This window comes from Clostridioides sp. ZZV14-6387, assembly GCF_020657835.1.
Classification (GTDB): Bacteria; Bacillota; Clostridia; order Peptostreptococcales; family Peptostreptococcaceae; genus Clostridioides; species Clostridioides difficile_A.
In genome coordinates, this window is the sequence record NZ_JAGWCW010000015.1 from 1 (window position 1) to 57,671 (window position 57,671).

74 protein-coding genes and 1 riboswitch (1 of these 75 running past the window's edge) are annotated in these 57,671 nt (G+C 27.7%); of the genes, 5 read left to right on the forward strand and 69 right to left on the reverse strand.

Annotation, left to right across the window (positions count from 1 at the left end):
* Positions 1-94: 94 nt before the first annotated feature.
* The 30 genes from KGF38_RS10720 to KGF38_RS10865 form a co-directional block, all read right to left on the reverse strand.
* Positions 95-709 carry a major tail protein gene (locus KGF38_RS10720; RefSeq protein ID WP_227832347.1) on the reverse strand — a complete coding sequence of 205 codons (615 nt, stop codon included), beginning with the start codon at positions 707-709 and terminating at the stop codon, positions 95-97.
* A 72-nt stretch (positions 710-781) separates the two neighbouring features.
* Complete coding sequence (locus KGF38_RS10725) at positions 782-1,111, reverse strand: hypothetical protein (RefSeq protein ID WP_074178040.1); 330 nt, start codon at positions 1,109-1,111, stop codon at positions 782-784.
* Positions 1,112-1,123: 12 nt separating this feature from the next.
* Complete coding sequence (locus tag KGF38_RS10730) at positions 1,124-1,507, reverse strand: HK97-gp10 family putative phage morphogenesis protein (protein ID WP_227832349.1); 384 nt, start codon at positions 1,505-1,507, stop codon at positions 1,124-1,126.
* A 15-nt stretch (positions 1,508-1,522) separates the two neighbouring features.
* On the reverse strand, positions 1,523-1,858 hold the full coding sequence (locus KGF38_RS10735; protein ID WP_227832351.1) for a phage head closure protein: 336 nt from the start codon (positions 1,856-1,858) through the stop codon (positions 1,523-1,525).
* A complete protein-coding gene (locus KGF38_RS10740) occupies positions 1,852-2,148 on the reverse strand; it encodes a head-tail connector protein (protein WP_079770214.1) in 297 nt (98 codons plus the stop codon). The genes KGF38_RS10735 and KGF38_RS10740 overlap by 7 nt, the downstream gene beginning before the upstream one ends.
* Before the next feature lie 88 nt (positions 2,149-2,236).
* On the reverse strand, positions 2,237-3,394 hold the full coding sequence (locus KGF38_RS10745) for a phage major capsid protein (protein ID WP_227832352.1): 1,158 nt from the start codon (positions 3,392-3,394) through the stop codon (positions 2,237-2,239).
* Between the two features lie 16 nt (positions 3,395-3,410).
* Entirely contained in the window at positions 3,411-4,187 is a 777-nt protein-coding gene (locus tag KGF38_RS10750; protein ID WP_227832353.1) for a head maturation protease, ClpP-related, read from the reverse strand.
* On the reverse strand, positions 4,177-5,382 hold the full coding sequence (locus KGF38_RS10755) for a phage portal protein (RefSeq protein WP_227832354.1): 1,206 nt from the start codon (positions 5,380-5,382) through the stop codon (positions 4,177-4,179). Before KGF38_RS10755 ends, KGF38_RS10750 begins: the two co-directional genes overlap by 11 nt.
* A 19-nt stretch (positions 5,383-5,401) precedes the next feature.
* Positions 5,402-7,117, reverse strand: coding sequence for a terminase TerL endonuclease subunit (locus KGF38_RS10760; protein WP_227832355.1), 1,716 nt, complete (start codon positions 7,115-7,117; stop codon positions 5,402-5,404).
* A complete protein-coding gene (locus KGF38_RS10765; RefSeq protein ID WP_074178046.1) occupies positions 7,117-7,596 on the reverse strand; it encodes a phage terminase small subunit P27 family in 480 nt (159 codons plus the stop codon). The genes KGF38_RS10760 and KGF38_RS10765 overlap by 1 nt, the downstream gene beginning before the upstream one ends.
* A 201-nt stretch (positions 7,597-7,797) precedes the next feature.
* Complete coding sequence (locus KGF38_RS10770; RefSeq protein ID WP_227832357.1) at positions 7,798-8,241, reverse strand: HNH endonuclease; 444 nt, start codon at positions 8,239-8,241, stop codon at positions 7,798-7,800.
* 10 nt (positions 8,242-8,251) lie between these two features.
* On the reverse strand, positions 8,252-8,617 hold the full coding sequence (locus KGF38_RS10775) for a hypothetical protein (protein ID WP_074178047.1): 366 nt from the start codon (positions 8,615-8,617) through the stop codon (positions 8,252-8,254).
* Between the two features lie 4 nt (positions 8,618-8,621).
* Complete coding sequence (locus KGF38_RS10780) at positions 8,622-8,834, reverse strand: hypothetical protein (protein WP_074178048.1); 213 nt, start codon at positions 8,832-8,834, stop codon at positions 8,622-8,624.
* 294 nt (positions 8,835-9,128) lie between these two features.
* The gene (locus KGF38_RS10785; RefSeq protein WP_079770216.1) at positions 9,129-9,692 is read right to left on the reverse strand and encodes a hypothetical protein; all 564 of its coding nucleotides are present in this window, start codon (positions 9,690-9,692) and stop codon (positions 9,129-9,131) included.
* A gap of 45 nt (positions 9,693-9,737) precedes the next feature.
* Positions 9,738-10,979: a DNA cytosine methyltransferase gene (locus tag KGF38_RS10790; protein WP_074178049.1), complete on the reverse strand. Its 1,242-nt coding sequence runs from the start codon at positions 10,977-10,979 to the stop codon at positions 9,738-9,740.
* Positions 10,980-10,993: 14 nt separating this feature from the next.
* Complete coding sequence (locus KGF38_RS10795) at positions 10,994-11,224, reverse strand: hypothetical protein (RefSeq protein WP_074178050.1); 231 nt, start codon at positions 11,222-11,224, stop codon at positions 10,994-10,996.
* Positions 11,182-12,237 carry a ParB N-terminal domain-containing protein gene (locus tag KGF38_RS10800; protein ID WP_227832359.1) on the reverse strand — a complete coding sequence of 352 codons (1,056 nt, stop codon included), beginning with the start codon at positions 12,235-12,237 and terminating at the stop codon, positions 11,182-11,184. The genes KGF38_RS10795 and KGF38_RS10800 overlap by 43 nt, the downstream gene beginning before the upstream one ends.
* A gap of 41 nt (positions 12,238-12,278) precedes the next feature.
* A complete protein-coding gene (locus tag KGF38_RS10805; RefSeq protein ID WP_074178052.1) occupies positions 12,279-13,028 on the reverse strand; it encodes a ParA family protein in 750 nt (249 codons plus the stop codon).
* Between the two features lie 30 nt (positions 13,029-13,058).
* A complete protein-coding gene (locus KGF38_RS10810) occupies positions 13,059-13,487 on the reverse strand; it encodes a hypothetical protein (RefSeq protein WP_074178053.1) in 429 nt (142 codons plus the stop codon).
* A 19-nt stretch (positions 13,488-13,506) separates the two neighbouring features.
* Positions 13,507-13,683, reverse strand: coding sequence for a hypothetical protein (locus tag KGF38_RS10815; RefSeq protein ID WP_176702434.1), 177 nt, complete (start codon positions 13,681-13,683; stop codon positions 13,507-13,509).
* Between the two features lie 15 nt (positions 13,684-13,698).
* Positions 13,699-14,286: a hypothetical protein gene (locus KGF38_RS10820; RefSeq protein ID WP_074178054.1), complete on the reverse strand. Its 588-nt coding sequence runs from the start codon at positions 14,284-14,286 to the stop codon at positions 13,699-13,701.
* A 17-nt stretch (positions 14,287-14,303) separates the two neighbouring features.
* On the reverse strand, positions 14,304-14,888 hold the full coding sequence (locus KGF38_RS10825) for a Holliday junction resolvase RecU (RefSeq protein WP_079770217.1): 585 nt from the start codon (positions 14,886-14,888) through the stop codon (positions 14,304-14,306).
* 98 nt (positions 14,889-14,986) lie between these two features.
* Complete coding sequence (locus tag KGF38_RS10830; RefSeq protein WP_227832362.1) at positions 14,987-15,484, reverse strand: hypothetical protein; 498 nt, start codon at positions 15,482-15,484, stop codon at positions 14,987-14,989.
* Positions 15,447-15,764, reverse strand: a complete 318-nt coding sequence (locus KGF38_RS10835; protein WP_074178056.1) for a hypothetical protein — start codon at positions 15,762-15,764, stop codon at positions 15,447-15,449. The genes KGF38_RS10830 and KGF38_RS10835 overlap by 38 nt, the downstream gene beginning before the upstream one ends.
* A complete protein-coding gene (locus tag KGF38_RS10840; RefSeq protein ID WP_176702435.1) occupies positions 15,749-15,895 on the reverse strand; it encodes a hypothetical protein in 147 nt (48 codons plus the stop codon). The genes KGF38_RS10835 and KGF38_RS10840 overlap by 16 nt, the downstream gene beginning before the upstream one ends.
* 20 nt (positions 15,896-15,915) lie before the next feature.
* Positions 15,916-16,698: a hypothetical protein gene (locus KGF38_RS10845; protein ID WP_074178057.1), complete on the reverse strand. Its 783-nt coding sequence runs from the start codon at positions 16,696-16,698 to the stop codon at positions 15,916-15,918.
* 272 nt (positions 16,699-16,970) lie between these two features.
* A complete protein-coding gene (locus KGF38_RS10850) occupies positions 16,971-17,171 on the reverse strand; it encodes a hypothetical protein (RefSeq protein WP_074178058.1) in 201 nt (66 codons plus the stop codon).
* Between the two features lie 33 nt (positions 17,172-17,204).
* The gene (locus tag KGF38_RS10855) at positions 17,205-17,492 is read right to left on the reverse strand and encodes a hypothetical protein (protein ID WP_074178059.1); all 288 of its coding nucleotides are present in this window, start codon (positions 17,490-17,492) and stop codon (positions 17,205-17,207) included.
* A gap of 6 nt (positions 17,493-17,498) precedes the next feature.
* Positions 17,499-18,212 (reverse strand): hypothetical protein, encoded by a 714-nt coding sequence (locus tag KGF38_RS10860; RefSeq protein WP_074178060.1) that lies wholly within the window; start codon positions 18,210-18,212, stop codon positions 17,499-17,501.
* 21 nt (positions 18,213-18,233) lie between these two features.
* Entirely contained in the window at positions 18,234-18,434 is a 201-nt protein-coding gene (locus KGF38_RS10865) for a hypothetical protein (protein ID WP_074178061.1), read from the reverse strand.
* A 138-nt stretch (positions 18,435-18,572) separates the two neighbouring features.
* Between KGF38_RS10865 and KGF38_RS10870 the strand changes: the two genes are divergently transcribed.
* Positions 18,573-19,064 (forward strand): helix-turn-helix domain-containing protein, encoded by a 492-nt coding sequence (locus KGF38_RS10870; RefSeq protein WP_074178062.1) that lies wholly within the window; start codon positions 18,573-18,575, stop codon positions 19,062-19,064.
* A gap of 174 nt (positions 19,065-19,238) precedes the next feature.
* A complete protein-coding gene (locus KGF38_RS10875; RefSeq protein ID WP_227832371.1) occupies positions 19,239-19,679 on the forward strand; it encodes an ImmA/IrrE family metallo-endopeptidase in 441 nt (146 codons plus the stop codon).
* A gap of 31 nt (positions 19,680-19,710) precedes the next feature.
* On the opposite strand, the gene KGF38_RS10880 is transcribed toward KGF38_RS10875, so the two are convergent.
* Positions 19,711-20,463, reverse strand: coding sequence for a hypothetical protein (locus KGF38_RS10880; protein WP_074178064.1), 753 nt, complete (start codon positions 20,461-20,463; stop codon positions 19,711-19,713).
* A 152-nt stretch (positions 20,464-20,615) separates the two neighbouring features.
* On the opposite strand from KGF38_RS10880, the gene KGF38_RS10885 reads away from it, so the two are divergent.
* From KGF38_RS10885 to KGF38_RS10895, 3 genes are all read left to right on the forward strand, one after another.
* A complete protein-coding gene (locus tag KGF38_RS10885) occupies positions 20,616-20,798 on the forward strand; it encodes a type II toxin-antitoxin system HicA family toxin (protein ID WP_074178065.1) in 183 nt (60 codons plus the stop codon).
* A gap of 64 nt (positions 20,799-20,862) precedes the next feature.
* Complete coding sequence (locus KGF38_RS10890) at positions 20,863-21,267, forward strand: type II toxin-antitoxin system HicB family antitoxin (protein ID WP_074178066.1); 405 nt, start codon at positions 20,863-20,865, stop codon at positions 21,265-21,267.
* 65 nt (positions 21,268-21,332) lie between these two features.
* Positions 21,333-22,703, forward strand: a complete 1,371-nt coding sequence (locus KGF38_RS10895; protein ID WP_227832363.1) for a recombinase family protein — start codon at positions 21,333-21,335, stop codon at positions 22,701-22,703.
* Here the strand turns inward: KGF38_RS10895 and KGF38_RS10900 are convergent.
* The 38 genes from KGF38_RS10900 to KGF38_RS11085 all read right to left on the reverse strand — a co-directional run.
* A complete protein-coding gene (locus tag KGF38_RS10900) occupies positions 22,698-23,516 on the reverse strand; it encodes an iron-containing alcohol dehydrogenase (protein ID WP_413926754.1) in 819 nt (272 codons plus the stop codon). The two genes, KGF38_RS10895 and KGF38_RS10900, sit on opposite strands and share 6 nt — an antisense overlap.
* Before the next feature lie 299 nt (positions 23,517-23,815).
* On the reverse strand, positions 23,816-25,756 hold the full coding sequence (gene htpG, locus KGF38_RS10905) for a molecular chaperone HtpG (RefSeq protein ID WP_074178067.1): 1,941 nt from the start codon (positions 25,754-25,756) through the stop codon (positions 23,816-23,818).
* 114 nt (positions 25,757-25,870) lie between these two features.
* Positions 25,871-27,271 (reverse strand): tetratricopeptide repeat protein, encoded by a 1,401-nt coding sequence (locus tag KGF38_RS20595; protein ID WP_074178068.1) that lies wholly within the window; start codon positions 27,269-27,271, stop codon positions 25,871-25,873.
* A 31-nt stretch (positions 27,272-27,302) separates the two neighbouring features.
* Positions 27,303-27,677: a FliM/FliN family flagellar motor switch protein gene (locus KGF38_RS10915; protein WP_054275673.1), complete on the reverse strand. Its 375-nt coding sequence runs from the start codon at positions 27,675-27,677 to the stop codon at positions 27,303-27,305.
* A 2-nt stretch (positions 27,678-27,679) separates the two neighbouring features.
* Positions 27,680-28,561: a FliM/FliN family flagellar motor switch protein gene (locus tag KGF38_RS10920; protein ID WP_074178069.1), complete on the reverse strand. Its 882-nt coding sequence runs from the start codon at positions 28,559-28,561 to the stop codon at positions 27,680-27,682.
* A 22-nt stretch (positions 28,562-28,583) separates the two neighbouring features.
* A complete protein-coding gene (locus KGF38_RS10925) occupies positions 28,584-29,345 on the reverse strand; it encodes a flagellar hook-basal body complex protein (protein WP_074178070.1) in 762 nt (253 codons plus the stop codon).
* Positions 29,346-29,365: 20 nt separating this feature from the next.
* Positions 29,366-30,139, reverse strand: a complete 774-nt coding sequence (locus tag KGF38_RS20600; protein WP_054275671.1) for a flagellar hook-basal body complex protein — start codon at positions 30,137-30,139, stop codon at positions 29,366-29,368.
* A gap of 40 nt (positions 30,140-30,179) precedes the next feature.
* Complete coding sequence (locus KGF38_RS10935) at positions 30,180-30,365, reverse strand: hypothetical protein (protein WP_021382735.1); 186 nt, start codon at positions 30,363-30,365, stop codon at positions 30,180-30,182.
* A complete protein-coding gene (locus tag KGF38_RS10940) occupies positions 30,350-30,772 on the reverse strand; it encodes a hypothetical protein (protein ID WP_054268827.1) in 423 nt (140 codons plus the stop codon). The genes KGF38_RS10935 and KGF38_RS10940 overlap by 16 nt, the downstream gene beginning before the upstream one ends.
* Positions 30,773-30,787: 15 nt before the next feature.
* Positions 30,788-31,489, reverse strand: coding sequence for a sigma-70 family RNA polymerase sigma factor (locus tag KGF38_RS10945; RefSeq protein ID WP_054268826.1), 702 nt, complete (start codon positions 31,487-31,489; stop codon positions 30,788-30,790).
* A gap of 14 nt (positions 31,490-31,503) precedes the next feature.
* Positions 31,504-32,394, reverse strand: a complete 891-nt coding sequence (locus KGF38_RS10950; protein WP_054268825.1) for a MinD/ParA family protein — start codon at positions 32,392-32,394, stop codon at positions 31,504-31,506.
* Positions 32,391-33,407 carry a flagellar biosynthesis protein FlhF gene (flhF, locus tag KGF38_RS10955; RefSeq protein ID WP_054268824.1) on the reverse strand — a complete coding sequence of 339 codons (1,017 nt, stop codon included), beginning with the start codon at positions 33,405-33,407 and terminating at the stop codon, positions 32,391-32,393. The genes KGF38_RS10950 and flhF overlap by 4 nt, the downstream gene beginning before the upstream one ends.
* Positions 33,382-35,457 (reverse strand): flagellar biosynthesis protein FlhA, encoded by a 2,076-nt coding sequence (gene flhA / locus KGF38_RS10960; protein WP_054268823.1) that lies wholly within the window; start codon positions 35,455-35,457, stop codon positions 33,382-33,384. Before flhA ends, flhF begins: the two co-directional genes overlap by 26 nt.
* A gap of 8 nt (positions 35,458-35,465) precedes the next feature.
* On the reverse strand, positions 35,466-37,280 hold the full coding sequence (locus KGF38_RS10965; RefSeq protein WP_054268822.1) for a fused FliR family export protein/FlhB family type III secretion system protein: 1,815 nt from the start codon (positions 37,278-37,280) through the stop codon (positions 35,466-35,468).
* 11 nt (positions 37,281-37,291) lie between these two features.
* Entirely contained in the window at positions 37,292-37,561 is a 270-nt protein-coding gene (gene fliQ / locus KGF38_RS10970; RefSeq protein ID WP_054268821.1) for a flagellar biosynthesis protein FliQ, read from the reverse strand.
* A 12-nt stretch (positions 37,562-37,573) separates the two neighbouring features.
* Entirely contained in the window at positions 37,574-38,239 is a 666-nt protein-coding gene (gene fliP / locus KGF38_RS10975; protein ID WP_054268820.1) for a flagellar type III secretion system pore protein FliP, read from the reverse strand.
* The gene (locus KGF38_RS10980; RefSeq protein WP_054268819.1) at positions 38,240-38,614 is read right to left on the reverse strand and encodes a flagellar biosynthetic protein FliO; all 375 of its coding nucleotides are present in this window, start codon (positions 38,612-38,614) and stop codon (positions 38,240-38,242) included.
* Positions 38,615-38,627: 13 nt separating this feature from the next.
* Positions 38,628-39,071, reverse strand: a complete 444-nt coding sequence (fliL, locus tag KGF38_RS10985; RefSeq protein ID WP_054268818.1) for a flagellar basal body-associated protein FliL — start codon at positions 39,069-39,071, stop codon at positions 38,628-38,630.
* Between the two features lie 11 nt (positions 39,072-39,082).
* Positions 39,083-39,778 (reverse strand): OmpA family protein, encoded by a 696-nt coding sequence (locus tag KGF38_RS10990; protein WP_054268817.1) that lies wholly within the window; start codon positions 39,776-39,778, stop codon positions 39,083-39,085.
* Positions 39,768-40,586: a motility protein A gene (locus tag KGF38_RS10995; protein ID WP_054268816.1), complete on the reverse strand. Its 819-nt coding sequence runs from the start codon at positions 40,584-40,586 to the stop codon at positions 39,768-39,770. Before KGF38_RS10995 ends, KGF38_RS10990 begins: the two co-directional genes overlap by 11 nt.
* Positions 40,586-40,789: a flagellar FlbD family protein gene (locus tag KGF38_RS11000; protein WP_054268815.1), complete on the reverse strand. Its 204-nt coding sequence runs from the start codon at positions 40,787-40,789 to the stop codon at positions 40,586-40,588. Before KGF38_RS11000 ends, KGF38_RS10995 begins: the two co-directional genes overlap by 1 nt.
* Positions 40,790-40,801: 12 nt before the next feature.
* Positions 40,802-41,788, reverse strand: a complete 987-nt coding sequence (locus KGF38_RS11005) for a flagellar hook-basal body complex protein (protein ID WP_054268814.1) — start codon at positions 41,786-41,788, stop codon at positions 40,802-40,804.
* Between the two features lie 26 nt (positions 41,789-41,814).
* Entirely contained in the window at positions 41,815-42,435 is a 621-nt protein-coding gene (locus KGF38_RS11010) for a flagellar hook assembly protein FlgD (RefSeq protein WP_054268813.1), read from the reverse strand.
* A gap of 17 nt (positions 42,436-42,452) precedes the next feature.
* Positions 42,453-43,655: a flagellar hook-length control protein FliK gene (locus KGF38_RS11015; RefSeq protein ID WP_074178071.1), complete on the reverse strand. Its 1,203-nt coding sequence runs from the start codon at positions 43,653-43,655 to the stop codon at positions 42,453-42,455.
* 28 nt (positions 43,656-43,683) lie between these two features.
* Positions 43,684-44,130, reverse strand: a complete 447-nt coding sequence (gene fliJ / locus KGF38_RS11020; RefSeq protein WP_176702436.1) for a flagellar export protein FliJ — start codon at positions 44,128-44,130, stop codon at positions 43,684-43,686.
* Positions 44,131-44,161: 31 nt separating this feature from the next.
* Entirely contained in the window at positions 44,162-45,481 is a 1,320-nt protein-coding gene (fliI, locus tag KGF38_RS11025) for a flagellar protein export ATPase FliI (protein ID WP_074178073.1), read from the reverse strand.
* A 3-nt stretch (positions 45,482-45,484) separates the two neighbouring features.
* Positions 45,485-46,225, reverse strand: a complete 741-nt coding sequence (locus KGF38_RS11030) for a FliH/SctL family protein (RefSeq protein ID WP_074178074.1) — start codon at positions 46,223-46,225, stop codon at positions 45,485-45,487.
* Entirely contained in the window at positions 46,209-47,279 is a 1,071-nt protein-coding gene (gene fliG / locus KGF38_RS11035; RefSeq protein ID WP_074178075.1) for a flagellar motor switch protein FliG, read from the reverse strand. The genes KGF38_RS11030 and fliG overlap by 17 nt, the downstream gene beginning before the upstream one ends.
* Positions 47,280-47,291: 12 nt before the next feature.
* On the reverse strand, positions 47,292-48,842 hold the full coding sequence (gene fliF / locus KGF38_RS11040) for a flagellar basal-body MS-ring/collar protein FliF (protein ID WP_054268808.1): 1,551 nt from the start codon (positions 48,840-48,842) through the stop codon (positions 47,292-47,294).
* A gap of 24 nt (positions 48,843-48,866) precedes the next feature.
* Positions 48,867-49,184 (reverse strand): flagellar hook-basal body complex protein FliE, encoded by a 318-nt coding sequence (fliE, locus tag KGF38_RS11045; RefSeq protein ID WP_054268807.1) that lies wholly within the window; start codon positions 49,182-49,184, stop codon positions 48,867-48,869.
* 9 nt (positions 49,185-49,193) lie between these two features.
* Positions 49,194-49,598, reverse strand: a complete 405-nt coding sequence (gene flgC, locus KGF38_RS11050; RefSeq protein WP_021382740.1) for a flagellar basal body rod protein FlgC — start codon at positions 49,596-49,598, stop codon at positions 49,194-49,196.
* Positions 49,599-49,605: 7 nt separating this feature from the next.
* Positions 49,606-49,923 (reverse strand): flagellar basal body rod protein FlgB, encoded by a 318-nt coding sequence (gene flgB, locus KGF38_RS11055; protein WP_054268805.1) that lies wholly within the window; start codon positions 49,921-49,923, stop codon positions 49,606-49,608.
* A gap of 403 nt (positions 49,924-50,326) precedes the next feature.
* Positions 50,327-50,417: riboswitch (cyclic di-GMP riboswitch) on the reverse strand.
* A 463-nt stretch (positions 50,418-50,880) separates the two neighbouring features.
* A complete protein-coding gene (locus tag KGF38_RS11060) occupies positions 50,881-52,356 on the reverse strand; it encodes a CDP-glycerol glycerophosphotransferase family protein (protein ID WP_176702437.1) in 1,476 nt (491 codons plus the stop codon).
* Positions 52,357-52,393: 37 nt separating this feature from the next.
* Complete coding sequence (locus KGF38_RS11065) at positions 52,394-53,134, reverse strand: class I SAM-dependent methyltransferase (RefSeq protein WP_074178077.1); 741 nt, start codon at positions 53,132-53,134, stop codon at positions 52,394-52,396.
* A 12-nt stretch (positions 53,135-53,146) separates the two neighbouring features.
* Positions 53,147-53,791 carry an NTP transferase domain-containing protein gene (locus KGF38_RS11070; RefSeq protein WP_074178078.1) on the reverse strand — a complete coding sequence of 215 codons (645 nt, stop codon included), beginning with the start codon at positions 53,789-53,791 and terminating at the stop codon, positions 53,147-53,149.
* A complete protein-coding gene (locus KGF38_RS11075; protein ID WP_176702438.1) occupies positions 53,764-54,381 on the reverse strand; it encodes an HAD-IB family phosphatase in 618 nt (205 codons plus the stop codon). Before KGF38_RS11075 ends, KGF38_RS11070 begins: the two co-directional genes overlap by 28 nt.
* Before the next feature lie 697 nt (positions 54,382-55,078).
* Positions 55,079-57,241 (reverse strand): glycosyltransferase, encoded by a 2,163-nt coding sequence (locus tag KGF38_RS11080; protein WP_227832365.1) that lies wholly within the window; start codon positions 57,239-57,241, stop codon positions 55,079-55,081.
* A gap of 69 nt (positions 57,242-57,310) precedes the next feature.
* Positions 57,311-57,671, reverse strand: the 3' end of a protein-coding gene (locus tag KGF38_RS11085) for a flagellin (RefSeq protein WP_074178080.1). 512 nt of this gene lie beyond the right edge of the window; only the last 361 of its 873 coding nucleotides appear in the window; its start codon lies beyond the right edge, outside the window — the gene reads right to left on this strand; its stop codon occupies positions 57,311-57,313.

The window sequence follows — 57,671 nt, forward strand, 5'->3', positions numbered from 1 at the left end:
CCTAGGCTCTTTTGAACTTGGGATTTATTTTTTTATGCAAAAAAGGGCGTAGCACTATTTTCTAGTGCGACAGCCCCATTATTTTTATTATTTTTTATGATTCTGGAGTGTTCTCTACTGTTTTTTTTGGAACTTGAACTGTTTTATACCAGTTTTCAATCATTTCTTGGCTTACATTTTTATCTTTTGTGTCTACTGTGTAATAAAAATAGTTTTTATCATCAACACTTGCTACAGCTGGTAATGAAGTAAATTCCAATTCAACAATTTCCTTTTCTTTCTTTTCTTCTACTGTAGTAGCATTAATTCCAGCTGGTTTAAATTGTGCATTATATATTACATTTAAAATTTTCCCACCATCTCTTTTTTGTTGTTCAAATAGAATCGCTAAGTTAGGCACTTGCATGTTAGTAGACAGCCCCCAACCTCCAGACATATTATCACCACCATAAATTAATGCTTTTTCATCCATTAACAATCCCAAAGCTGACATTTTTCCAGAACCATTTGAAACAGTCATATCGTTATCAACTGCCATATCATCTGCATAAGTTATATCTTCACTTACATCATAAGATGACTCAACTTTTTTACCCCCTATTATAGGCACTGGAACTGCAAAAGTCCCATCATCATTTACTTTTGCGACATGTATATTTTTAAGACCAGATATTATTTTACTTTTATAATTTTTTTCTGCATTTGGCATATTCTATTACCTTCTTTCTTTTTTATTTTTTGCATAAAAAATGTGTCCAATTTGGACACCTCAACAATTTTATTATTCATCCTTTTCATATAAAAAGTCGAATGTTTTACCATACATTTCACTTTCTTTTCTATCAATTACTGTTTTAAGATAAAAACCATTTTCTTTCATTCTGTTTTTAATTTCTTGATACAATATAGCATCTTGAGGGTTTTTATACCAAAATGATAATTGTATGTTATATGTTATAGCTATGTAATTATCATCATATAAATTTTTTTCAAGTTCACTTTCATTGTAAATCGAAAAAATGACATACTTATCTTTTTTGCAATTAGCTTCTAAGTAATAACAATCTATATTTAGACTTTTTATTATTCTACAAATCAATTCATTTATCATTTTTATGCTCCATTAAAATTTTAACGACTCTTTGATTACTTCCTTTATTTTCGCACTAGCTTCTCCTATTTTCATATTCCAAGCTCTTTGTATCCAACCAGACCCTGTCATTTCTGTAGTTCCATAATTTTGATAATAGCCATATGTCACCGACCTATCTTGATTATGTGCTATACCTATGTCTATTTTCTTATTAGCTCCAGAGCCTCTTTTATCAAAAGTACCTAAAGATGCTAATAAATTACCTGTATCTATAGGTACAGTTTCCTTTTGCCCATTTAAAAGCACCTCTGAACCTTTATCTAATGCTTTATCCACTATTTCATTACTTGCCTTTCTCTCCAAGTTTTCTAATTTCTGTTGTAATGTTGAAAATCCATTCCATTCCATACTCATTTAATTCACATCCTACTAAGATATAAGTTTACATTTAAAATCAACAAATCTATGTTTATTTTCAAAATCAGAAATATAAATTATGTCATAGATTTTATTTCTATATCTAATTCTATATATTTTAATACTTTCTATATCTTCTATTATTAATTTTACTTTTTTTGAATATCTAATAGTAAAGGTTACTATATTTTCACTTGATACAGTTTTTGCAGATATATATTCTTTACCACTTACAGCTTTAAAATCTGACCAACAAGTATAATATGTTTGCCAATCATCAAGAGGAAAGCCCATTTCGTTTGTATTATTCTCAGAAAGTTTTTCTATGGTTATTCTATAGTCTAACATTTATTTTTAACTAACCCTCCCATCTGTAGTTGGTTTATTATACATGTTATTCCATAAGGAATTTCTTCTGTTTTATTGCTTGTTATTCCCTTATTATCGTAAAAATGTAAAACAAGCATTTTTATTGCTAAAAAATATAATTTATTTTCATAATTAACAACTATCCCTGCATTTTTTAGATATTCTTCGCATGCTTCTTTTAAATCTTTCACTTCTTCTTCATAACAATCATCTAATCTGCAATAAACTTTAATAGAATCCAGTAGCTCTTTTTCATCCAAGCTATTCACCTACTTTACTTCCTGTGTTTTTTTCATACTTCTAGCTTTCGATTCATTTTCTGTTACTTCTGGCTGACCCTCTTCTGGAAGGTCTGGTTTAGGGTGTAACAGATTTAACAGCTGCAAGTCTAAAAGCTGACTTCATTTTAATTTTATGGTCTAAATATGCAGTTAAAACAAAACTTTCTATACCAGTCTTAACATTTTTATCCCTGTCATAAAACATGTCTAAGTCATAATTAAAATGCGAGTATCTAAAATCCCCTACAACTGGCATTGTAGCTAAATCACAATAAATCACTGGTGCTCCTAACACTTGCTCTGGTTGAGCTGTATATAAACTTGTATTTCCGTTAGCTAAAGTCTTTATTATTTTAAAATAATCAACTTTTCTCATAACAATACTAGCATTTTCTGAATAATCGTCCTCTAAGTCTGCAAGACAATTTATTATTGCTTCAAACAATGTATCTCCCTCTATTGCTTTTATTAAAAATGGATTTCCACTTCCTGTTGATTTTTTATAAAAAGACATTTCTGTTGGATTATTCGATTCAAACGCTACCTTTTTTTCTTTTTTAGCTAAACCACTTTGCAAACCTGCGTCTACAACTTGTACTAAATTTGTTTCTGTACCTTTTAAAACTGTTTCTGTTATATCACAAAACACTTTAAATTTATTTCTATCAAAAGATACATTAGCTCCATCTGCGTTTAATTCTTTCGCTGATGCTGAATCTGAATCTAAAAAATCATCATCATCTAAAGAAAATATAATTTTTGGTATTTCTAAATTAGTTATATTTGTCATTGTTGAAATCCCTCTCAACGGATTTTTTGACATTGGTTCATATAACAATTCATTTGTCATTGTAGTAGGTAGTATTTTATTACCTCCTCCAAGAGCATCGCCATCTCCAAGTACATTTTTTATCTCTTTTGTTACTTCTTTGCCAGCCATTACATTTCTTATTAATTCAGCTTTCGCATTTATTTTAATATCTTTTTCACTGTTTCCTAAATTTTTATTTTTATTCTTAAAAGCTATTTGTTGAGCTTCTCTATCATCAATTTCCTTTATTTTATTTTTTATGCCTTCAAATCTTTCATCTAAATCTTTAACTATTTTTTGTTGTTCTTGTCTTGCTTCCATAGTAGTTTTAGAATCAAGATACATTTTAGATAGATTTTCATTTTCTATCTTTAATTGTTCTTTTACTCCATCTTTCATTTGTTCCAACTGGTATCTATTCATTATAAATTCACTCCTTTTATTTTGTTTTATTTTTTATTCTTTCTATTAATATTTTTACTTCTTCTTCCATAGCTGGTAACTCTAAATTATTCTTAGTATTTTTTAATTTACCAATCTTGTCCTTTGGTGTATTTTTATATCTGTCAAAATAATTAGAATAACAAGCGACTGTATTTACATTTCCCTCTAACTCTATTTCAAAGTATTTACTTGCTTCTTCTCCAGTTAACCAAGTTTCAGCATTTATCAAATCATTTATTTCTTCTTCCTTAATATTTGGTTTTGCTTTTGTCATATATACATTTAAAATTGACTTTTGACATGTATCTAGTATTTCAATTTCTTTTTTAAAATCATCTGCATTACCTCCGCACCAGCTCAAAGGTTTATGTATCATCAACAAGGCATTAGATGGCATAACAATACGATTACCAGCCATAACGATTACGCTCGCTATACTTGCTGCTAATCCATCTATATATGTAGTTATATTCGCATCATATCTTTTCAACTGATTATATATAGCAAGTCCAGCGAACGCAGACCCTCCACCAGAATTTACATGTACATTTATATTTTTTACTCCTTCTAATTCTTCCAAAAACTTACTAATATCACTGGGACATTTATCATCTTCATACCATTCACTAATCCAAGACTCAGAAACAATATCTCCATAAAAATGCAAATCGGCACTATTTTCATTTTGATTTTTTATTTCTATACTTCCAACCTTTTTAATGGTATTTGAATCTGAATCTTTATTTTTAAGCTCTAATATTCTATTCTTCAATTTTATCACCCCCTTTCAAGTTAGTTGTTGTTGTTAACAGCATTGGCAGGTCTTTAATTGCTATTAAATCTCTACTTACCATTAAATCATCTCCATTTTCTTTTGGTGGTCTATCTTCTAACTCTCTAATTTCGTTAGGTGTCAACCCACCACACCTAATCATTTTTTGATAAAACTCCCCTCTTGTTTTCATGTCTGCTCTTGCAAATCCACTTAAATTAAATTTAATTTCATAACCCTTGTCACTTTCAACAGCATTTAAACATTTTTTGTTGAGTTCTTGTTCATACATGCGTATTATTGGTAGCACTGTGTCAACTAAAAACTCTAAATCACCCTGTTCTGAACTCGAGTAAGTCTGTTTACCACTATACAATTTATGTGTTGGTATATTAAAAACTCTTGCCACTCTACTTACTGTTATTTCTTCAACCTCAAATACTTTTGGGTCAATAAATGAATTATTTTTAAGTTCTTCTAGTGTTTTCCCATTATCTAGATAGATAATACCCTTGTCCATATATCTTTTTATCATTTCATGGTACTCAGCCATTTTTTCATTACTCATATTCCCATTTATCTTAAATGCATATCTAAAATTAATATTATTAGATAGTTGTTCAATACTTAACTCTTTAACTTTTCTATCATAATCTAATGTATTTTTTAAGACATTTATAGGGCTTATGCCTTTTCCAAAATCAGATTTAATATGATTAACAGCAATTATATGTCTATTGTGAAAATAATTTTCTCCATCTTTAGTTGATATTTTATACCATAATTCTTTTGTGTCAGTATCAATAAAAGGTGTCACAAAATCCGAATCTAACACCCATATAGAACTTATGTTATCCTGATAATCATACTCTTTTATTGCATAAGCACTACCCTTTACATTCCTTACTACTTCCATTAACCTTATAAACTCAAACATAGTATCATTCTGATTTAACCCATCTCTAAGCATCTTTGAAATATAATGGTCTTTAGCTTTAACTTTTACATATCCACTCCGAAGGCTTATTGGGACACTAGCTATCGAATTAGCAAGTATAGTTATTGCAGCAAAAATAGTTTCATTATTAGCTAAATCACTATTACAAAATGAAAATGGACTACTTTTATTACCTTTAGTAAAGTTTATATTTGGTGTCTTGAACCTAATATTTCTTAACCAATTTAATACACCCATCTTTTCCCCTCTCTTTTAATTATTCTGGTACATATGCAATATCTGCATTTTGTTTTACATCTTCAAAATATACTTTCCACGCATCAATTATTGAATCTATTGGGTCTATTCTATTTTCTTGCTCTAATTTATCAACTTTTATTTCTCCAAAACTATTTTTTGTTATTGTTGCATTTATAGCACTCCATTTAAATAACTTATTTTTTCTATTGTATAAAACTTGACCAGCTTTCATGGATAATTTAAAATCTACAGTTGCATCATTTAAAGACCTTGCACTCTGTGGTACATCTATCAAATCGCAACCTAAAAAGTCCAAATCTGATATAAAAGCACTTGCATTATGGTTGTCATAAGCACATTTCATTACAGTTATTCCATATTCCATTAAGATTTTTTCTAAGTGTTTTATTATAAATTTATAGTCTGTTTTAATAGCAAAAGCTCCTGTAGTTAGTGTTACAAGTTTTTCATTTACCCACATGCGATATGGTGCATCATCACTCTGTTCATGTTCAATTATTCTTAATTCTGGCATAAAAGAATGGCTATATATATATACCTTTTCATCTTCAAGTGGAAATACTAGTGCAATAGAAGTCAAATCACCACCACTTGATAAATCTATACCTAGATAACACTCTCGACCTCTCATATCTTCAAGAGTTAAGTCACACGCACACGTTTCAAGCCAATTAGCATCAAGGTATCTTCCATCTTTGTAAGTTACCCATATATTTAACCACTTCGTCATGAAGTCCATTAAGTCGCTTCCACCTTTTTCTTTAGCTTCTAATGCAACTTCACTCATCTTGGCAACTTCATACATGTTTATAGTGTCATCTTCGTTTAAAAGTAGCAACGGATTAGATTTCACCCAGTTATGATAATCCCAAATATCGTCATTTTCATCCATTTCAGCTATATATATAAACAAACTTTCTTTTTCAATAGACCCAGATAACACTTTTTTGCAAAAAAAATAATGTTCATAGCAAAAACTATTTAAATCAAATCCTGCTGTAGTTATTGCTAGTATTAGAGCATTATTAACCTTTCTCTGTCCACCTTGCAAAAGCTTATAAACTTGGTTAGTTCTATGTGCATGTAATTCATCTGGTATCGCTAATATAGAGCGGAATCCATCTAAACTTTTTGTATCACGTCCAATTGGCTTTATTATTGTCCCTGTTGCTCCTGCTGTTATCTCATAGTCAGAACGTTTTATTTTATACATTTCATTTAAATCTTCATCTGCTAATATAAACTTTTCTACTTCTTCCCACACTATTTTAGCTTGCTCCATCTTAGTTGCTGCACAAATAATTTTTCCTTTTTTATATGTTGAAAAATTGCTTGTTTTTATACTTTTAGCACCAGACAAAAAAGACTTTCCATTTTGACGTGCTAATTGGATATATGCTTCTCTAAATCTTACATAACCAGTCTTTTTTTCAACCCAACCTTCTAAGCTTCCTAAAATAAATTCTTGAAATCCCCTAGTCTTCAATATTTCTACTTCATCACCCTCTAAAATTGTGAGTTCATTATATAGGTCAAGAGTCTCCTCAGAGATTTCAACATCCCATTTATATTTAAATTCTTTTGTTTTACTTCTTTTTAGGTCATTTAAATGTCTTTTACATGTTAGAATAACACTTTCACCAGCTATAATTTTTTTAGCAACTACCTTCTTAGCATATTCTGTTACCCTATCTCGTTTCTTAGCAGACATTATGTTCCTACTTTTATAAATTTAGCAAATTTATTTTCTTTTTGATTCTCATTTTCTGGAACAACTAATTTTAACCTGTCTGTAGTTGCTAAACCTAATTTTGTAGAGCATTTTAATATCAACTCAGCATATTTGAATTTAGCAGTTACATAAGGACTTATTTTTTCAGTATCTTTTCCAGATACAGTATGACCTGTTTTTTCTATATATTCTTTTAGTTTAATATAATTGCTATATGCATCACTGTACATTAAAATTATCGGCAGGTCTAAATTATCCCATAAATCAATTTTTCCAGCTTCATCTACTACTCTTGAAAATTCTTTATATGCTAAAATATCACTATTTAAAGGTTCTGGAACTACTACTAAATTATTTCTATCAAGTTTTATTTGTTTTTCTATATTTTGCCGAGTCTGTTTTTCTTTTTTAGTTAGATGTTTTTTAGTTGTAGATGTCATTTGCTTTTTTCTTCCCATTTTTACACCTCCAATCCTCTTTAAATTTGTACAAAAAAATAATAGCTATCAGCTATTTTTTAAAAACAGTTTATTTTCTTGCAAGACATCCTGCATATTTTTTTACAAAAAAATCTTAAAAAGGGAAAATCTCCGTATATATATACCCCTGTTCGCTGTCCCAATCCCCTTTTCTTTTTTTCACAGGTAGGGGGGATAGTCTTATTCGTTATATATTTTATGAAGCCTTAATATTTCTTTTAATTTTGCTTGGGTTTCTTTCTTTGTTATACCATCTCTCTCATATAATGTATGTATTTTTTTATGTGTTTTAGATGATAAAGGTATGAGATTATTTTCTTCTAATGAAAGTTCTTCATCTTCTGACAACTCAATTATATGATGTACTGTATTTGCTGTAGTTATTTTTTTATTAATATAATAATCCCATAAATCCAAATATACATTTTTTTCTAAGATATACTCTCTGGTTTCTCTCCATTCTTTTCCGTTGTAAAACTTATCTCTTTCTTTATTTCTATTCTTGGAATTATATACTTTGTTGCTCTGTTTTCTACTTTTAACATATTTTTTAACACATTCACTACATGCCTTTTCACTATAATCTATTGTCTTACCACACTTACATATTTTTTTAAGCTTCATATACTCCACTCTATTCTTCTCTTAATAATTTTTCCATATGCTTCTCTATATCTTTCATTTCATATTCTGTTTTATTAAGATATTTATTACATACTTCTTTTAATGTATTTACATATGCAATCATTTCAGTAAAAACTTTTTCTCTTTCAGACTTTGTTGTTCTATCTGTAAATCCACTCTGTTCTTCATAAATAAGTTCTTTATATAATTCTTTCAGTTTTTTTAATGTTTCATCTTCATAATATATAATATATTTTTCTTTACACTTTCTACATATAAAATATTTTATTTCTATATCTCCAATAGTCTCTGTTCTTACATCTTTATAAGCTACTTTAAATTTATTATTACACTTATCACATACTATTCTTCTCATTTGTTTACTCCTCTTCTAGTGCTGATAGATAGTCCAGCTTCTCACAAATAGTTTCAACTACTTTTTCATATTTTTTTACTAACCTCTCTTGTTTCTTAGCTTCTTCTTCTGTTAAACTTTTTATTTCATCTTCTAGCTTCATACTTTTATCAAATAATTTCGCTAAGTCTCTAAATATATCTCTCGTTTTAATCTTTAATTCTCTATTTTCATCCATCTATTTTCACCTCACAAAATAAAAAAGGACTATCTCCATTACTTAAAGAGATAATCCTTTTATATAATATATATATTTTTCTGATTCACAACAAATCTAATCCTACACTTTATATATTATCATTTTGTAATTGTTTTGTATATGAACACTTATTGACACATCATTCTTATTGTATAGCGTTCCATATTAATTAAACCATATCACTGTATATATTGAAATAGCTATACTATATTCCTTTAGCTAATTAACAGTTTATTTTATTAATCTATAGAAACATGACATTTAACTATTATATTAGAATTTATTTACTCCATCTATACCAAATATAAATACTGACAATTTTTCGCAAGCTAGGTTTATATCTCTATATACAGTTCTATTGTCTATATTTTCGGAGGTAGCTATTTCTTTTATACTCCATCTTTTTTCATCTATAAATCTTTTATATATTATTCTATATTTTCTTACTTCTAATTCTCCACATTGTTTACTATAAGCTTCATAAATATTTATCATAGTATTTATATGGGATATGATTATATTTGTACGTGATACACTATTACTTATACTTTCAACAAATAAATTTTCTGTTATTTTAGAGTTTATTAATTCTTCTAATATTTCAATAGCATTTTCATTTATATTAGATACTTTAAAAATAGAATTATTAACATGTCTTTTAAAATCCTTATAATGCTTTAGTAACAGCTTTGTATTCCTAAGTTTTCTATCAGATGAATACTTAGCCTCTTCTTTTTTTCTATTCTCATATGTAACTATAGCTTTTTCTGCTGCTTCTCTTGCTACTTTTTCAATTATTAAATTAATATTCATTTCTTTATTAATAACCGTTTCCACATTACAGCACTCCTTTTTATTTCAATACTTTTATTTTATATAATATTAACCTACATCTAATTCTGTATCTTTACATATATCTGGTAAATTTGATTCTACTAAAACTTTCGCCAATAGAGGTGGTACTGAATTACCACATCTAGCAACTTGTTGTGATTTAGGATATTTATTATTTTTATAATCTTTATCTATTACATAATCTTTTGGAAATCCTTGCCCATTAAAAAGTTCTCTTGGTGTCAACATTCTAAGACCAATATCACTTATTCTATAATTCTTACCTTTTACAACAACTAACCCAAATCTGTCTTTTGTAGTAATCGTGTGTAAAGGTTCATCAATACTCTGTCCAATGTCATTACCATAGTACTTAGTTAAAAATGCATATACATCCTCATTACCTGGTAATTTAATATCTTCTAAATCAATTTTTACAAGACCAAAACGATTAGCTGTAGGTATAGTACTTATTGGTTCTCTTAAACTACTTCCTCTAGTTTCTGAATTTTGATGGCTATAATAATGTGCAAGAAAATAAGCACTTTTATTTACTATATAAGGTTTTTCATCTATAACAAATTTTTTTATTCCTCTTGCAATTCTTATTAAACTATTCTCACTTAGTGGTTTCTTTCTTGTAAATATACTTGGTACTTCTATACTCCAGTCAATTATCTCAGACGCAGTTATATAAGGAATCTTATTTTCTCCATGCGTTGCTTCTGGAAATACTATAGGTTTATTATCACATCTTGCAATTAAAAAGAATCTTTTTCTTATTGTTGGTGTTCCATAATCACAAGCCTTTAATTCTTTATACTCTACATCATAACCTAAACATTTTAATGCCTTTATAAATTTATTAAATGTCTCTCCTTTTCTTGATTGAATAGGTCTATTATCTTTAACAGGACACCATGTTTTAAATTCTGGAACATTTTCTAATATTATAACTCTGGGTCTTACTTTAGATGCCCAGCGAACAGCAATCCAAGCTAAACCCCTTATTTTTTTATCAACAGGTGTTTTTCCTTTCGCTCTACTAAAATGCTTGCAATCTGGACTAAACCAACATAATGCAACTGCTTGACCTTGTGTTGCTTCTATCGGGTCTACATCCCAAACACTTTCACAATAATGTTTAGTTTTGGGATGATTAGTTTTATGCATTAATATAGCTTTAGGGTCATGATTAATCGCAATATCAACATGTCTCCCAGTTGCTAGTTCTATACCTGTACTAGCTCCTCCCCCTCCAGCAAAATTATCAATTATTAATTCTCTCATTTAAATCCCCCCGATTATCTATGTTCACTTCCAGTTTTCTCATTTTTAAGCTCTATTCTATTTATAACTTCAAAACCAGAAATTTTAGCTATTTCTTTCATTAACTTAATTGTTTTATTAACTTTCTTTTCTTCATCATTTATATTTTTTATAGCTTTATAAGCTGTACTATCTAAGTATCCACTTTTATTATGTCTTATATCTACTCCATTTCTTGTGCTTCCATCTTTAGCCACTTTATGCATATATCAACACACCCTTTTCCGCTTTTATCGTTACATTCCATTGCATAGTCGCAAAATGTACCAGTTACATTACATTGAGAACAAATAAACTCTGCAAACTTTCTAATTTTCATATCCTTTAATATTTCAAAAATTGTTTTAAAAACTTTTCCTTCTTCTTTTTCATCTTCTATTGTTGCAGTTGGAAAACTAATTATATTTTCAATTTCTTCAACTTCATTTTCATCCTCTTCAATTTCATAAGTTTCTAATTCATTTATTTCACTTTTTTTCTCTTCTGATTTTTCTGTAACATCCTTGATACTTAAACTTCCCTTGTCTTGGTATTCTTCAAATAAACTTTGTTGTTCAGCTTCTTCTAATCTTGATAATTCATAAGCTGTTGATATATTTATCTCATTTTCTTTGAACTCTTCTTTAAATTCTGGAGTAAGATTTTTAGAAATACTTTCTAATCTAGCTACCTTAGATGATGATATTTTAATCATATTAGCTATCAAATCTCTTATTCTTCCAGTTTTTCCATAACCTTCTGCTCTTAATGCTTCTAATACCTCTTTTGTATCTTCCAATTCTTTCATCTTAGCATATTCTGAATACTCTCTCGTTGTTGAGTTTGTTGTGATTAGCAATAATCTATCTAATAATCTATCTATTTTAGTTATTTCTGATTTTTCTTTTTCTATTGTACAAGGTACTAACACAAATTCTTTTTTACCTTCATCAACTAAAAGATGTGATACTAACAACCTTCTATGTCCTGCCAAAACTTCATATTTATTATTTTCATCTTTTTTAACTACTAAATTTTGTTTTATCCCAAACATTTCTACTGAATTTTTAAGTTCTTGAGTTTTTTTATCTTTGACTGGATAAAAATTGTATTTAGATGATTCTAAATCATAAATACTTATAAGCTTTATCTTAAAATCATTTTTACTAATTTCATCATTACTATCTTTTTCTTGACCTTTTTTATTTTCTAAAGCTTCAAATATATTGAAACCACTCATTTGTATCAATCCTTTCTATGTGTCCAAATTGGACACATTTTTTATCCTATATTTAAATACTCTTTTACTAATTTTTTATAATCTATTGTCGCACCACATCTTGGATTATACTCTCTTAATGTTTTTTGATAAAATGTACTTTCAGATACGCTTTTATTTAACCTTATAACAATTTCAAATACCTTACATATACCTTTTAGCAAGTTCATAAATTGATTATTTACAGCATTGTTTTGATAATGAGTTACTATGCACCCTTTAAATTTTAATTTTTCATTTGCATGTTTAGCGTTTTCTATTTGCTCCAACAATTCTTTTATTGCCTTGAAAGAGAAATTATCTGCTCTTACAGTTATTATTACTTCATCAGATGCAATTAGCGAATTTATTGTTATTGTATCTGTACTTGGTGCATTATCAATGATACAAAAATCATATTCATTTTTAATTTTTTCCAGCAATCTCTTTAATATACTAAATTTATCTTTTTCACTATCGAATAGCATCCTGTCAGCTTGGTACAAGTGCATATTACTAGTTATAATATCTATATTTTTATTTTCAGTCTTACATATGTATTCATGTATATCTGCATCTTCAAGCAACATTTCTGCTGTCCCTTTTCTTTTTTCATCAAATTTTGAGAAGTACTGTGATAAGTTCCCTTGTTTATCTGCATCTATCAGTAATACTTTCTTCTTATGTACTACAGACAAAATATCTGCCATGTTTGCACTTGTTATTGTTTTGCCTGTTCCTCCTTTAAAACTTAAAATCGATATGATTTTCATAGCTTTACCTTCTTTCTTTTATTTTAATATTTAAAAATTTTCTGATGTCCTTATTGGTAATAAGTAGCCTATTATATGCCCTTTTATAGATATGCGAACTAGAGAGTTACTGTCTATTCCTTCTACCTTATCAAATTTTCCAAAAAGTTTTATATAGTTTTCATCAAGATAAATTACAAAATCTTCACATATATATTTATGATAAGTTAGTTCTTTTATTGGTATATAATATTTTAATAACAGTTCTCTATAACTATCTTTTTTTATGTTATCCATTATTATCTGAGATTTATTACTGTTAGCTTCAAATAACTTAGGATTTAATACCATTTCATTTTTATCTACTATAAAAACGCATGCACCATCCGATATATAGTACTTATTATCTTTTTCTATCAATATCCTAGTTTTATTTTTCTTTATACAATCTACAAAATAATTTATTACTTTCTTTTCCATAAACTTTCAGCTCCTTATATTATTTTTCAATCAATTTTAGAAGCTTGTTATATTCATCTTCTCCTATAATTCCATTTACCTCTATTTTTTCTAAGTACTGTATAGCTTTTATTGTTGCTTCTAACTCTCCAGTATTGCATATTTCTACTATTTTACTTGCAAGATATATTATTTTATCTTTGTTAGCTAATAACATAATAATCAACCTTTTTTATTCTAAGAAACTTTTTAATTCTAAGAAACTTTTTAATTCTAGTTCTTCAATAATCTTTTCTATTTTTTTCTTTATTCTAAACCTCTTCGTTCTCGCTTTTATAGCTTCAAGTCTCGTTATTTTATCATTTAGTATCTTTTTAAATTTTAATTCTATTTCTTTAATTTTATCGTTAAAAGTTTCTATTGTTTTTTTCAAAATCTCATTTTCTTCTTTTAATTTTTCTATTTCTTCTCTTAAAATTTCAGCTCCTGCTTCCATTCCTTTTTTTATATTTTCGTCATTTTCATTTTTATTTTTTAAAGACATTTTTTCTGTATATAATGCAGCGTTTTTATTTTCTAACGCTGAGATTATTTTTTCTTTTCTCACATGGCTATTGAATATTTCAGTATATTTTTCCTGTAATTCTTTTATAGTTTCAATAGCTTCTTCATGATTTGATTTTACAACATTTAATTCTTCATTTAGATTTTTTATTCCATTTCCTTTGGCTATTATTTTCCATTTCATTCTTTTTATTTCTTGCTCATATTTTTTCACTTCTTTTTCAAATTCTTTTCTAGTGCATAAATTTAAAAACATGTTATCCCCCCACTCTTTTAAATACCAACTTTTATATCATCTTCAAAGCTTTTTCTTAATAAACTATAATTTTCATCCAATACTTTCATATCTTTAGTTATATAATCTAAAAATAGTACAGCTCCATTGAATCTTATTTCAAACCTTTTTACATCCTCTTGTGTTATGCTTTGTCTACCAAAACAATTCTTCATATTTTTCCATACTAAAAATGGTATAAAGTAAAACTTATCTTGTATGCCTACACAGACCCCTGCTATTGCTCCCATGTTATAATATCTATCTAAAGTACTTAATTGTGTATCAGTTAAAACGCTTCTTTTTATATTATCTTTAAGTGTGTATTTAGCTTCAAAGCATATACATAAACCTTTTTTTAATGTACCCTTAAAATCTGGTTGTGCATTAGCTATAAATCTTCCTGTAAACTTTCCTGTTTTATCTTTACTTAATACTCTAAATGGTTCTGGTGTTTTTTCTATCTCTGCTCTCTTATCATTTCTATAGATTATACAAGCTGAGTTTATATAATTTTCAAAATGTTGCCCTTGTGCATTTGCAACTTTATTTTTATATCTTTGTTGTAGTTTTTTATCATCCATATTTTATGCTCCTTTTTTCCTACAAGGAATTTTATATTATAATTCATCTCTTAATTATTTATTAGTCATTTTTATCACCTTCTATTTATTTTTATTTTTTAATATTTATCTTCAAAGATTACAAAGCTTTCTCCATAATCATTTGTAACTACTCTATAAGTTTTTTCATTCATGCTACAATGATAATCCAAGATTGTTTCGTCTATTCCTGCTCTTTGAACATCTTTTAACTTTATTACCATTTTTAATTGTATAATTTCTTTTATATTAGATATTGTTATCTCTCCTGTATATAAATTGTTTTTGAAACACCTTTCTTTTTCCATTTCTCTTTCCAATCTTTTTCTGTCTAATACAATATCTTTTGCAAATTCTCCAAATTTTTCATTAAGATTATATAATTCTATATGATATTCTTCATCTTCTTCTGAAAAATAAAAATTGAGTTCTCCTTTTCTTGCAAGTTCTTTGTAAGCTTCTAATTCCTTTTCTAACATTTGTATTTTCTTTTCTTTTCTTGAAATTATTTTTAATAATCTTGATAACAATTTTTTATATTTATTGTTCATTGGTTTTTGCCCTTTCTTTATCTGCAAATACTATTATTTGCCCATTTCCCCATCCACAGATTTCTATTTTTTTATTATTTTCTTCACAATGATTTGCAATTTCTTTCATACTTATATTTTTTAATCTAAAATCTATAGCAGTTATAAAATTGCCTTTTTCTAATATTTTTTCTATCTTACTTTTTTCTTCAAAGAAATTACATGTATGACCATTTCTATTTTCAACTTTACAGGTATCATTAAACTTACATATTTTACAAATACGGTTCCCAACTTCAATACATATTGCTTCTATTTTTTTATCCATTTTTCACCTTCTCCTTTTCTTATTTTTCTATCCTTCTTGACCTTATTCTTACAAACACTAGAACAATATCTTTTTAAGTAAATATTTGTTTCAAATCTTTTTTTGCAACACTCGCATACTCTTGAATACATGTAATCACCTCTTTCTCTTCTTAATTTAATCGTCGCATTTTTACATACAAGCTAACCCCTGTTATATCATTAAAACTAGCCTTGCACTCTGTAAATATGTAACCCTTGTATTGCTTTTCCCAGAACATTCTGTTGTCTAAATTATTTCTTACTATCTCCATTACTTTTTTCTTACTATATTTGCTATCATTGCAAACTTGAAAAGGCTTTTTTAAGTTCTGTGATGAACTCCATCTTTTGCGACCTTGAGGGTCTTTCATAAGATAATTACATAAACTTTGTAATCCATATTCATTAGGTTGAAGCCTGTGTGTGTTTATCCATCCAAGCTTTTCACCTTCTTTTTTCCCTCTTTGCTTTTTAACCCAAAGCCCTTCTATTATGTCTCTTTCCAATCCACCATTTAAAATAATGTGATGATGAACTCTTTTAGTTCCATCCTTCTTTTCTCCAAACTCTGTTATAAGCATATATTTTATTGGTTCAAGCCCATCTTTCTTTCTTTTATAATCAATTCTTCTTATATAGTTTCTAACTTCTTTTTCAGCTTCTTCTAATGTTTCTGGTAAGTATTTTGGTGCGTATGTAGAATGTACAACTAAATCATCTTTAGTAAAATTTGTATTAACCGACTGTACAAAATATCTCTTAGCGTTTTTATCATTTAAATTCTTTTGCTTTGGTTTAGATATGTATTCTCTTTTACCTCTCTTACCTTTGTTATCTAAATCAGTTCTTGGTATTATATCTATCTCTAAATAATCAGAACAATATATCTTTTTCTCCCTTATAAAACTCTTCATATAGCAGTACCTCTTTAGTCTTTTATTAGCATCTATATATAAGTATCTAGTGTTATATATTTGTATAGATACTTTATATCGTTATAATGTTAATACCTATTACAAGCTCGTTAATCGCTCCATTTTAGCGTGTTTATTGAACTCTGCTGTCTTATCTGCTATAATAAAAAGTAGATATGATTTTATAGCTTTGACAACAAAGTTATTTTGTAAAGTGTCTTATAATTCATAGTTATAAGACACTTTTTGTTTACATAATTTTTAAATCCCAATTAAATTACTTCCTTTTCTGACTTTTTCAATTCTTCATCTGCCTTCAATTCTTCCTCTGTTTTTTCTCTATGAGTAATTTTACATTCTATCTCTTGATTGAATAATCTTTCAGCCATCATTTCTTTTGCTCTTGCATATCCTTCACAAAATAAATCCATATTCATTTTGTTTTCAAATACTACTTTATATGACTTTGCCATATGTATTCCCCCATTCTTTATTTTAATTACTTATTAAATAGTGTTATTGGCTGATTTTACAAAGTGCTTTTTAGTAACTTCTAGTATTTCAATAACACTATTCTTTTCTATAAATTCTCTTGAATAAAAATAAATATTTTTCTTATTCTTTATTGCAATCAAAAGTTCTTTTTTGAAATTACCTTTTAAACACTCTTCAACATGATTTCTATATAAAGCACTTTTTTTATTTACATTTTGTAATATGTAATCTTTATCCACTCTAAAGTAACCAAACTTTTCTAATTCATTTATTTTTGCTTCTATCTCTAAATTATTCATATTTTTTCACCCCTTATTATTGAATAAGACATCTTTATCATAATATTCAAATTCTCTTTTACAACATTCTTCAACATCAATTTCTCTTCTGAAATTTAAAATAAGTTTTCCATCATCATTATAGTGAAAATTAATACTTATTGAATTTTCTGGTACTTCATTTAATATTGTTATCTCATTTGCTCCTACAAGTTCAGCTATTTCTTTTAAATAACGCTTTAAACTCTTATAAGAAACAACTGAATCAAGACAAAAAAATTTATCGCTATTATTGAATTTAAAACTTTTTTTAGCAAAATTACCTCTATAGTTATCCTTTTTATTTTCATTCCATTTTATATTTTTTCTTTTCTTCTTATCTTCTTTATTGGAAGTAAGTTTTTTATTATCATCTTGTTTTATTTTTTCTTCTTCTAGCTCCAAATCGTAAAAATATTCTTCTTTTGTCAAATCACAAGAAATAACTAGAACTAATTCATCATCCCTTTTATATTCTTTTTCTATCTTAAATAACGAACTTTTATATGTTTCTGTTCTATTTGCTAGTCCTAAATCTTCTACTTCATAATCTTCGTAAAATCTAAAACAAAATTCTTCTGCACCTAGAGAGTCATATACTAACTCACCTTCTGTTTCTTCATTATCATTACTTACAATCCAATAAAATACATTTAGTTTCTCTATCTCTTTTTCAAAGTCTTTACCTCTTAATATAAACAACTATCTCACCCCTCTTAATTATTAAATGTTTGGTGTATCTGGTTCTTTCACAAGATTCGCACCTTGCATTATATAAAACATTTTCACTCTTTGTTCGTATGACATTTTTACAATTTCTTTCATCAAATCATCACTATCAATTTTTTTACTAAGAAATTCATTTGCTGAACTTCTTTTTGTTTCAATTAATTTTTGTGTTTTATTTTCAATTATTTTATTCATATTCGACACCTCCTAAATTATCAATATCTCTATCGCAATATCATAATATCACATTAGAGATATTAAATCAACCTTATTTTTATATTTTTATTGCATTTGCGATATTCATATGTTAGTATCTTTTTAGGAGGTGATAAAATGGATATACATGAGAGAGTCAAAGAAGTAAGAAAAGCATCAAATCTTACACAGAAAGAATTTGGCATGAGAATAGCAGTAGCCCAAAACTATCTTTCTAATTTAGAAAAAGGCTATCGTGATGTTACAGAAAAAATCATAAAAATTATTTGTGCTGAATTTAACATAAATGAAAAGTGGCTAAAATATGGTACTGGTAATATGTATATAGAAAATGATGATACAATAATTTCTGAACTATCAAACAAATATAATCTTGATAATTTGGATGTAAAAATACTTGAAAGTTATTTAAAACTCTCTGGAGAACAAAGAAAGGCAATAAAAAAATATGTATACTCACTTGTTGATACAATTTTAGAAGATGATGAATTATATCAAGATTACAGAGGCGAGTATATCGAAGAAAATGCACAACAATCTGCTGCTCGGAATGGCAATACTGAAAATATAGAAGAAGCAATAGACTTATATGACAATTTAGAAAGGTAAATTAAAAATAAATAATGCATAAATTTTTAAGACAAATAGCTTATAAATTCATTTTAAGAGAGGAAATTTCTACATTACCCTATTTGTCCTTTTCAGATTATCCATAACAATAATCTGAAAGTTTATTCCTATGAAGAATTCGCAAATTTAATAAGAAAAGATATTAACTTTATAATAGAAAAATATGACAAGCAAGGTTTTGTTTTTTGGAGTAAAAGAGATAATACTTTTGTAATATGTTACAATATGTATTATTCTTTTTCTTCTGTACATTGGACACTAATGCATGAACTATCACATATTTTTTTAGGTCATGCAACAAAAACTAATATTTTAAAGCTCCATTCTAAAGATAACAAACTCTTTGAAATAGAAGCAGAATCTTTTACAAAATATTTACTATGTCCTTACATAGTTTTATCACAGTGTAAAATTTTGGAAATATCTGAAATTATGTATATCTGTGGAGTTGATAAAAATATCGCACTGAAGAAAAGTATTTCTCTAAAAAAAATAAAAATTGGAAATAATATTACTAGTTTAGAAAGTTTAATTATAGAACAATTTAATAATTTTATAAGTAATTATTTGAAATACAGAAAAAAAGGTACTTAGTTTGATTTTATCCTAAGTACCTTCTCCATTCTCAATAGCTACCATCTAAAGTGTTTACTCCTTGTTGATATATCGCTAAATATGTTTTTAATTTGATTCTTTTTTCTTCAAATTTATCATAAAATTCATTATCTGATTTTTCTATGTAATCACAAGATATTTTAATCATATCGTTATATACTTTTATACAATTTTGTGTCAATTCTAAAGCATTTTTAAACTTAGAATCATCCTTATTAAATTCCTTATATGGATCAAGGTCTGAATCTTCAATTTCAAAAGATTCTGCAAAGTCATTAATAGAATTGTCTTTCATATAGTTCATGGTCTGCATTGATTCATTTAAATTTTCCATCTTTTGATTGATAAGGTCTTTTCTTATTCCTACTACAAATTCCTTATAAGCTTCCATATCCATATCTAAATTGAATCCACGACTGAAAAATGACTTATATTTTTTCATTATATTTACATTTGCTTTATTACCTTTTTTACTTATAGTACCTATCTTATTTTCTGACATATCGTTCAAAATAATTTCTGTTTTTATTCTTTTATTCTCTAGTTTTTCAATAATTTTATTAGCATCTTTTTCCCCTATTTTATCTTCAAGTGATATTGTTATTTTTTCATATATATAATCTTTCTTTCGTCCTATTTCATATCTATCAATAGATATATATGTTGGTTTTTTACAAACATTAAAAATAACAATTGCTGCTAAAATTACTATACATAAAAATATAATAACAAGATACTTCTTATTTCTAAATACTTTCTCCATTTTTCTCCCCCTCTACATCAGTACAACTAAATTATAACAAATTATTTCCAATTAGAATATATTTTTCTAAAAATATTATCACACATGTTGACACGTGTAATTATTTTTGTTATAATATATATAGAAAGAAAGTTAGGGAGGAGGTAAACAAATTGAGAGTTAGAGAAGTTTTGAAAATAGCTTATAAAAATGGTTGGGAAGTAAAAAGCCAGCGAGGTTCTCACATAAAATTAATACATAAAGACACAAACAAAACCGCTATTATTCCAAACCACAACAAAGATATTCCTGTAGGTACTCTTAATTCGATTTTTAAAATGTTGGGACTTAAATAGTCCTAACATTTTAAAAAATTCTCTCTAACTTATTAGAAGAACAATTTTGAAAGGAGCTAATAATATGTATAAAAAAGAATATATTTTTCCTGCTTTAATAACTAAACATAGTGACAATGATTATGAAGTAAGTTTTCTTGATTTTGAAAATATAACAACTTTTGGAGAAACATTAGAGGAAGCTTTTGAGATGGCAGAGGACGCTTTAAAATTAGAACTATTTGACTTATACTCTGATGATTTAGAAATACCAGTAGCAACACAAATAAACAATGCTAGTGTTGGAGATAATCAAACTGCCATACTTGTAAAAGTAAATCTTAGAGAAACAATTAAAAACTTTGACAGTAAATCAGTTAATAAAACTGTCACTTTACCTAGTTGGCTAAACAAAGAAGCTGAGAAGAATAAAATTAATTTTTCTCAAACTTTACAAGAAGCATTAAAAAATAAACTTGATATTAATTAATATTAATCAATAGTGCCTAGTTTAAACTAGGCACTAAACACATGAATAACAGGAGTGATTTTATAATGGACAATATAAAACGTGTAGCTCTTTATATAAGAGTGTCAACAGAAGAACAAGTATTGCATGGAGATAGTATTAGAACTCAAACAGAAGCTTTAGAACAGTATGCAAAAGATAACGCTTTTATTGTGGTCGATAAATATATAGATGAAGGTTATTCTGCTACTAATTTAAACAGACCTAATTTACAACGTCTACTTGCAGACATAAAAGAAAATAAAATTGATTTAATTCTATTAACTAAGTTAGATAGATTCAGCCGAGGTGTTAAGAATTTTTATAAAATATTGGATACTTTAGAAAAACATAAATGTGATTGGAAAACAATCTTAGAAGATTATGATTCTTCTACTGCTAGTGGTAGATTACATATAAATATTATGCTATCTTTTGCGGAAAATGAAGCTTCTCAGACATCCGAAAGAATAAAATTTGTATTTAATAATAAAATACAAAAAAAAGAAGTAATAAGCGGTAAAGTTCCTTTTGGATATGAAATTAAAAACAAGCATCTAGTAATTAAAGAAGATGAAGCTGAAATTGTAAGAGAATCTTTTGACACTTATATAAAATTCTCTGCTCTTACTAAAACCATACAACATATAAATTCTAAATTTAATATGAGGCACATGTATAAATGGATGCAAAAACTATTGAAAAATAAAATTTATATTGGCATATATGAAAGGGAAAATATTTTAATAGAAGATTATTGTGAGCAAATTATAAGCGAGGAACAGTTTTATTTTGTTCAATCTCTTTTAAAAAAGAATAAACGAGTTTCTAAAAATAAATTTGATATAAATTATATTTTTGCAGGAATGATAATTTGTAGTTGTGGCAGAAAAATGTCTGGTTCATATCATTTAAACCCTTATGGAACACTTTATTTACATTATAGATGTTCTCTTTCTTATGGTGCAAAACTTTGTAGCAATACATCCCGTCTAGGAGAGAAAAAAGTTGAAGCTTTTCTCTTAGAAAATGTAAAAACAGAGTTATATAACGCTATATTAAAACATGAGTCAAATAATAAAAAAAGTTCTAATAAAAATGATACTGAAAAGCTTAAAAATAAATTAAAAAAACAAATAGAAAAATTACAAGATTTATACTTTGATGATTTAATTAGTAAAGATAATTATAGATTTAAATATAAAAAACTGAATGATGATTTGCTAGAACTTGAAAAGAAAGAGAATGAAGAAAAAGTTGTTATTAATGATTTGCAGAAAATGAAAAACTTTTTAAAAATTAATTTTGAAGATGATTATGTAAATATGAGTAGCTTAGAGAAAAGAACGTTGTGGACATCTTTAATTGATAGAATCGAAGTACAGAAAGATGGTAATTTAGTCATTAAATTTTTATAATTTTTGTTGTACTAAATTGTCCATATCATGTGGTAAGGCTGTCCCTGCTGTACCAATTGTCATTCCTCCAATAGTGCTTGCAAGTGTTATTTTCTCCCATGCTTCTAGGTCATCTACATTATTATATACTCTTACTAAATTTTTTGATATAAGCTCAATTCCATAAATAGCTTGTACATCTGCAAGGGAATTTCTTCCGTTAGAAAGATATGCTTCCATATTATGAGCAAGTGCATCAAATCCAACTGATGCAATTATATGTTTTGGCATTGTAACCATAAGTTCTGGGTCAATTATTGATGCCTTTGCATACATACTATTCTTTTTTATGGATTTTTTATCTTTGGTTTCTGAATTTGTAAGCACTGCAAAACAATTCCCCTCACTACCTGTACCTGATGTAGTTGGAACTAAAATTATAGGTAAAGCTTCTTCTCCTTGTCTGATTCCAAATATATATTCATTTAAATCTCCTGGATTTTTATAAGAGAAAGCTATACTCTTAGCAGCATCCATTATACTTCCTCCACCAAGACCTAAGACACAGTCACATCCAGTTGCTTTTATAATTTCTACACCTGAATATATAGTAGTTATAAGAGGATTTTGTTCTACTTTATCAAAAACTTCATATTCTATTTTAGAATCTTTTAGTAAGTCTATTGTTTTATCAAGTAATCCAGTTTTCTTTGTACTATTTTTGCCAGTTACAATTAATACCTTTTTACCATATTTAGATACTTCTTTTCCTACATCATTGATTCTACCTCTCCCAAATAATATGTTTACTGGTAAATTATAATTAAAATTCATGCCAAAACCTCCTATTTCTACTTTAGTAATAATTTTATTTTTCAACACAACGTAATTATGTATTAAAACATAAATTACAAAACAATCTTTTACTTAATTATATGTATTATTTTATACTATATCAAGTTATCTCTATTTAACCAAATTCAATTTTTAATTGTAATCTATTTAAATATTTGAAACTTTAATCAAAGATAAAAAATAAAGAAGAGTTACACAAAGATAATTTCAATTATCTTAAAATAACTCTTCTCATAATATTAGATATTTTTTATAAATTTACTTTAATATATTTAATCTTACAATTCTATTAACATATTCATAAGTTTATTACTTCTTTGAACAAATGAGTCTAATTCGTCTGGTTTTAATTCTTTATTAGAAAGTAAAGCTAAATCTGCTATCTGATTACAAATAAGTGCAACTTTATCTTTCTTTTCTTCATTATCTTTAAGAGAAACTAATTTTTTAATAATTGGGCTATTTTCATTTATCACAAGAGTTTTCTCTTCCTCGAAGTTCATTCCTAAATCCATTCCAGCAAATCTTGACTGCATTTCTGCCATTCTGATAGATTGTTCAGATACTAATACCATAGCTGGAGTATCCTCGTTTTTCAAGCCTTCTACAGAATAATTTTTAACTCTTTCTCCAACAGCTTCTTTAAATAGACCTTCTATCTTGGCTATTTCTTCTTTATTTTCTTCACTATCTTTATTTTCATTTTTGTCTTTTAATACATCAGAAAGGTCTGCATCTATTCTATTAAACTTAACACCATTTTCTTTATATTCCATAAATGAAATAAAGTGAGTATCTATTGATGAGTTTAATACAACAGCATTTAAATCATATTCTTTAAATAGTTTAATGTATTGTGATTGTTGTTCCTTATCACTTACATAGAATACTTTATTTTCGTGCTTGTCTTTACATTTCTCTAGATAATCTTGTAATGTTATATATTCATCATTAATAGTTTTAAATAATATACATTCTTTTACTTTTTCATAGAAACTTTCATCTTTTAAGCAACCATATTTAATAAATATTTGTATATCATCCCAAAACTTATTGTATTCTTCTCTTTCATTTTTACAAAGAGATTTTAACTTGTCAGCTACTTTTTTAATTATATGTTTAGAAATTTTACTTACATCTCTATCATTTTGTAAGAAACTTCTTGATACATTTAATGGTAAATCTGGGCAATCTATTACACCTTTTAATAGAAGTAAAAATTCTGGTATAACTTCTTTTATATTATCAGCTACAAATACTTGATTGTTGTATAATTTCACTTTTCCTTCTGTCAATTCAAACTCATTTTTTAGTTTAGGGAAGTAAAGTATACCCTTTAAGTTAAAAGGATAATCTACATTTAGATGTATCCAGAATAAAGGCTCATCAAATACATGGAATACTTTTCTGTAAAACTCTTTGTATTCATCATCAGTACAATCTTTTGGAGATTTTAGCCATAGAGGATTAGTATCATTTAAAGGCTCAATTACCTTTGCATCTATAACTTCTTCTTCTTTTCCTTCTTCCTTTTGCTTTTTAACTTTTTCTTCTGCTTCCTTAGCTTCTCTTTCTAATCTTTCAACATCTTCTAAATATATTTCTACTGGTAAGAAAGAACAATACTTATCTATTATACCCCTTACAGTAAATTCATCTAAGAATTCCTTACTATCATCATCAATAAATAATGTTATAGTAGTTCCTCTCTCATGTCTAGCATCTGATTCAGATATCTCATATTCTGTACCACCCTCAGATATCCATCTTACTGGAGTTGCTCCTTCTGTATATGAAAGTGTGTCTATTTGCACTTTTTTAGACACCATGAATGCAGAATAAAATCCTAATCCAAAGTGACCTATTATGTCATTTGATTCTTCCATCTTATCCTTATATTTGTTAAAGAAATCCTCAGCACCTGAAAAAGCAACTTGATTTATGTATTTTTTTATCTCTTCTTCAGTCATACCAATTCCATTGTCAATAAATTTAAGTGTGCCTTCCTCCTTATTTACAGATACTGTAATTTTATAATCTGATGGCTCAACTTCTGATATTTCTCCTAATGATACAAGTCTTTTGTGTTTGCTTACTGCATCACATCCATTACTTATAAGTTCTCTTATAAATATGTCTTTATCAGAATATAACCATTTTTTAATTATAGGAAAAATATTTTCTGTATGAATTGAAATACTCCCTTTTTCAAACTCCATTTTTATCCCTCCTCATTTTATAGTTAATATTTTAAATTTTTTAAAATAGTATGTCAATATATTATAAGGAAATTATTTTAAAATAAAATAATTTCTTTTTCTTATCTAATTTAATTATTCTTCTTTCAAAATTTCTTTCACTTTTGAATTATTATACATGCTATTGGGTACCTTATTAACTAATTTTTTTAATGTTAATTTAGAATTTTTTAAATCTCCTTTATTATAATACATCATACCTAAGTTATAATATGATTCATCAAAATATGAATCTTTTTCTGAATAATTTTCTACATACATTTTATAATATTCTTCAGCAGTGTCATAGTCTTTTAACTTTTCACTAAGAATAGCAACTTGATAAGTTGCCTCTGATGTATTTCCCTTATTCTCTCCTATATCTGCAACCTTTTTATATAGTTGTATAGAAGATTTGGTTTGCTTTTCTGACTTTAATGTATTTGCCTTTGACATCAGTTCATCCTCTGTAAATAAATTAGAATCACTATTACTTTCATTTTCCACAGTATTTTCTTGGGATTTTACATCATTTTTATTAATATTTTTAGCGCTCTTGTTGGTATCTGAAGTCTTATCAGCAACCTCATTTTCTTCTCTGTTATTTTCTTTCTTATTCAAGCTAGAATCTATTGACCCTCTATCTTTAGTTCCACTATTTTTAGATATTTTATTAGTTAAATTATTCATCTTATAAGAACTATATATATTTTGTCCTATTAATAATACCCCTAATATTATTGCTATGTATATGTACTTGTTTTTTCTAATACTTTTTTTCTTATTAGAATCTGAAGTTTTCTGTTTTTTATCCTTGCTTCCTTCTTCATTCATATTTTTAGTTCCATCAATCCTAGAACTATTAATATTTTTATATACAGGCTTATTCTTATAATCATCTAAATTCGCATTGATTTTAACCTGTCTGTTAGTATTACTATATATATCTAATGTATCATTTTCTTGATTTAATAAATAATTTTCTTTATCAATAGTCTTCAATACTTCTAGACATTCATCAAATTTTATATATTCTTCTTCCTTTTCATAAAGTAAAGCAAGCAACTCATACGGTTCTATTAAGTCACTATATTGCTCAGTTATAAGTTTAAATCCTTGTATGGCTTCTTTATACATACCTTTGTTTATCATTCTTATAAACTGATTATATCTTTCAAAGAAAATTAAAAACTCCTCAGATGTAAGCATATTTATATACTTTTCACACAGAGCAGTTTTTTCACAAATTAAACTCTTATAGAAACTTTCTACAGACTCATCAAAATTACATTTTAGTAAATTTACAAGACCTATGAGGTTTAATACATCCACATCATCTGGCCTTAAATCTCTTGCTTCTTTTAAAAATTTTAATCCACTCGATATGTAATTATTGTTTATATTATCAATAGATTTATTATAGAGAGCACATGAGTCCTTTTTATTGAGTTTTAATATATCTTTTTTTATATCATTTAAGTTTAAAATAAATACCACCTCATGCCTTAAGTATTAATTAATGTTGTTTTTAAACAAGAGATTTTACCATATCCTCTTCACTTACTATACTCGTTACTTTTACACCAAAGTTCAAATCCACTACTACTACTTTTCCATAAGCTAATACTTTATTGTCTATTAATATTTCTACATCTTGGTCTGCTAAAGTATCCAGTTCAATAAGAGAACCTTTATTTAGATTCAAAATGTCTCTTAGACTCATCTTTGTTCTTCCTATAACTACAGATAACTCTAACTTAAGGTCAAGTATTCTTTGTATATTATTTTTGTTAGCTTCAGAGACATCTAGAGCTAATTCATTATCTCCATCAATTTCACTTTCAACTTTATCATTTAATAACATCTTTGCTTCTTCATCTGAAATAAGATTACTATTATCCATAACTACACCTCTTTTCTGACAGCATCATTTATTTTTACACCTTTTTTACTTGATATAAAACCTGGTGTTGCTGTGTATGATTTTGAATTTTCTACAAATACATCTATATAATCATTTATTTTTTTATTTGTTACTATTACATCTCCGACCTCTAGTTTGAGTAAATCTTCAATATTAATCGATACTTTTCCTATCTCTGCAATAACTGCTAACTCTATATTAGATACACTATTGTATATTTTATTAGTGAATTCTTCTGAATTATCTCCTGCATCCATATCTAAAAAGTCTACAACAGAAATACTCTCCAGCATAGCCTCTAATGCATTATATGGGAAACAAAAAGAAACACTACCAACATACTTATTATCATTTATCACCTTTAAATCTACTACACATACAGGTGCAGTTGGAGAACATAATTGAGGTAAATTAATATGTGTATGTGTATCTAATACTCGTATGTTTTCAAAGCCTTCAAATAGATGCATGTTTCTTACTAAATCTTCCATAAGATGTAAGAGTACTTTCTTATCAAGTTCCGTAAGTTCTCTGTCATTATCTTTTACAATCCCATTACCTCCAGCTGTCACGTCAATCCACATATCAGCTACACTTCTATCTATTCTAAAAGAAAAGTTTTTCATAATAGGTTCCATCGAATTTTGTACTATTATACATGAAGATGTTATTCTATCTAAAAAAGTTTGATAATTTACTTGGTCTATACTCTCAACTACCATACTAGAATTACACTTAAGTTCATAAATTATATAATTTTTATATTTTTTACAGAATTCAGCTAATAAAAAATTTAAACAAGTTAAATTTTCTCTTGAATAACTCTGAGGTTTGCCGAAATCATAATCTTTCATATCATACATGAATATTCCTCACCTTACATAATTATTTAGCTCTTAAATTATTAGCTATTTGCCACATTTCATCTGCTATCTTTATTCCTTTTGAATTCATCTGAAATGCTCTTTGAGTGGCTATTAAGTCAACAAATTCATCTTGTAAAGAAACATTTGACCTTTCTCTATAGCCCTGAACTATATCAACTTTATCAACTTGTTTAATCTGTGCTGCATCAGTCGAAACAAATAAACTATCACCTTCAGAGATAAAATTTTGAGTTCCTATAGGTTGATATAAATTGATTTTGCCTATTTTTTTATTATCTACAGCTAAATCTCCATTTCTTGCAACTGTTAAGTTTGTGTTATTTATATTCGTATTATTATAGTTATATCCTGCATCAAATTGAACATCTAATACATTTCCATTAGCATCTACAATCTTACCTAAAGCATCCACATTAAATCCACCATCTCTTGTGTATGCATATGTTCCATCTTTTCTTATTACTCTAAAAAATCCTTCTCCATCTATTGCTAAATCACTCTTACTACCTGTAGGTGCCAATGCACCTTGTTCATAGTTTCTCATAGGGGCTGATGCCTTAGCTCCAGTTCCAGTCGATATATCTTTACCATTTGTAGGATATGATGGTCTGTTTAGTACTTCATCTACTAAGTCAGAATATTCCATATTTATTTTTTTATATCCATTAGAATCATTATTTGCTATATTATTTGATATTACATCTAATTTGCTTTGATTTGCTGATAAAGCAGTTTTACTAGTATAAAACATTGTGTACATAAAAATTCACCTCCTATTGTCTATCTTACTGAGCCAATCTCACTTGCTATCTTTGCCAATTTAGAGTCCATAGCTTGAATTATTTTTTGATTTGCCTCATATTCTCTTGATATTGTCATCATGTTATTAATTTCAGACACAATATCTACATTAGAAGACTCTACTGCACTCTGTATTGTAAGTGCATTATTTGCCTTTATAGCTCCTCCTCCAGAATACAAGTTATCTCCTTCTTTTTTTAATTTATTGTAGTCATTAAAGTCTACCATATTAAATTTGTACATAGCATTTCCGTCCAGTGATATTGTATTATCTTTTGCTACTTCAAATTTTTTATTACCAACATTTATATGTCCTACAGCACCAGTTGCAGTATTTGTTCCAAGTACATAATATCCTTCACTAGTTATGAGGTCACCCTGATTATCTGTTCTAAAGTTACCATTTCTGGTATAAAATTGATTTCCAGCTGCATCACTAACTAGAAAAAATCCCTTACCTTGGATGGCTACATCCATTTTATTATCAGTTGTTTTTATAGGACCTTGGTTAAAATTTGTGATAGTTTCATCCATAGATACACCTGGGCTTAACTTGCCTATTTCTTGCTTTTGTTTAGTTCCATTTACATAATTATTGTAACTATCTAACTGTAATTCATCAAAACTTTTAGTTAGAAGTAGTTTATTCTTATATCCATTAGTATCCATATTTGCTAAGTTATTGACAACAACATTTTGCTTTTGTTGATTAGTTATCATTGCAGAAACTGCCGTATATAATCCTCTTATCACGTTATGACCTCCTTTTTTGTAAATTATCCAACAATATTATCTATTCTAAAACCTTCATCTCACTTGCATATTTCATACCTAGCTCTCTTGCCTTTTTTTCTATCTCAGCTTTACTCATATCATTATTGCTAAAAAGCATTATACATAAAGTTGATATTAATATACCAATCCCTATTCCTAAAAGTACTTTTTTATCAAATAACAATGTTCTTATATCTTGTAGCAACTCCTTATTAATGATAGCTCACCCTTTCCGATATCTAGCATTTTGCATATTTCCACATCATCGTAACCCGAATTTATAAGATGTTTCACTTTAAGAGATAGCTCATTTTCTTTTTTTATTTCCTGTTTTGATTCTATAAAAATATCTGCTTTTTTTCCTGCCTCATTCTTTATTAGATTATAATTTTCATAAACTTTCATATGATTATTACTTCTTATTTCAGCAATCACTTTATCTAAAAAAAATCTTCTTTTTTCTGGTACTATCAATCTATCATTTGCCTCATATTCCTGCTCAAATATTTTATCAAAGTACCTGTTATCTTTATTTTTTGATTCCTTATGTAAATTTGCAATTATAGTTACTATTATCAAAATAGACACTACTATTAATATAATTTGTATCATCACATCAATCACCATCTATATAGAATATTTAAGTTCTTTTATTTTATTTCTCAGGTTTCTTATTGACTTTCTATGGAGTTGTGAAACTCTGGATTCTGAAACACCTAGCACTTTTCCTATCTCCTTTAAATTTAAATCTTCATAATAGTACAGTGAAAGTATTAATTTTTCCTTTTCTCTTAAATTATTAATTGCTTTAGATAGAATATCTAACTTTTCTTCTTCTTCTATTATATTTGCTGGAGTATGTTCCTCCCTATAACTTATTACATCTTGTATAGTTTCATTTGTATCTTCAAAAATTACATGGTTTAATGACACAATATTTAACATGTCTATATTACTCTCAATATCATTGAGTTCCTTTTCTGAAATATTTAATTCTTTTGCAATTTCATGTGAAGTCGGTTCTCTTAATAATTCTGCTTGTAATTTTTCTATTACTCTATTATACTTATTTACTTTTGTTAAGTTATGTTTAGAAATTGGACTTTGGTTTCTGATTTCATCTAATATAGCAGATTTTATCTTTATATAGGAGTAACTAGAGAACTTTGCTCCTTTTTCAACATCAAATTTATTTATTGCATCAATCAATCCTATGACTCCACTATTTACTAAATCTTGATATTCAAAGCCTTTCCCTGGTATAAAAAACTTTCTTGCTATACTCTTTACAAGAGGCATATTCTCTTTTATTAATTCTTCTCTATTCATTAAATTACGCCTCCTTAGCTTTTAAATATACTAAACATTTTTCTTAGTAAACCTTTGTTATCAATAATCTCTTCTTTTGTCTCATATTTTGATTGACTTACCATTCTCTTGGCTATAGATATAATGCATTTTGATGCAATACTTGTAGGATATTCTAAAATAAATGGTATCTGTTTTTTTACACATACACTCACTTTTTTATCCTCCATTATATATCCATACAATTCTAAATTAAGATTTAAAAATTTATCTACAACCATATTTATTCTGTTATATGTAGATTTTGCCTCTTCTAAATTAACCACTCTATTGATTATTATGTTTGCACTTCTCTTTATACCAAAGTTGCTTATGGCTTTTAATAAACTGTATGCATCAGTCAATGATGTAGGTTCTGGTGTTGTTATTAAGAAAAATTCAGTACTACAATATATGAATGACAATAGACTTTTACTCATACCAGCTCCTGTGTCAATTATTATAAAATCAACATCATGAATCTGCTCTATACTATGTATAAACTTATTTCTTTGAGCTTCTGTGAAGTCTTCTATATGATTAAGAGCAGAGCCTCCAGAGATTATGTTTACACCATATTTAGTTTGTGAAATTATGTCTTCTATATTTTTTTCACCATTAATTACATCAATTATGGTTCCTTTTACATTTACACCCATTATTATATCTATATTAGACATTCCTATATCTGCATCTAATATAAGAACTTTTTTATTAAGTTTAGTCAAGCATATAGACAAATTTGTAGCTAAATTACTCTTTCCAACTCCACCTTTACCAGAAGCTATTGTAATTATCTTAGGTGTATTTCTATTCTCTGTAATAAATTCATCCATTCCTTTTTTTTCTATTGCAATTTTTCTTAAAATTTGAGCTTGGTCCATCATATACTTTCAACTCCTAATAACAATCTTATAATCTTATCTTCATTAGGTTTTATAATATCATCAGGAACATTTTGTCCTGTTGTAATATATGATATTGGTTTTTGTGCATAATTCATTATGTTAAATAATGAGCCATATGTAATTGTTTCATCTAATTTTGTAATTATTAAGCTTTTAAAGTTCACATTTCTATACGAATCTATAATCGCTTTTGTATCAGTTTCTCTTGTCGTACAATTCAAAACTAAATGTATATTATCGGTTTCAGCTTTATCTATAAGATTCTTGATTTCTAGTATTTGCATAGAATTTTTATATCCTCTACCTGTAGTATCTATTAATACAACATCACAATCTTTCATTTCATCAAGTGCCAATTCCATCTCATCAGAGCTTATTACCCCTTTAAAAGGTATATTCATTATGTCAGTATATATTTTTAACTGCTCTACAGCACCAATTCTATAGGTATCTATAGTTATTACACCTACTTTTTTATTTTCTTCAAAGACTAATTTAGCAGCTAACTTTGCTATTGTAGTTGTTTTACCTACTCCTGGAGGCCCAACTAGAGCAATTTTTCCATTTATTGTTTGATTTTCTATTTTAATCTTTTTCTTTAAACTCTCTACTAAATTTTTACTTGTATCAACTCCATTAAACTTCATTTCTTGTAAATCAGCTCTTATAAATTCTACGATTTCTTCGTTTAACTCTAAATTTAGTAAGTTCTTACATATTTTATCTATATCATTATCATTTTTATTATCAAATCCCATGTTGCTTATAATTGACTTTAATTGTTCTATCTCTCGTTTTAAATCTTTTTGTTCTATATTATCTCTCTTTTCCCATCCAACAGTTAATTCAATATCTTTCTTTGAAAAAATACCTCGTATGCCAGATTTTCTTACTTCTCTTTTATCTATTAATGTAATATTGTCACCTAATTCCATTTTGGCTAGATTCATAGCATCTTGAATTGTATCAGCTGTATACTTTTTCGTCATCATATATGCTCACCACACCTTCTGCTTTGATTTTAACATCGTTAGGTATTTCGTTTAATGATAATACAGTCAAATTAGGATATACAAGCTCAACTAACTTTCTAAATGGTGCTCTTATCTTTGGTGATACTACTATTACTGGTATATTATGATTGAAATATACATTACTCATTATACCTTGTATACTTTCAAATATTTTATTTGTGTTTTCCGGGTCAACAGCTGGATAAGTTCCATTTACAGACCTTTGTAAATTATTAGATACTAGTTCCTCTGTTTCTGGGGACAATGTAGACACTACAATTGACTTCTCTTCATCGACCAAATTTGTACAAATACTTCTAGCTAAAGCTATTCTCACGTATTCAGTAAGAAGCTCTATATCTTTAGTATTTCTAGACTGGTCTGCAAGTGTTTCAAGTATTGTAACACGGTCCTTTATATTTACTTTTTCTCTTAGCAGATTTTTAAGTACTTTTTGAACTTCACCAAGCGTCATTAAATCTGGTATTAACTCGTCAACCACAGCACTATAATTTTCTCTTGCTGCATCTATAATAGTCTTAACTTCTTGTCTTCCCAATAATTCATGCGCATTGGATTTTATTATATCTAGTAAGTGAGTTATAAGTATTGTAGATGAATCTACCACTGTATAACCTTTTAATTCTGCATCTTCTACTTTGTCACTTTCTATCCAAAGCGCTTCTATTCCAAAAGTAGGCTCAATTGTCTTTATTCCAAATATATTAAAGCCTTGATTCATAGGGTCCATACATAAAACCATATTAGGCATTATCTCATATCCGCCAACTACATTGCCTTTTATCTTTATATTGTACTGGTTTGGATTTAATTGTAAATTATCTCTTATTCTTATGGGTTGTACAACTATACCCATATCTATAGCACACTGTCTTCTTATTGATGCTATTCTCTGAAGTAAATCTCCTCCTGCTGATTCATCAGCCAAGGATATTAGACCATACCCAATTTCTACTTCTATAGCTTCTACATTTATTAAGTTTGTAACATCTTCTACTTCGTTTTTGTCTGGATTTACCATATCAGGTTTTTCAAGCTCTAAATCTTCTAAAGTATCTTTCTTTTCTCTTCCTAAAAAATAACCTGCTGCTATTGCACCTATCCCCAGTGAAAAGAATGCTGGCTTAGGTAGTCCAGGCATCATACCAAGTACAATTAAAACACACCCAGTCATCATTATTGCCTTTGGTATTGCTGTTAATTGTCTACTTACTAGTCCACCAAAATTTTCATCAGTAGAAGCTCTTGTTACAATTATACCTGCTGATGTAGATATTAATAGAGCTGGTATCTGACTTACAAGACCATCCCCTATGGTAAGCCTTACATATGTTTGTGCTGCACCCATAAGAGTCATATTCAGCATTACAGCTCCTATTACAATTCCGCCTATAATATTTATTGCTGTTACTATAAGACCTGCTATAGCATCTCCTTTTACAAACTTATTGGCACCATCCATAGAACCATAAAAGTCAGCTTCTTGTTGAAGTTCTTTTCTTCTTTTTCTAGCAGTTTTATCATCTATAACACCTGCATTTAAATCTGCATCTATACTCATCTGCTTACCTGGCATGGCATCTAACGTAAATCTAGCTGTTACTTCAGATACTCTTCCAGAACCATTAGTTATAACAACAAATTGAACAATTAATATGATTAGGAATATAATTATTCCTACTACGTAATTTCCACCTACAACAAAACTTCCAAATGCCTCTATAACTTCACCTGCATATCCTTGAGTTAGAATCAATCTAGTTGATGAAAGATTTAATCCTAATCTAAATAGTGTTGTCACAAGTAACACTGTTGGAAATATAGATAAATCAAGTACATTTGTTGTAAATAATGTCATTAATAAAATTAGCACAGATAAACTTATGTTAATTGCCAGTAAAATATCTAATATAAATGTAGGTAATGGCACTATCATCATAAGAACAATTCCTACAACACCAAAAGCCACTATTACATCCATATTTTCCTTTAGATTAAACTTATTCATTACTTATCCTACCTTTTTGGGATTTTGTATCTGTTTTTGATTTTATATACTGCTACTAATATTTCTGCAAAAGCTTGATACATGTCCTCTGGAATTTCTTGGTCTATTTCTACTTGCTTATATAACAACCTAGCTATAGGTTTATTCTCTATTATAGGGATGTCATTTCCCTTTGCTATTTCTCTTATTTTAAAGGCCAAATAGTCTGCACCTTTTGCCACTACTACTGGAGCTTGGTCCTTCCCTTTTTCATACCTTACTGCTATAGATAAGTGGGTCGGATTAGTTACTATCACAGTGGCATTTGGGACTGCTTGCATAGTCCTTTGGGATGAAATTTGCCTTTGCTTTTGTTTTATCTTAGCTTTTATTTCTGGGTCTCCCTCTGCATTTTTATATTCATCTTTAACTTCTTGTTTTGTCATTCTCAGTTGCTTTTTATGACTGTATCTTTGATAAAAGTAGTCTGCAACTGCTATAGCTATCATAGCTATACAAATTTTACTCAATATGGAATATACTAAATCTTTAACTGTATACATTAAACTAGGTAGATATATGTTACCTAGCTTTAATATATCTAAGTAATTATCTTGAAAAAATGTATACCCTATATAAGCTAATACAGATATTATTGCTGTATCTTTTATTAAAGTTGATAAGCTCCTCATAGAAAACATATTTTTAAATCCACTAATAGGATTTAATTTTGATAAATTTGGTTTCAAAGTTTCCCCAGTAAACAGGATTCCTACTTGAAATAGGTTAGCTACTATACCTAAAACTAAGAAAGGAATGGCTATTGGCAAAAATATCTTAAAAAAATCCATTAATCCTACAATAACTAATTTTTCTAGGTTTGAATAATTTATATTCATATAAAAATTCACGTTTAAAAAATAATTAAGTGAAGATTTAAGTGTATCCACTACATATGAAAATAATGTAGGAACTAATAAAGTGAATGCAAGTAGAGTCATTGCAACTGGTAATTCTCTACTTTTTGCTATATTACCCTTTTTTCTTTGTTCACCCTTTTTCTTTGGAGTAGCTTCTTCGGTCTTATCCGTTGAACCCATAAAAAACATAGGAGCCAGAGCAAAGGTTCCCTCATACATCTTTGGTATTTGACTCAGTAGATGACTTATCTGGCTAACGATTAAAGGTATTGATATGATAAATAAGGCTATACCAACCAATATTTTTAATGGCATACCAACTATCATTACATTCAGTTGGGGAACACTTCTTGATATAAGTCCTAAGATAAAATCTGCCATAAGCAGACAAAGCACGATAGGTATTGCTATTTTGAATCCAGTTATAAAGCACTGTACAAATATGTTTATTATATAGTCTATATTATTATCTACAAATGATTTTCCTATTGGAATTAACTCAAAACTATACCTTATACCTCGAATTAAAATATGATGTCCATCCATGCTAAAAAATATCATTATCGCTGTCCAGTTCATAAGATTATCAATTAAAGTTGTCTGAGTCATTGAGTTTGGGTCAAACATATTAATCATTGACAATCCCATCTGTTGGTCCATCATAGAACCAGCCATCCTGATACTATAAAAACACAGATTCGTTATATATCCAAGTATAATGCCTGTTATGGTTTCATTTATTCCATATAACGTAAACATTATAATATTATCTATATTAGCTGCATATTCAATCTGCATAGTACTTGAAATCAGTATTGATATAATGATTGCAAAGAGTGACTTAAATAAAGCAGGTGTACCAGCTGGAAATAGTATCCTCAGCGTCCCAAAAAAAGCTACTATTCTAATAAATACAAAAATCATATGTACCCTACCTACTTAGTTATAAGAGATATCATATTAAATATCTCAGAAGTAAAACTAATAACAGTATGTAACATCCAGCTTCCACCAATAGCTACTACTAAAAGAATTGCTATCAGTTTTGGTACAAAAGTCAATGTTTGCTCCTGGATTTGAGTTGTAGCTTGAAACACACTTATTAAAAGTCCAACTATAAGAGAAACAATTAGTACTGGAGCTGCAATCATAGCTCCTGTAAACATTCCATTTTTAAGAACACTCATTATCATAAATTCACTCATACTATTTTTCTCCTATCCAAATCCCAATATCAATGTTTTTACTATCAAGTTCCATCCGTCCACCATTACAAATAATAGTAACTTAAATGGTAATGATATCATAACTGGAGGCAACATGAACATCCCCATAGACATTAGAACACTTGCAACAACAAGGTCTATTATCAAAAATGGTATGTATATTAAAAAACCTATTTGAAAAGCAGTTTTTAATTCACTTATAGCAAATGCTGGAACTACAACAGATAATGGTATATTTTCACGAGTTAATTTTTTTTCTTTTAAACCAGCTTGTTCTACAAATAAATCTAAATCTGTTTGTCTAGTTTGCTTCAATAAAAACTCTTTAATAGGTCCTTCTGCTTCCTTCATAGCTTTTTCCATAGTAATTTCTTCTTTAATATATGGTTGTAATGCCTTTTCGTTTATTTCATTTAATACTGGTCTCATTATAAATATTGTCAATACTATTGCAAGCCCTACCAAGATTTGACTTGGTATTGCCTGTTGTGCTCCTAATGCTGATTTTAGAAATGATAGACTTATAACTATTCTGACAAAGCTTGTCATCATAAACATTACAAATGGTAAAAACATTAATGCAGTTAAAAATAAAAACAATTGCATTGAACTTGTATATGGTACATCAGCCAAAGGTAATTTTGATAATAGTTCCATTTACTTATCTTCCTTTTTTGTAAATTTTCCAATATATTTACTGAAATCATATTTTGTTTTGATTCTTTCCATTTTAAAATCTTGGATTTTAAAATTTCTTTCTTTAATATCATCTTCTATTTTTGATATTTCTTCCTTGGTCAAATCTTTTATCTTATTCATACTAGACGAAGAAGATGCAACAATGCATCCTTCTTCACCTATCTTCAAAATTATTATGCTATTGTTTTTACTTATACTTACAATGTCTAATATTTTTACATATTTATCATTGTATTTTTTTAATAAACTTCCTTGGCTAATTTTTAAAGATAAGACTATCAATATTAAAATTATTGGAATACATATTAATATCTTTAATAAATAAAGTATCATGTCTTACCATCCTTTATTGCACTACTATATTTGTAAAATATATATTTTGAATTACATTCCCACCTAGGTTTGTATTTAGTGTATTTTTTATTTCTTCTTTCATGTTATTTAAATTCTCAGCGGCAAAATCATCTGCTCTTTTTGCCATAAGACAATTTATGATATTATCTCTAATTAAAGGTGTACTTTTTTCTATATCTTTATATGAAGAATCATAAGATACAGTTATTGATACTTTTAGATACCTTACACCTTCATCAGCTAGTTTCAATACCATTTCTTCTAAATCAAGATTTTCTGTCTTTATTTCATCTTTATCTGTTCCTGTTGGAATAAACGAACCTATAATCTTATTAATTTGTTTATTTCCGCCTTTACCTAATATAAAAAATCCTGCTCCTGCTGAGAAAATAATTAGTATCAAAATAATTAGAAAAATTTTTTTATTTTTGAACAAATCTCTTCCTCCTAGTCGATAGTTATAAGTATGTTAACTCTTCTATTCTCAGCTCTTCCTTTTGCTGTTTCATTTGAAACCAAAGGCTGATATTCTCCACATCCTGTTGCTGAAAACAATTTAGGGTCCATTCCCTTTTCTTCTACAAAGTATCTTACAACACTTACTGCTCTACTAGAAGATAAATCCCAATTGGATTCATGTGTACTTGATTTTACAGGTACATTATCAGTATGACCTTCTATAACTATCTTATTTTTCATCATTTTTATCATGTCATATACTTTATTGAGAGTAGCTTTACTATTAACTTTTAAATCCGAAATCCCAGAGTCAAATAGTATTGAATCATCTAACTCTAGTAAAATTCCTCTACTATCATCTTTAACTGTTACGCTATTTTGTAAGTTAGAATTATTAACCTTATCTTTTAAATCTTGCTCTAAATTTGACTTATCACTTTTATCCACTAAAGTACTATCTATTGGTGATTTATCACTTGTGCTTGAACCTGTACTAAACATACTTATTCCAGAAAACTGACCTTTTAATGCATTTGATATATTTTTGAATTTTTCCATATCCACAACTGATGTAGCATACAATAATACAAAAAACGTAAGAATCAGTGTTATTGTATCAGCATAAGTAGCTAGCCATGCATCTGGATTTATATCATCCTTCTTCTTATTTTTTTTACGCCCCATTACTCATTGCTCTTTCTGTATTTTTATTGGTTTTTGTAAACTGTAATTTCTCACTTCTTGAAAGGTATGTTGCTAAGCGTTCTTCAACCACTATACTGCTTTCACCAGATTGTATACTTATTATTCCTTCTAGCATCATTTCTTTCATATAAACTTCTTTTTCTGTTTTTTCATCTATATTATATGCAATTGGATTTAAAGCGATATTAGCAAGTAAAGAACCATAGAATGTTGTGATTAATGCCTTTCCCATACCAGATGCTATTAAGTCTGGAGATGTAAGGTCAGATAGCATTTGTATAAGACCTATTAATGTCCCCAACATCCCAAAAGCGGGTGCAAAAGTACCCCAAGTTTTAAATATCTTAGAATACCTATTATTTGTATCTTCAATAGAATCTATCTCTAATTCTAATATAGACCTTATCTCATTTACTTCCAGACCATCAATACATAACTCTAATCCTTTTCTCATGAATGGGTCTTGTATTTTCATTACATCACTTTCTATTGATAGAAGCCCTTCTTTTCTAGCCTTTTTAGAAAGTGCTTTAAATTGATTTAATAAATCTAATTTTGATACACTCGTTGTCTTAAATGAGTATTGTAATGCATTCTTTATAAGTTTCATATCCTCAAAAGTAAATGTAATCATTAACGCTCCAAACGACCCAAATACTGTGATTAGTATTGATGCAAAATCAAAGAAACTTTTTAATCCTGAACTACTTCCTTTTACAGCTCCAAATAAAACTAATACTGTAGATAATATTAGTCCAATAAATGTCAGTGAATCTGTTTTTTTCATTATTTTTCGCTCCTAATATAACCTACATTTATTTTCCTTTTATATTTTATTACTTTATCTACTATCTCATCTACTGACTCTTTTACAAGGTTTTTTTCTCCTGTTGTAAGTAAAATCCTGCTCTCTGGCACAGAGTCGATTCTTACTATAAGGTCTGAGTTTAATATGTAACTTCTTCCATTTAAATCTGTTACTCTTATCATAATATGTACCTACTATCTCTTAAGACTTATTATCTCTTGTAGGATTTCATCTGATGTTGATATTATTTTGCTGTTTGCTTGGAAAGACCTACTTGCTATTATCATTTCTGTAAATTCTTCTGCTATGTCTACATTGGAAGCTTCTATTGCTCCTTGTATTATTGTTCCTGTAGCTCCTGCTATTTGTGGGTCTCCTGAGTTTGCTGATGGTTTGAATAAGTTTCCTCCCTCTGCATCTAGTCCTGCTGGATTTTGGAATGCATATGTTTGTACTTTTTGAATAGTTCCCTTTAATTTATCGATTCCAGCAGGTGTATCTCCTACCTTAGCATCATCAGGAATATTATTATACACAAACTGAGTTCTTTGACCATCACTCAATAAAAATTCTATTGTCCCATCCTTTGATATGTTATACTCTAATACATTTTGGACTGTTCCATCTTTAGGACTTATACTTTGAAGAGGTATTACAATAGGTTCTTTTCCTTTGGCATCACCTTTTTTAACAAATTCTCCTGTATCTGCTTTATATTCTCCCTCATAAATCATACCTTGTAACATATACCCATCACCATTTACAAGTCTTCCACCTTTGACATCTTTTAAAGGTCCAGCTGCTGCTTTAAATCCTGTATCTAAGTTAAAAGAGCCATCTCTTGTATACATAACTGTACCTTGCCTTACTACTGGAAGATATCCATCTCCATCTATCATTAAATCCGATGGTCTATTAGTTGGCTGTACATTTCCTTGCGTCATATCTTTATTTATACTTGATATCTTACTACCTACACCTACTTGACCTAAGTTTGTTCCTCCTAATGCAGCTGTTGGAGCACTTGCATATAATACAGTTTGATAAAATGAATCTGTTATTCTAGCAGAACTTTTCTTAAAAGAAGTAGTCCCTGCATTTGCTACATTGTTACCTATTACATCTAGCTTTGTTTGATTTGCTTTCATTCCACTTACACCTGAATACATTGCTTTTATCATGAATATACCTCTTTTCTAATTTAATATTATATTTCTTCTGGAGAACTTTCTTCTTCACCTGATTCTGGAGAATTTTCTTCTTCATCTGAATTTGTATCTACTTCTCCTATTTTAAGTAATTTTTCATATTTAACATCTACAGTTTTATCACTGCCTTCTACTTTCAGCTCTAAGTGTACCTCTCCATCTTTTATATATGTGGACTTTACTACACCTACAATATTTTCATCTTCTTTTTCTTCTCCAGATACCTCTACTTGTTTACCAATTAATGATGTTGCCATGCTTAATGCAGAATTTATTAGAGTAGAGTTGCTTAAAGCTAAAAGTACATCTAACTTATCATTCATAGCAGACATCTTTTCTAAAGTTGCAAACTGAGCTAATTGTGATACATACTCTGTTGGGTCTTGTGGATTCATTGGGTCTTGATTACCCATTTGTGCTACAAGTATTTTCATAAATAAATCTTTATCAGCATCGTCTCCCTGTCCTATAATTGGAGTTCCATTATCTGTTACTGTCTGATTTCCTTTACTTCTAACTTGTTTATTTGCAATATCATTAATATTTTTTTCAAGCTGGTTTAAGTTATTTGACCTATAGTTTCCTTGAGCACTTGCTAAAGCTGCTGCTACTCCGTACATACAATACTTCCCCCTTATTAAGCTAATAAATCTACTCTATCATCATCAATAATATTTTCTTTAATCTCATCTTCTATGATTACATTGTTATGTTTACTATTTGTGCCTTGTTTATTCATATTTTCTTGGTTATTTTGTCTATTCTGTTGTTCAAATGCCTTATCAAAAGTATCTGATGTATTTCTATTGTCACTATGCATTTGCACAGATACATCTTTTATGTTTACATTTGTAAGTTCAAGATGTTGCTTTAAATCTGTGATATTTTTATTTATAGAGTCAAACACATCTTTATTAAAAACAGTCACAACAGCTTTCATACTCTCACTATCTTTTAGTAATTGTATATTCATGTCTCCCAACTCTTTTGGTCTTAATTTAATTGTTAGCTCTTGTATATCATTTGTTTTCATATGTTTAATAGCCTTAATCGAATCATCCATGACATTTGATTCTATATGTTTTAAATTAACATTGTCATTTTTAGTTTTGTTTACATCCATACTTTTATTTATTACTTGGCTAAAGTTTCCGCTCTTATTTCCATTAGCCCCTGCTAGTTTTTCTAAAATATCAGAACTCTCTTCTCTTTGCTTATTTGAATTAAGCTTGTCCATTCTATTACTATTAAAATTGTATAAATCTACGCTTTTAGTATCTTCCTCTGTAGTTTTACTAATCACTTCAAAGTCTCCATTAGTATTATTGTCTAAAAGCTCTCTTAACTTCATAATATCTAAATTTTGCACATCATCAGATTTATTTGTATTATCCTTATTTAACTCTACATTTTGATTTACAATCTTATTCAACATATTTTTATTAAGTTTAAGTTCTTGCTTAAATTCATCTGATACATTTAACTTTTCTATATCATTTAGTATAGAGTTTATATCTTTGTCTTTCTTATCATTATTTTTTAATAGATTTATCAATTGTTGTAAAATCTCATTAATCTTACTGTAATCTTTTTCATATGTATTTTCTTCTTCTAAATGACTACTTTTATTTTCAAAATGACATTCATTATCACTCTTCTCTGATTTATCTGAGCTAACATTCTGATTACTTGTTTCTTTTCTATCTTTAATTGTTTTATTGTCTGTCGCCTTATATAAATTATCTTCAAACTTATTATTTTTTATATCTTTATCCTTAGATGAGCTTTTTTTATTCCCAATATCTTTAATAATATTATAAGAATCTGCTTGTATCTTCATACAATAATATCCTCACTTCCTACTATTCTTATAGAACTTGTCTATTTCTCAAGTAACTCATACTTGCAAATTCATCATTAGTTTTTTGTTCCTTCAGGTTTTCCTCTCTATAATACTGACCATACTTTTTTTCTTTAAGTTTTTCTAATGATTTTCTTTCTATTTGCTTGTCTATAAGCTGTTTTCTAGCTTTTTCAAGTTCATTTGTTGACCTATCTAATTCTTCTGATAAATCCATTATAGAGTTATTTAGAGCTAACAAATAATTAATAGTTATCTTTTGGTTTTGAATACTATCGTTATCTTTACTTATAGAATACTTATTATAATTACTTTCTAAGTTTTCCAAGTTATTCTCTATATCTATTTTTCTTTGTTGAATTTTAGCAAATTCCATTTTTATCTTTTCTTCATCTTTCATTTTTAAGTCTAAGACTTTCTGTAATCTAAACTTAAAGTTTTTATCCAATTTCATCACAACCTATTCAAATATTTTTTTAAATTGTTTATTCAAAGATTCTTTTCAGGCTACTCACAGTTTCATCAAAAGAACTCTTTTCATTTATTCCTTGTTTTAAAAAATTAATAATATGCTCATGATAATAAATTGCCTCATCTATTTTTTTATTGGTACCTGAAGCATATGCACCTATATTTATCAAGTCTTCTGCCTCTCTATATTCAGATAGCATATCTCTTGCAAATGATGCTACTTTTATATCTTCTTTTGAAGCAATCTCATTCATAAGTCTACTTAAACTGTTCAAAACATCTATAGAAGGATAGTGATTCTTATTTGCCAAATCTCTAGATAAAACTATATGACCATCAAGTATCCCCCTTGTTGTATCTGCTATTGGCTCATTAAAATCATCTCCATCAACTAATACTGTATAAAATGCAGTGATAGAACCTTTATCTGATGTACCTGTTCTCTCCATAAGTTTTGGTAAAATAGCAAATACAGATGGTGTATACCCTTTTTGAGCTGGTGGCTCTCCTATTGCTATTCCTACTTCCCTTTGTGCCATAGCAAATCTAGTTACTGAGTCCATCATAAGTATTACTTTTTTTCCCTGGTCTCTAAAATACTCAGCTATTGCAGTAGCAGTAAGAGCACCTTTAAGTCTGACAAGAGGAGCTTTATCTGATGTCGCACATACAACAACAGATTTTTTCATCCCATCCTCTCCTAAATCTTTATCAATAAAATCTAGGACTTCTCTTCCTCTTTCTCCAACAAGGGCAATTACATTTACATCTGCTTTTGCATTTCTAGCAATCATACCTAGAGTTGTACTCTTACCTACTCCACTACCTGCAAATATTCCTATTCTCTGCCCTTCACCACAAGTAGTAAATGCATCTATTGCTCTTACGCCAGTCTCCATTATATTTCGTATCTTTTTTCTCTTCATTGGGTCAGGAGGTTCATTATTCAAGTTATATCTATCTCCTAGAACGACTTCTGAATTATCTATAGGATTTCCAAGACCATCAAGTACTTTACCTAGTAAATTATCACTACACATAACACTTAGAGGTATACCCTTAGAAATAACTTTACAACCAGGTGATATTAATGTTAGCTCTCCTAATGCCATTAAAATTACTTCTTTGTCTTTAAAGCCTACTACTTCACAATTAACTGGTTTGTTGACTTGATTGTATATAACACATAACTCTCCAACAAAAGCTTTTATCCCTTCAACTTCTACAGTAAGCCCTATTATCTTCTTAACTCTGCCTTCTGATATAGTAAGCTCTAAATTTTCTATTTTCTTATTTATTTTGTCAAAATCTATAGATATATCAGTTCTATACATACTTTATTCACCAAGCAATTCTTCTTTTAGTTTTTCCATAGCACAATCAACACCAACTATTATTCTCCCATTTTCCTTTTGTATAATAGCATTTCCTTTATCTATACTGTCATCTGCAATAACAAATACACTTGATTTTAATGATGTCTCTTCTTTGAATAGTTCAAACTCTTTCTCTATATTATCCTTATAGAAAGAATTACATCTTACTATGAATGAACTACTTCCTTCGTAATCTTGAATAATTTGCTTTAACAAGTCACTCATAGACTCTTCATCTTCAAAATGCTTTTTTAAAACAGAGCTAGCCATATTGATAGCAAGTCTTATAATTTCTTTGTTTTTTTCCTTTATGTACTCAGTCATTTTCTCATTAGCTTGTAATAGAATTAAATCTGCCTGATTTCTTATAAAATCTGCTTCACCTTTAGCTTTTTGGATATATTCATCGTAGGATTCTCTATATCCATCCTCATATCCATTTTTTTGACCTTGGCTATATCCTTTTTCATAAGCTTGTTTTTCTATATTTTGTGCATTTGTTTTTGCTTCTTCTAATATTTTATTCTTTTTTATCTCAGCAGACTCTATAGCTTCTTTTATTACTTCATCCCTAAATCTACAATCATTCTCTTCGTTTATATTTGTTTCTCCCAGTCTAGCTTTGTCTATTATAGATAAATCTAGAATTCCTTTATATGATGCTTTTTCACTTTTAATAATTTTGTTATTCGACAAAGTCATCACCAAAATTCCTTACAATAGTTATAGCACCTTCTCTTTCAAGTTTTCTTACGCTATTTACTATTTTTTGCTGAGCACCTTCAACTTGTGCAACTTTTATTACACCAACCATCTCCATTTCTTCTTTAAGCGCTTCTGCTGCTCTAGAAGATTGATTTCTATATATAGCATCTGAAATTTCATCATCCACACCTTTTAAAGCATAAACTAAATCTTTCATAGTTACTTCTTTTAGTACTTTTTGTATGCTCATATCATCTAGTTTTACAATATCTTCAAATACAAATATATGAGATTTAATTTGGGCTGCTAAAGCTGGGTCTTTTTCTTCAACAGTATTCAAAATATTCTTTTCTGTTTTTCTATCAGAATTAAGTAATATTTGAACTAATGTAGCTATTCCACCATAATCTTTAAAATCATCACCACTTATTGAATGTAATTTATCTTCTAATGAACTTTCAATTACTTTTATAACTTCTGGAGATATTGAACCCATTGAACTTATTCTCATAGCTACCTCATTTTGTAAATCAAAATCTAAGTGAGCTAAAATTTCTGCGCCATCTTGTGGGTCCATATGTGCAAGTAAAATAGCTACAGTCTGCGCACTTTCATTTCTAAGTATTTCTAATATTTTCTTTGTATCCAATTTTATAATATGTTTAAAAGGCTTTGTACTTGTATCTATTGATATACCTTCAAGTAATTTATTTGCTTTAGAATTTCCCAAGGCATTACTTAGCAGTTCTCTTGCATATTCCAACCCACCTTCTATAACATAATCTTTTGCTTTATTTATTTCTACAAACTCTTTTAATATTTCTCTTCTTTCTTTTGAAGCTATTGAAGAAATATTTGCAATTTCCAAACCTATTTTTTGAACCTGTTTATCTGGAAGACTTTTTATTATATCACTAGACACAGTTGGTCCTAATGTCATTAAAAGTACAGCAGCTTTTTTTAGACCCTCACCTTCTACTTTCTCACTCTTCTCATTTTCACTTATATCACTTAAGTCAAATGCACTAACATTCGTAATTTCTGTGGACACATTCTATCCCCCTTACTCATTTAACCAAGTCTTTATTATTTCTGTTACTTGGTCTGGTTTTTCTTCTGCATACATTTTAACAGCTTCTTCTAATGTCAATTCTGGGTCATCCCCTAATAGAGGATTATCTTTCTTATCAACAGTACTAGAATTAGCACTATAAACTTCATCCTCATAATCCATATCTTCTTGTTCACTTCTCTTCTTATATATTAAGTATCCAATAGCACCTACTGCAATAACTGCCACTACTCCAATAACTGCCTTTATTATATTAGTTTTGAAGCCTTCTTTTTTAATCTCTTCCAGTTCTTGTTTAGCTTCAGCCTTTCCTTTAGGGTCAAAGACCATTGAAACAACACTAAGAGTATCTCCCCTTGCTCCATCCATGCCTATAGCATTATTAACTATATCTTCCACATCAGCTTGAACTCCTTTAGCTATTTTTCCGTCTATAGCGACAGAAGCTGTCAATCTTCTAAGTTCTCCTGGTGCAATTATAGTATGAGTTTCAATCTTACCTGTCTCATATTCAAAACTCTCATCCAAACTATCTTCTGTGTTAGTGCCATTTTTATTTCCTTGATTATTCATATTAGCATCTACGCCTTGGACATTATTTGTGGCAGATTTAGATGAATTTTTTGACCTTGTTTCTTTTATTGCAACTTTATCAGGGTCAATTTTTATTTCAGTTTTTTCAGCTGTATCAAAACTTAAATCTGCATTTACTGTAGCTTTTACTTTTCCTGTACCAAATATTGGCTCTAGCATTTCCAAAATAGACTTTTCTAATTGTTTATTCAATGCTTGTTCAGATGCCTTATTTTTATCAACACTAATACCACCATTTATAGGTTGATTATTTTCATCAACTTCTTCATCATCTAAGATACCTTCTGATAATAGATTCATCTTATTATCAATAACTTGAACATTTTTCTCTGGTATATTTGTAACACTTCCTGATACAAGTGCCATAACAGATTTTATTTGATTTTTTTCTAAAGTTGTTCCTGGCTTTAACATTAAGTAAACTGCTGCACTTCCTGGAACTGCTTCTTTCTCAAACACTGATGACTCTCCAAATGTTATATGTACTCTAGTATCTTCCACTTGTGGAAAACTCTTGATTGTTTTTTCTATTTCACCTTGTATGATTCGTTGCTTCTTAATTTGAAACTCCTCATCAGTAAGTCCTATAGACGAACTATCATCCATTAATGCAAATCCTTTAGAACCACCTGTAAGACTTGGAGCTAGCTCCAGCCTCAACTTATCGACTTCTGTTCTAGGAACATAAATTGTACTTCCCTTTACCTTAGTATCTATCTTTCTAGACTCTAATTCTGCTGATATATCTGCAGCATCTTGAACATCTAGTTCTGAAAATAAGACTGCATACTTATTTTTACTTGCAGATATTGCTGTAAATACTAGCGCTAAACATATAGCAACAATCCCTATACCTAATGCTATCTTAGTTCCTTTTTTTAAAGAACCTATTTTTGTCCTAGATTTAGCAACTTGCTCCTTAATCTTATTTTTAAAACTGGCTATCATTGATTATTACTCCTGTTCAAAAGGCTAAATTTGTACTTTATTCATTTCTTGATATGCATCATGAATCTTGTTTCTGACTTCTATCAGATATTGCATAGATAGTTGTGCTTCTTGACCTTTTAACATAACTTCATGCATAGAAACATCTTCGCCTTTTATAAATTTTTCTTTCATATTATCCGCTGTCACTTGTTGAAAATTAACTTTGTCTATAGTATCTATTATTACATCTTCGAAATTCTTTTTTTCTTCTTTATTATTAAGGTTTAATGGTTTTGTTTCTCCAATCAAATTATCTAACTTTGCACCTTGCATTAAATTGTTGATTTGTGTAATTGGCATAATTTATCCCTACTTTCCTATTTCCAAAGCTTTCGATATCATAGATTTTTGAGCATTCAGTGTGTCTATGTTAGAATCATATGCTCTTGAAGCTGTTATTAAATCTGTCATTTCAACCAATATATTTACATTTGGATATTCTACATATCCATTTGGTTTCGCATCTGGATGAGATGGGTCATATACTTCTTTAAGAGGTGATTTGTCATCTTCAACAGATGTAACTTTTACTCCTAACATACCTAATTTATTATCATAGTTTTCTTCAAAGGAAACAATTTTTCTCCTATATGCTTCTCCATTTGGACCTCTTGTAGCATTTATATTAGCTACATTTGATGATATGATATCCATTTTCAAACTTTCTGCTGTTAATCCACTAGCAGATATCTCCATTCCACTGAACACACTCATCTTCTAGTTACCTCCCAGTTATTATTGATTTGGTCATTGCTATTTTGCCATTTGCAAAACCTATTAAAGCATTATATTGCAACGTTGTCATTGCTTGCTTTACTTTTTCTTCTTCTATATCCACATTATTGCCATCTACTCTTAAACCTTTTGAATTGTCTGTTTTTTCTTCTATTTTTGGCATGGCATCATTTAATGTTTCTTCAAAAGTTACATAATGTTTTTTGTAACCTTCAGTATTTATATTTGCTATATTATTTGCTATTGTTTGACTTCTCAGATTAGTTGCATCTAGTCCCATTTTTATAATGTCATATGTATTCATACTCATCCCTCCTCAAAATATATTTATTTACTATATTTAATAAAAAAATGAAGTTGCTATATTACAAAAAATGACTTCTTTGTTCATTTAAATCTATTACAATTCTATTACATTAATATAATAATGTATCATTTTAGTAAGAAATCTAATTTAAGTTCGATTAACTCCAATGAAAATAAAAAAAAATTTTAATATGTATTTAATTTTTTCTTCATAAAGTTACCTTTCTTTGTAAAATAGCAACTTTTTCAGACAGTTTTTCTTTATTTTTTGTTATAATTGGTAAAATATGTTATTATATGTATTTTCTACTGTAATAAAGTAATTTTTCCACAATAAAATGACCGCCAAAAAAGCAGTCACTTCGACTAATCCTATGTATACAATTATACTTAGGACTCTTTTTGGCAACTGGCTAGCATAGTTCGTATATACAAACTTTAGCCCCTATAGCTTTGCGTCACTAGATTTCTCTAGTTTTGCCTATTTAGTTTTACTTTAAGTATACAATAAATAACAATTTTTTTAAATATATTTTATATAATTTTTTAATTTAATCTCTAATATTTATATTTATAATATTCTTACTATATTTACATTTATAATATTTAACTAATATAGCACATAATATTTATAGTATACAAAAGTTTACAATATAAATTAAATTTATCATAAATTCCCCTTTTTATACTATTGCATTGAAATTATCTATTATAACATTATCTTCCATCAATATACTTGAATATCTATATTTACATATATGTTTTATTCCTAATTTTAAAACTCTATTTTCCTTAGAATTTTCCTTTAGTCTCTATTTAATTTCTTTAAGAATAAATAAAAAAAGGTCAAACTTAATTAATTTGCCTTTTTATCATTTTTTATATGTATTAAAATTTCCAAACTTTTTTTAATATTTTCTAACCCCAAATTTGCTTACTTATGAATTGTTTTTAATTAAATATGATTATTTAAAACATATTCTAGTATATTAATATGTATTTTTTCACCACAACTTCCATCAGTATTTGATAATACACTACTTAGAGAGTTTAATCTTTGATTTAATTTATAGTCCTTATTATTTCTCACCAAGTTCATAAATTTTATTAAATCCATTTCTTCTTCTCCCACTACATAATTTGAAAATATATCAAATATTCTTGAATCATAATATTCATGTTTCATATTTATATCATAAATTAATATAGGTTTCTTTGTTTGAATGTATTCTATTAATATGGAAGACCTATCTGTTATTAAAGCATGAGATAAGTTGAATGATTCATAGTAAGATATAGAATCATCTAAAATAATATTATTTTTTGTAGATATTGAATCTAACAAAGTTTTATATCTATTAAAACATTCTGGAGCTTTAGATTTTACATATTCAAGCTCTAATGGATGTGGTCTATATATAAGACCATACTCTTGACTATTTTCAATAATATCAAATGCATTTTCAATCTCATCAATTACACTCTCTTTACCATTAGGTATTTTCATTAGATTAGTTGTCCATAAGAAAATAATCTTGTCCTTTAATTTAGATTCATAATCTTTATTTATACTATTTTGTTTTAGATTATAAATTAAAGAATCAAATTTCGGAGATCCTATTGTTAATATTTGATTCTTGTTTATACCACTACATTCTGCTATAATTTCAAATGCTGGGGATTGTGCAACAACTTTATCAAAGTTTCTAGATGCTATCATTTCATAAAAATTTAAGTAAAAACTAACAGGATAAGTTCCAAGTATGCCATAAGCAACATATACAAGCATGTTAGTGTATTGTTTCAAGTTATAAGAAAAATAGTTACTATCTACCATAGTAGCATTGTTACAATCATCATATTGATTATGAACGTATATTATATCAGGTCTTTCTTTAGATAAATCAAAATCATCATAATGTATTATTGGGACATCTTCAGGAAAATCATTACCTTCATATGTATATATTTGAGTCATACCATCAGGCGTATCAATTAATTTATAATATGGTATAGGAACTACATAGCAATCACACTGATTATCTAAAACTGCAGATTTCCAGATACTTTCCAAGCTATTCCACATTTTTGCATTATAAGGCATAAATACAATTTTCAACTTTTTATTCAAACTATTTTCTATTATATTTGATAAATAATTTAATTTATTTATGATAAATTCACAATCCTCAATAAGTTTTATATTTTTATATATAGAGAGTCTTAAAATCTTCACATAAATTTCATCAATTAAATTTAACAAGCTATTATTACTTCTTCCAGAGTTATTTATATATTTTTTCATATAATTAACAGCTTCAAGAGATGAATCAACTATTGATTCACTTAAATTGTTATTTTTTATATAATCAATACCTTCTATAAGCATTTGTATAAGATTTAAAACTTCATTTTTTTTATTATAGTTCATTAGATTCACCTTAATCTTAATTTTATTTATATTAAAACTATCTCTTTAGTATAAAGTAATGCCTTTCTGTATCAGAATATTGACTTATATCTGTCAAAAAGCTTTTGCTTTCAATAATTTTAAATCCTTCATCTAATAGTGGTTTTAGAATCTCTTTATATTCTTCTATAGTTCTATATATAACATTGTATTCTGAATTTAATTCTTTGGAATAAAATTCTTTTAAAGTTAATCTTTTTTTTATTCCAATAGGTCCAGACATATATATGGTTGTTTTTTCATCTAATATTTCTAATAAATTTTTCAATGCTATTTTTAATTCATCATCATTGATATACATTGCGACTCCTGCCAACAGAATCATGTTAAATGGCTTTTTAGATTTAATTTTTTTATCATGTAAGATATTAATAAAATCACATACTTGAAAATCACAGTTATCATTGGAAAATCTTTTTTTAGCAATACCTATTAAATCTTCAGCAAAATCTGTTCCAAGATAATAATTACATATGGGAACTATATCATCAGCTAATCTCCCTACACCACATCCTATATCCAATATATTTGAATTTCTAATTATATTTAGTTTAGGAATTATTATTTCTTTTTCATATTTATCTAAAGTGTCAGCATAATTAGGATTCTGATCATTACATTTTACTGAAGCATAAGGACTCTCTGGAACATATTTTTTAGCTCGCTCATTCCAAAAGTTTTGTACATTATCTTTTTTTATATCTATATATTTTTCATAAATTCTTGTTGCATCATCCATATAGAAGCTCCTTTACTTTTTATTTCTATACCATTCTAAAGCATCATTGTATTCTTCAAAAGTATCAATTTCTCTCAAATCGATATGTGCTATCTTAAGTGGTAAATTGGGTGAAATCATTTTATATACATGATCTATACCAGACTTTAAACTTCTAGAAGATATTTTAAATAGACCAGTCCACTCATAATCTCCCTCTAGTCTTGAAAAGCCTGTAGCAAGTTCTTCATTATTGACAAATTTTGTTTTAACATAGACAGGATTATTAGTGTAAGGTTGACATACACCGATAATTTCGCCCTCTGTATTAACAAATTTATCAAAATCTTCTTTGAAAAAAAGGATATCACCATCTAGTGATATAATAATATCTCTAGAATATTTTTTTCCTAAAGATAAGCTTGCTGCAGTTTTAGTATTTAAGTAATCATGATTAAATACAAACATTATATCTTTACGATAAGAACATACAGTTTCGATTAACTTTTCTGCTTGAAATCCTACTACAATACGTATATCATCATAATCATCAAGACATTCTAGTTGCCTTATTATTAGCGGTTTTCCATCTATATCTATTAACGACTTATTTGAATTTAATCCTAGTCTACTTCCTGTACCTGCACTGTTTATAACAATTGTTTTAGTAGTTGGCATAATCTTTCCTCCTCATAAAATGCATAATCACATACTTTCAATATTCCAGGAGCTATAGGTCTTACCCCTCCAAAGCCAATTCCAATATCAGCACACTCTATCATTTTTATATCATTACTACCATCACCAACCGCAACTATAGGCCTTTTCATTTTTTTTATAATATCTTCTTTTTTTATTACAATTTTAATTTTATCAATGAAATCGCCATTTGAATGAGCTATAGATGAATAATATTTATTTTCTAGAGAAAGCTCTTTCATTAAATCACAAATCCAAAGATCTAAATTATTTGTTACAATAGTACATCTATCTGGATTTTCTTTTATAAACTTTACAATTTTTTCGTTAAGATTAATCTTAGCAACTATACTTTTAACTTTAGAAATAGGAATACATTTTAATAAATCAACTCTTTTCTTAAAACTTTCCTCAAAAGATAAATTTCCTAGCATAGTTTCATTTGTAAGATTTTGCATAAGTTCATATTTATTTATACACTTAGAAATCTCAGGAAGTATTTCTTCTTTAGTTAATGTTGAGTCTAAATCAAAAACAAATTTATAATTTTCCATTTTATTCCCTTTCATTGAAGCATAAAATCCTATTTTTGAGTAATAAGTACGCCAAACAAGATTAAGTTAGAAATTTAAATAGTTTTACAAAATTTATATCATTTTAGCAAAATTCTAAATTTTATTATAAAATAATATATAGTTTAATCAAAAATGCTAAAAACTAGATTTTATCAAAATAAATAAGTTTTGGATTATTGACTAACAAAAATACTCTATAAATGGTTTTTAAGCATTAAAATAATTTGATAAAATTTGATTGTCATAAATATTGTTGTTTTATGTTAAGTTAAGTTAATTACTTAGAAACAATAAAATATTGAAATTACTAAAATATTGTCTTAACGTGCAAAAAATTCATTTTTAGGATATTGCCTGATTTAATTACATACATATTATCGTCTAATTTTGAAAAAAATTAAGATAAAATATATATAATTTTCATTTATATTGTTTTTTGCTGCTTAATTTTTAGATATCCTTATCCATTTATTATTATAAGTAGGTATGATAAAATTAGTTTCCCTTAAATCAAATTGTCTATATACTAAAACCATTGAGTATATTCCATTTTATTGTATTTGAATATCATTGTACTAGTAAATTTTGTATCATTATTTTCATATCCATATCCTTAATCTTTTACTAGATTTTTAAATTTTTCATTAACTATTATTGATATGCTTATTTTCTAAATATCCTATTTTTCAATTTATTTTAAGTTTTTTAAGTATTCTATATTATATATAGTATCCTCATTTTCTATATCTAATGATAATGCCTTTTTAAACATAAAATCAGCTTCCTCAAATTTATCTTCACACATAAATAAAATTCCCTTTATATTTAAAATATTAACATCATCTATAAATGATTTTGAATAGTCTTCAATCAATAATTTTGCATCATTTATTTTTCCATTCTCAATCATATTTTCTATATGAATAATAAAGCTATCTTTTAATAGGTTAAACTCTTCACTTTCTTTTATACTTTCTTCTAATTCGCTTATAAATATTTTTATTATCTTATTGTAAAAAGGATATTCATTTAGTAATTTCCTCATATTATGTATATACTCTAATTTTTCATTAACATCATTTATCTTACTTTTACCATCAAGTAAATGCTTAAATTCTAGAGTAAATTTATCTATATCATTGCAAACAAATTTCATTAATTCAAAATCATTTAGATTACTATATATGTATTTTATGTATTTATAAGAGTACATTATATAAATATAAAAAAGTTCTTTATATTTTTCATCACTTAAACTGACGTTTTGTAAAACTACTTTAGATATAACTTTATACACTCTTATCTTCTCTATTTTCGATGTATTAGGACGACCAATAATATATTTATATATTGATAAATTGGAACTTCTTTCTAAAGCTAAAAGATGGTTTAAATATTTTTCTATCCAAACATAGTCCATATCGTAAAAAATATCTAGTAAATCAACTTTTTCTTCAAAAGCTATTTTTATAATCCCTGCATAAATTACGTCTTTCTCTTCATCAAGTATTTTTTTACACATATCTATAGATACATGTTTATTTATTCTTATGTTATTCAGAAGACCATAATTACCCTCAATAGCGCAAAGGCTTCTATATATACTATCCTTCTCATCATCTTTCACATTATTTATAAATTCTTCTATATTTCTATAAAAGCTATTTCTTTCAACCTTAGAGTTTGGAACCTCTTTATAATAGCTTTTTATATCTTCAAATCTATCTAATTTATATAAGGACATAAACAAATTAAAATAAACATTCTTCTTTTTTTCCATGTTTTTAATATTATCATACTCTGAAATTACTAAATCATATTTCTCAAGCTTATAGTAAATTTTTATCAATGTAATAGTAGCTTCGTCTCTAAGCCCTATAGTATCTGTATCTGAAAATAAACTATTTGCTTGTGTACTTATTTCATAATTATCTAACAAATAAATATATCTTTTATATGAATATATGCTATCTTCATACTTACCTAAACCAACTTGTGCTTGTCCAATATAATAGTATATATCTATATTATTTCTGTCTTTACTAATATATTTTAAACATAATTTTTCACACTTTTTATGTTTTCCTAAATATAAATATACTTTTGCAATATTCGTTATTAGATAACCAGGTACTACTTCTAATTTTAAGTATAATTTGTAAGATTTTTCGAAATAATCTAGAGCCTCTCTATATTTTCCTAATATAATGAAATTTTTTCCTAGCTGGTAATTTATATATGGAGAGTTCTCATTTTCTTTTAATTCTTCAAATAATAATTTTTCATTTCTTTTTACTTTATTTATTCTTACTTCTTCATCTTCCAATAAGTATCCATAATGTTCAAAGTCAGCAATATTATTAAATATAGGATTTTTATACATTGGTTGTTCATGAACTTTACCACAATATTTAAAATCAACATTTTTAAAGAGTCTCAACACTGAACAATGTCCATATGATTTCTTATCAAATGAATAAAGATTTTTTAGTCTTACAGAAGCAGAATTAAACTTTTTATCAAGACCATCCTCAAAAAACCTTATAATATTTGAGCAATCAATTAATATTTCATCTGCATCTAATATAAGTAACCATTTCCCCTTGGCATAGGATATTGATATATTCCTCATACTAGAGAAATCATCATTCCAATTATGAAAATATACTTTTTCTGTATGCTCTTTTGCTATTCTTATAGTATCATCAGTAGAACCTGTATCTACTATGATAAGTTCATTTTCTATAGAATTTCTCAATGTTGATAATGATTTTAAAGTTTTATCAAGTATTTTGTCTTCGTTTTTGACCATCATAACTATACTAAGTAACATATATTTTCCTTTCAAATCCATACTTTTAAAAAAAGAAAGGAATAAAGCAAAGCCTTATCCTTTCTTTTATATCCAATACACTAAATTATTTTATCCCAATAATTGTAAAACACCTTGTGGTTGTTGATTAGCTTGAGCAAGCATTGATTGTGATGCTTGAACTAATATATTCATTTTAGATAAGTTAACCATTTCTGAAGCTACATCTGTATCTCTTATTCTTGATTCAGCTGCTGTAACATTCTCTAGAGTATTATTTAAATTGTTTTGTGTTGATTCTAGTCTATTTTGTTGTGCCCCTAATTTTGCTCTTGATGAGTTTAATTTCTTAAGAGCTGAATCTAAGCTAGATACCATATTTTTAGCTGCATCTGTTCCTGAAGCACCATCTGCATTCATACTTGATATTGAACTACTTGTTATTCCAGCTGCACTCATTATACCTGAAGTA

What these genes read in the sequence shown, in the direction of transcription:
- KGF38_RS10720 (WP_227832347.1), bottom strand. Translation starts at nt 709, where the DNA reads ATGCCAAATGCAGAAAAAAATTATAAAAGTAAAATAATATCTGGTCTT.
- KGF38_RS10725 (WP_074178040.1), bottom strand. Translation starts at nt 1,111, where the DNA reads ATGATAAATGAATTGATTTGTAGAATAATAAAAAGTCTAAATATAGAT.
- KGF38_RS10730 (WP_227832349.1), bottom strand. Translation starts at nt 1,507, where the DNA reads ATGAGTATGGAATGGAATGGATTTTCAACATTACAACAGAAATTAGAA.
- KGF38_RS10735 (WP_227832351.1), bottom strand. Translation starts at nt 1,858, where the DNA reads ATGTTAGACTATAGAATAACCATAGAAAAACTTTCTGAGAATAATACA.
- KGF38_RS10745 (WP_227832352.1), bottom strand. Translation starts at nt 3,394, where the DNA reads ATGAATAGATACCAGTTGGAACAAATGAAAGATGGAGTAAAAGAACAA.
- KGF38_RS10755 (WP_227832354.1), bottom strand. Translation starts at nt 5,382, where the DNA reads ATGGGTGTATTAAATTGGTTAAGAAATATTAGGTTCAAGACACCAAAT.
- KGF38_RS10760 (WP_227832355.1), bottom strand. Translation starts at nt 7,117, where the DNA reads ATGTCTGCTAAGAAACGAGATAGGGTAACAGAATATGCTAAGAAGGTA.
- KGF38_RS10765 (WP_074178046.1), bottom strand. Translation starts at nt 7,596, where the DNA reads ATGGGAAGAAAAAAGCAAATGACATCTACAACTAAAAAACATCTAACT.
- KGF38_RS10770 (WP_227832357.1), bottom strand. Translation starts at nt 8,241, where the DNA reads ATGAAGCTTAAAAAAATATGTAAGTGTGGTAAGACAATAGATTATAGT.
- KGF38_RS10775 (WP_074178047.1), bottom strand. Translation starts at nt 8,617, where the DNA reads ATGAGAAGAATAGTATGTGATAAGTGTAATAATAAATTTAAAGTAGCT.
- KGF38_RS10780 (WP_074178048.1), bottom strand. Translation starts at nt 8,834, where the DNA reads ATGGATGAAAATAGAGAATTAAAGATTAAAACGAGAGATATATTTAGA.
- KGF38_RS10790 (WP_074178049.1), bottom strand. Translation starts at nt 10,979, where the DNA reads ATGAGAGAATTAATAATTGATAATTTTGCTGGAGGGGGAGGAGCTAGT.
- KGF38_RS10795 (WP_074178050.1), bottom strand. Translation starts at nt 11,224, where the DNA reads ATGCATAAAGTGGCTAAAGATGGAAGCACAAGAAATGGAGTAGATATA.
- KGF38_RS10800 (WP_227832359.1), bottom strand. Translation starts at nt 12,237, where the DNA reads ATGAGTGGTTTCAATATATTTGAAGCTTTAGAAAATAAAAAAGGTCAA.
- KGF38_RS10805 (WP_074178052.1), bottom strand. Translation starts at nt 13,028, where the DNA reads ATGAAAATCATATCGATTTTAAGTTTTAAAGGAGGAACAGGCAAAACA.
- KGF38_RS10810 (WP_074178053.1), bottom strand. Translation starts at nt 13,487, where the DNA reads ATGGAAAAGAAAGTAATAAATTATTTTGTAGATTGTATAAAGAAAAAT.
- KGF38_RS10815 (WP_176702434.1), bottom strand. Translation starts at nt 13,683, where the DNA reads ATGTTATTAGCTAACAAAGATAAAATAATATATCTTGCAAGTAAAATA.
- KGF38_RS10820 (WP_074178054.1), bottom strand. Translation starts at nt 14,286, where the DNA reads ATGTTTTTAAATTTATGCACTAGAAAAGAATTTGAAAAAGAAGTGAAA.
- KGF38_RS10825 (WP_079770217.1), bottom strand. Translation starts at nt 14,888, where the DNA reads ATGGATGATAAAAAACTACAACAAAGATATAAAAATAAAGTTGCAAAT.
- KGF38_RS10835 (WP_074178056.1), bottom strand. Translation starts at nt 15,764, where the DNA reads ATGGATAAAAAAATAGAAGCAATATGTATTGAAGTTGGGAACCGTATT.
- KGF38_RS10840 (WP_176702435.1), bottom strand. Translation starts at nt 15,895, where the DNA reads ATGTATTCAAGAGTATGCGAGTGTTGCAAAAAAAGATTTGAAACAAAT.
- KGF38_RS10845 (WP_074178057.1), bottom strand. Translation starts at nt 16,698, where the DNA reads ATGAAGAGTTTTATAAGGGAGAAAAAGATATATTGTTCTGATTATTTA.
- KGF38_RS10850 (WP_074178058.1), bottom strand. Translation starts at nt 17,171, where the DNA reads ATGGCAAAGTCATATAAAGTAGTATTTGAAAACAAAATGAATATGGAT.
- KGF38_RS10855 (WP_074178059.1), bottom strand. Translation starts at nt 17,492, where the DNA reads ATGAATAATTTAGAGATAGAAGCAAAAATAAATGAATTAGAAAAGTTT.
- KGF38_RS10865 (WP_074178061.1), bottom strand. Translation starts at nt 18,434, where the DNA reads ATGAATAAAATAATTGAAAATAAAACACAAAAATTAATTGAAACAAAA.
- KGF38_RS10870 (WP_074178062.1), top strand. Translation starts at nt 18,573, where the DNA reads ATGGATATACATGAGAGAGTCAAAGAAGTAAGAAAAGCATCAAATCTT.
- KGF38_RS10880 (WP_074178064.1), bottom strand. Translation starts at nt 20,463, where the DNA reads ATGGAGAAAGTATTTAGAAATAAGAAGTATCTTGTTATTATATTTTTA.
- KGF38_RS10890 (WP_074178066.1), top strand. Translation starts at nt 20,863, where the DNA reads ATGTATAAAAAAGAATATATTTTTCCTGCTTTAATAACTAAACATAGT.
- KGF38_RS10895 (WP_227832363.1), top strand. Translation starts at nt 21,333, where the DNA reads ATGGACAATATAAAACGTGTAGCTCTTTATATAAGAGTGTCAACAGAA.
- KGF38_RS10900 (WP_413926754.1), bottom strand. Translation starts at nt 23,516, where the DNA reads ATGAATTTTAATTATAATTTACCAGTAAACATATTATTTGGGAGAGGT.
- htpG (WP_074178067.1), bottom strand. Translation starts at nt 25,756, where the DNA reads ATGGAGTTTGAAAAAGGGAGTATTTCAATTCATACAGAAAATATTTTT.
- KGF38_RS10915 (WP_054275673.1), bottom strand. Translation starts at nt 27,677, where the DNA reads ATGGATAATAGTAATCTTATTTCAGATGAAGAAGCAAAGATGTTATTA.
- KGF38_RS10920 (WP_074178069.1), bottom strand. Translation starts at nt 28,561, where the DNA reads ATGTATGATATGAAAGATTATGATTTCGGCAAACCTCAGAGTTATTCA.
- KGF38_RS10925 (WP_074178070.1), bottom strand. Translation starts at nt 29,345, where the DNA reads ATGTACACAATGTTTTATACTAGTAAAACTGCTTTATCAGCAAATCAA.
- KGF38_RS10940 (WP_054268827.1), bottom strand. Translation starts at nt 30,772, where the DNA reads ATGATACAAATTATATTAATAGTAGTGTCTATTTTGATAATAGTAACT.
- KGF38_RS10945 (WP_054268826.1), bottom strand. Translation starts at nt 31,489, where the DNA reads ATGAATAGAGAAGAATTAATAAAAGAGAATATGCCTCTTGTAAAGAGT.
- KGF38_RS10950 (WP_054268825.1), bottom strand. Translation starts at nt 32,394, where the DNA reads ATGATGGACCAAGCTCAAATTTTAAGAAAAATTGCAATAGAAAAAAAA.
- flhF (WP_054268824.1), bottom strand. Translation starts at nt 33,407, where the DNA reads ATGATGACGAAAAAGTATACAGCTGATACAATTCAAGATGCTATGAAT.
- flhA (WP_054268823.1), bottom strand. Translation starts at nt 35,457, where the DNA reads ATGAATAAGTTTAATCTAAAGGAAAATATGGATGTAATAGTGGCTTTT.
- KGF38_RS10965 (WP_054268822.1), bottom strand. Translation starts at nt 37,280, where the DNA reads ATGATTTTTGTATTTATTAGAATAGTAGCTTTTTTTGGGACGCTGAGG.
- fliQ (WP_054268821.1), bottom strand. Translation starts at nt 37,561, where the DNA reads ATGAGTGAATTTATGATAATGAGTGTTCTTAAAAATGGAATGTTTACA.
- fliP (WP_054268820.1), bottom strand. Translation starts at nt 38,239, where the DNA reads ATGGAACTATTATCAAAATTACCTTTGGCTGATGTACCATATACAAGT.
- KGF38_RS10980 (WP_054268819.1), bottom strand. Translation starts at nt 38,614, where the DNA reads ATGATACTTTATTTATTAAAGATATTAATATGTATTCCAATAATTTTA.
- KGF38_RS10990 (WP_054268817.1), bottom strand. Translation starts at nt 39,778, where the DNA reads ATGGGGCGTAAAAAAAATAAGAAGAAGGATGATATAAATCCAGATGCA.
- KGF38_RS10995 (WP_054268816.1), bottom strand. Translation starts at nt 40,586, where the DNA reads ATGAAAAAAACAGATTCACTGACATTTATTGGACTAATATTATCTACA.
- KGF38_RS11000 (WP_054268815.1), bottom strand. Translation starts at nt 40,789, where the DNA reads ATGATAAGAGTAACAGATTTAAATGGAAGAAGTTACATATTAAACTCA.
- KGF38_RS11005 (WP_054268814.1), bottom strand. Translation starts at nt 41,788, where the DNA reads ATGATAAAAGCAATGTATTCAGGTGTAAGTGGAATGAAAGCAAATCAA.
- KGF38_RS11010 (WP_054268813.1), bottom strand. Translation starts at nt 42,435, where the DNA reads ATGTACGGAGTAGCAGCAGCTTTAGCAAGTGCTCAAGGAAACTATAGG.
- KGF38_RS11015 (WP_074178071.1), bottom strand. Translation starts at nt 43,655, where the DNA reads ATGAAGATACAAGCAGATTCTTATAATATTATTAAAGATATTGGGAAT.
- fliJ (WP_176702436.1), bottom strand. Translation starts at nt 44,130, where the DNA reads ATGAAATTGGATAAAAACTTTAAGTTTAGATTACAGAAAGTCTTAGAC.
- fliI (WP_074178073.1), bottom strand. Translation starts at nt 45,481, where the DNA reads ATGTATAGAACTGATATATCTATAGATTTTGACAAAATAAATAAGAAA.
- KGF38_RS11030 (WP_074178074.1), bottom strand. Translation starts at nt 46,225, where the DNA reads ATGACTTTGTCGAATAACAAAATTATTAAAAGTGAAAAAGCATCATAT.
- fliF (WP_054268808.1), bottom strand. Translation starts at nt 48,842, where the DNA reads ATGATAGCCAGTTTTAAAAATAAGATTAAGGAGCAAGTTGCTAAATCT.
- fliE (WP_054268807.1), bottom strand. Translation starts at nt 49,184, where the DNA reads ATGCCAATTACACAAATCAACAATTTAATGCAAGGTGCAAAGTTAGAT.
- flgC (WP_021382740.1), bottom strand. Translation starts at nt 49,598, where the DNA reads ATGAGTGTGTTCAGTGGAATGGAGATATCTGCTAGTGGATTAACAGCA.
- flgB (WP_054268805.1), bottom strand. Translation starts at nt 49,923, where the DNA reads ATGAATACATATGACATTATAAAAATGGGACTAGATGCAACTAATCTG.
- KGF38_RS11060 (WP_176702437.1), bottom strand. Translation starts at nt 52,356, where the DNA reads ATGAACTATAATAAAAAAAATGAAGTTTTAAATCTTATACAAATGCTT.
- KGF38_RS11065 (WP_074178077.1), bottom strand. Translation starts at nt 53,134, where the DNA reads ATGGATGATGCAACAAGAATTTATGAAAAATATATAGATATAAAAAAA.
- KGF38_RS11070 (WP_074178078.1), bottom strand. Translation starts at nt 53,791, where the DNA reads ATGCCAACTACTAAAACAATTGTTATAAACAGTGCAGGTACAGGAAGT.
- KGF38_RS11075 (WP_176702438.1), bottom strand. Translation starts at nt 54,381, where the DNA reads ATGAAAGGGAATAAAATGGAAAATTATAAATTTGTTTTTGATTTAGAC.
- KGF38_RS11080 (WP_227832365.1), bottom strand. Translation starts at nt 57,241, where the DNA reads ATGGATTTGAAAGGAAAATATATGTTACTTAGTATAGTTATGATGGTC.